The 57,671-nt window shown below is 66.9% G+C and carries 45 protein-coding genes, 1 pseudogene and 1 riboswitch (2 of these 47 only partly in view); of the genes and pseudogenes, 33 read left to right on the top strand and 13 right to left on the bottom strand.

The features are described 5' to 3' along the window. From EV666_RS04245 to EV666_RS04230, 4 genes are all read left to right on the top strand, one after another. Positions 1–172, top strand: partial view of an AI-2E family transporter gene (locus tag EV666_RS04245; RefSeq protein ID WP_132003568.1) — the 3' end only. The gene continues 935 nt to the left of window position 1, outside the view; the window shows 172 of its 1,107 coding nt (coding positions 936–1,107); its start codon lies beyond the left edge, outside the window; its stop codon occupies positions 170–172. Between the two features lie 332 nt (positions 173–504). Next, positions 505–1,233: a P-loop NTPase family protein gene (locus EV666_RS04240; RefSeq protein ID WP_132003565.1), complete on the top strand. Its 729-nt coding sequence runs from the start codon at positions 505–507 to the stop codon at positions 1,231–1,233. A gap of 750 nt (positions 1,234–1,983) precedes the next feature. After that, positions 1,984–4,161, top strand: a complete 2,178-nt coding sequence (locus tag EV666_RS04235) for an RNA degradosome polyphosphate kinase (RefSeq protein WP_132003770.1) — start codon at positions 1,984–1,986, stop codon at positions 4,159–4,161. Between the two features lie 67 nt (positions 4,162–4,228). Further along, positions 4,229–5,680: a Ppx/GppA phosphatase family protein gene (locus EV666_RS04230; protein WP_245514197.1), complete on the top strand. Its 1,452-nt coding sequence runs from the start codon at positions 4,229–4,231 to the stop codon at positions 5,678–5,680. A gap of 354 nt (positions 5,681–6,034) precedes the next feature. On the opposite strand, the gene rnd is transcribed toward EV666_RS04230, so the two are convergent. After that, on the bottom strand, positions 6,035–7,198 hold the full coding sequence (rnd, locus tag EV666_RS04225; protein WP_132003562.1) for a ribonuclease D: 1,164 nt from the start codon (positions 7,196–7,198) through the stop codon (positions 6,035–6,037). Between the two features lie 217 nt (positions 7,199–7,415). On the opposite strand from rnd, the gene aspS reads away from it, so the two are divergent. The 3 genes from aspS to EV666_RS04210 all read left to right on the top strand — a co-directional run bounded on the left by aspS (position 7,416) and on the right by EV666_RS04210 (position 11,857). Then, positions 7,416–9,209: an aspartate--tRNA ligase gene (gene aspS, locus EV666_RS04220; RefSeq protein WP_132003559.1), complete on the top strand. Its 1,794-nt coding sequence runs from the start codon at positions 7,416–7,418 to the stop codon at positions 9,207–9,209. 250 nt (positions 9,210–9,459) lie between these two features. Then, on the top strand, positions 9,460–10,371 hold the full coding sequence (locus tag EV666_RS04215; RefSeq protein ID WP_132003556.1) for a glycosyltransferase family 2 protein: 912 nt from the start codon (positions 9,460–9,462) through the stop codon (positions 10,369–10,371). Between the two features lie 346 nt (positions 10,372–10,717). Then, complete coding sequence (locus tag EV666_RS04210) at positions 10,718–11,857, top strand: acyltransferase family protein (RefSeq protein ID WP_132003554.1); 1,140 nt, start codon at positions 10,718–10,720, stop codon at positions 11,855–11,857. A 90-nt stretch (positions 11,858–11,947) separates the two neighbouring features. Here EV666_RS04210 and EV666_RS04205 read toward each other — a convergent pair whose 3' ends face one another. The 4 genes from EV666_RS04205 to erpA all read right to left on the bottom strand — a co-directional run bounded on the left by EV666_RS04205 (position 11,948) and on the right by erpA (position 16,756). After that, a complete protein-coding gene (locus EV666_RS04205; RefSeq protein ID WP_132003551.1) occupies positions 11,948–12,871 on the bottom strand; it encodes a homoserine O-succinyltransferase in 924 nt (307 codons plus the stop codon). A gap of 121 nt (positions 12,872–12,992) precedes the next feature. Beyond that, positions 12,993–13,101: riboswitch (SAM-I-IV-variant riboswitch) on the bottom strand. Between the two features lie 229 nt (positions 13,102–13,330). Then, positions 13,331–13,933 (bottom strand): CatB-related O-acetyltransferase, encoded by a 603-nt coding sequence (locus tag EV666_RS04200; protein ID WP_132003548.1) that lies wholly within the window; start codon positions 13,931–13,933, stop codon positions 13,331–13,333. A 99-nt stretch (positions 13,934–14,032) separates the two neighbouring features. After that, complete coding sequence (locus EV666_RS04195) at positions 14,033–16,180, bottom strand: hypothetical protein (protein ID WP_132003545.1); 2,148 nt, start codon at positions 16,178–16,180, stop codon at positions 14,033–14,035. 249 nt (positions 16,181–16,429) lie between these two features. Next, positions 16,430–16,756 (bottom strand): iron-sulfur cluster insertion protein ErpA, encoded by a 327-nt coding sequence (gene erpA / locus EV666_RS04190; protein ID WP_132003542.1) that lies wholly within the window; start codon positions 16,754–16,756, stop codon positions 16,430–16,432. Positions 16,757–17,032: 276 nt separating this feature from the next. Between erpA and EV666_RS04185 the strand changes: the two genes are divergently transcribed. The 11 genes from EV666_RS04185 to EV666_RS04135 all read left to right on the top strand — a co-directional run bounded on the left by EV666_RS04185 (position 17,033) and on the right by EV666_RS04135 (position 30,718). After that, positions 17,033–18,301 (top strand): deoxyguanosinetriphosphate triphosphohydrolase, encoded by a 1,269-nt coding sequence (locus tag EV666_RS04185; RefSeq protein WP_132003539.1) that lies wholly within the window; start codon positions 17,033–17,035, stop codon positions 18,299–18,301. A gap of 293 nt (positions 18,302–18,594) precedes the next feature. Next, positions 18,595–20,355, top strand: coding sequence for an arginine--tRNA ligase (argS, locus tag EV666_RS04180; RefSeq protein ID WP_132003536.1), 1,761 nt, complete (start codon positions 18,595–18,597; stop codon positions 20,353–20,355). A 72-nt stretch (positions 20,356–20,427) separates the two neighbouring features. Further along, positions 20,428–22,002, top strand: coding sequence for an SPOR domain-containing protein (locus tag EV666_RS04175; RefSeq protein WP_132003533.1), 1,575 nt, complete (start codon positions 20,428–20,430; stop codon positions 22,000–22,002). Positions 22,003–22,149: 147 nt separating this feature from the next. Further along, positions 22,150–23,163 carry a beta-N-acetylhexosaminidase gene (gene nagZ, locus EV666_RS04170; RefSeq protein WP_132003530.1) on the top strand — a complete coding sequence of 338 codons (1,014 nt, stop codon included), beginning with the start codon at positions 22,150–22,152 and terminating at the stop codon, positions 23,161–23,163. 213 nt (positions 23,164–23,376) lie between these two features. Further along, positions 23,377–23,619, top strand: a complete 243-nt coding sequence (locus tag EV666_RS04165) for a twin-arginine translocase TatA/TatE family subunit (protein WP_132003527.1) — start codon at positions 23,377–23,379, stop codon at positions 23,617–23,619. 273 nt (positions 23,620–23,892) lie between these two features. Beyond that, on the top strand, positions 23,893–24,747 hold the full coding sequence (tatB, locus tag EV666_RS04160) for a Sec-independent protein translocase protein TatB (protein WP_132003524.1): 855 nt from the start codon (positions 23,893–23,895) through the stop codon (positions 24,745–24,747). Continuing rightward, positions 24,744–25,571, top strand: coding sequence for a twin-arginine translocase subunit TatC (tatC, locus tag EV666_RS04155; protein ID WP_132003521.1), 828 nt, complete (start codon positions 24,744–24,746; stop codon positions 25,569–25,571). Before tatB ends, tatC begins: the two co-directional genes overlap by 4 nt. 319 nt (positions 25,572–25,890) lie before the next feature. Further along, complete coding sequence (gene serS / locus EV666_RS04150; RefSeq protein ID WP_132003518.1) at positions 25,891–27,297, top strand: serine--tRNA ligase; 1,407 nt, start codon at positions 25,891–25,893, stop codon at positions 27,295–27,297. A 172-nt stretch (positions 27,298–27,469) separates the two neighbouring features. Further along, complete coding sequence (gene surE, locus EV666_RS04145) at positions 27,470–28,231, top strand: 5'/3'-nucleotidase SurE (RefSeq protein ID WP_132003515.1); 762 nt, start codon at positions 27,470–27,472, stop codon at positions 28,229–28,231. A 228-nt stretch (positions 28,232–28,459) separates the two neighbouring features. Continuing rightward, positions 28,460–29,134: a protein-L-isoaspartate O-methyltransferase family protein gene (locus EV666_RS04140; RefSeq protein ID WP_132003512.1), complete on the top strand. Its 675-nt coding sequence runs from the start codon at positions 28,460–28,462 to the stop codon at positions 29,132–29,134. Positions 29,135–29,299: 165 nt separating this feature from the next. Continuing rightward, positions 29,300–30,718 (top strand): LysM peptidoglycan-binding domain-containing M23 family metallopeptidase, encoded by a 1,419-nt coding sequence (locus tag EV666_RS04135; RefSeq protein ID WP_132003509.1) that lies wholly within the window; start codon positions 29,300–29,302, stop codon positions 30,716–30,718. 183 nt (positions 30,719–30,901) lie between these two features. Here the strand turns inward: EV666_RS04135 and EV666_RS04130 are convergent, their stop codons facing one another. From EV666_RS04130 to EV666_RS04120, 3 genes are all read right to left on the bottom strand, one after another. Further along, positions 30,902–31,918 carry a zinc-dependent alcohol dehydrogenase family protein gene (locus tag EV666_RS04130; RefSeq protein WP_132003764.1) on the bottom strand — a complete coding sequence of 339 codons (1,017 nt, stop codon included), beginning with the start codon at positions 31,916–31,918 and terminating at the stop codon, positions 30,902–30,904. Between the two features lie 89 nt (positions 31,919–32,007). After that, a complete protein-coding gene (locus EV666_RS04125; protein WP_132003506.1) occupies positions 32,008–32,640 on the bottom strand; it encodes a DJ-1/PfpI family protein in 633 nt (210 codons plus the stop codon). 23 nt (positions 32,641–32,663) lie between these two features. Further along, on the bottom strand, positions 32,664–33,611 hold the full coding sequence (locus EV666_RS04120; protein WP_132003503.1) for an ATP-binding protein: 948 nt from the start codon (positions 33,609–33,611) through the stop codon (positions 32,664–32,666). Between the two features lie 569 nt (positions 33,612–34,180). Here EV666_RS04120 and EV666_RS04115 point away from each other — a divergent pair. From EV666_RS04115 to lpxB, 14 genes are all read left to right on the top strand, one after another. Continuing rightward, positions 34,181–35,197, top strand: coding sequence for a 30S ribosomal protein S2 (locus EV666_RS04115; protein ID WP_132003500.1), 1,017 nt, complete (start codon positions 34,181–34,183; stop codon positions 35,195–35,197). Between the two features lie 270 nt (positions 35,198–35,467). Further along, positions 35,468–36,391, top strand: coding sequence for a translation elongation factor Ts (gene tsf, locus EV666_RS04110; protein ID WP_132003497.1), 924 nt, complete (start codon positions 35,468–35,470; stop codon positions 36,389–36,391). 340 nt (positions 36,392–36,731) lie between these two features. Continuing rightward, complete coding sequence (pyrH, locus tag EV666_RS04105) at positions 36,732–37,442, top strand: UMP kinase (protein WP_132003494.1); 711 nt, start codon at positions 36,732–36,734, stop codon at positions 37,440–37,442. 165 nt (positions 37,443–37,607) lie between these two features. After that, positions 37,608–38,171: a ribosome recycling factor gene (gene frr / locus EV666_RS04100; protein WP_132003491.1), complete on the top strand. Its 564-nt coding sequence runs from the start codon at positions 37,608–37,610 to the stop codon at positions 38,169–38,171. 182 nt (positions 38,172–38,353) lie between these two features. Beyond that, the gene (locus EV666_RS04095; protein WP_132003488.1) at positions 38,354–39,151 is read left to right on the top strand and encodes an isoprenyl transferase; all 798 of its coding nucleotides are present in this window, start codon (positions 38,354–38,356) and stop codon (positions 39,149–39,151) included. Further along, a complete protein-coding gene (locus EV666_RS04090; protein WP_132003485.1) occupies positions 39,148–39,981 on the top strand; it encodes a phosphatidate cytidylyltransferase in 834 nt (277 codons plus the stop codon). Before EV666_RS04095 ends, EV666_RS04090 begins: the two co-directional genes overlap by 4 nt. A 16-nt stretch (positions 39,982–39,997) precedes the next feature. Next, positions 39,998–41,215: a 1-deoxy-D-xylulose-5-phosphate reductoisomerase gene (gene dxr / locus EV666_RS04085; RefSeq protein WP_132003481.1), complete on the top strand. Its 1,218-nt coding sequence runs from the start codon at positions 39,998–40,000 to the stop codon at positions 41,213–41,215. A 217-nt stretch (positions 41,216–41,432) separates the two neighbouring features. Next, on the top strand, positions 41,433–42,590 hold the full coding sequence (gene rseP, locus EV666_RS04080; RefSeq protein ID WP_132003478.1) for an RIP metalloprotease RseP: 1,158 nt from the start codon (positions 41,433–41,435) through the stop codon (positions 42,588–42,590). A 184-nt stretch (positions 42,591–42,774) separates the two neighbouring features. After that, on the top strand, positions 42,775–45,135 hold the full coding sequence (gene bamA / locus EV666_RS04075) for an outer membrane protein assembly factor BamA (RefSeq protein ID WP_376885588.1): 2,361 nt from the start codon (positions 42,775–42,777) through the stop codon (positions 45,133–45,135). A gap of 101 nt (positions 45,136–45,236) precedes the next feature. After that, positions 45,237–46,277 carry a UDP-3-O-(3-hydroxymyristoyl)glucosamine N-acyltransferase gene (gene lpxD, locus EV666_RS04070; RefSeq protein WP_132003472.1) on the top strand — a complete coding sequence of 347 codons (1,041 nt, stop codon included), beginning with the start codon at positions 45,237–45,239 and terminating at the stop codon, positions 46,275–46,277. A gap of 60 nt (positions 46,278–46,337) precedes the next feature. Further along, positions 46,338–46,802: a 3-hydroxyacyl-ACP dehydratase FabZ gene (fabZ, locus tag EV666_RS04065; protein WP_132003469.1), complete on the top strand. Its 465-nt coding sequence runs from the start codon at positions 46,338–46,340 to the stop codon at positions 46,800–46,802. A gap of 2 nt (positions 46,803–46,804) precedes the next feature. Then, complete coding sequence (lpxA, locus tag EV666_RS04060) at positions 46,805–47,605, top strand: acyl-ACP--UDP-N-acetylglucosamine O-acyltransferase (protein WP_132003466.1); 801 nt, start codon at positions 46,805–46,807, stop codon at positions 47,603–47,605. After that, positions 47,606–48,442 carry an LpxI family protein gene (locus tag EV666_RS04055; protein ID WP_132003463.1) on the top strand — a complete coding sequence of 279 codons (837 nt, stop codon included), beginning with the start codon at positions 47,606–47,608 and terminating at the stop codon, positions 48,440–48,442. It begins immediately after the preceding gene. Positions 48,443–48,593: 151 nt separating this feature from the next. Beyond that, on the top strand, positions 48,594–49,766 hold the full coding sequence (gene lpxB / locus EV666_RS04050) for a lipid-A-disaccharide synthase (RefSeq protein WP_132003460.1): 1,173 nt from the start codon (positions 48,594–48,596) through the stop codon (positions 49,764–49,766). A 286-nt stretch (positions 49,767–50,052) separates the two neighbouring features. Here the strand turns inward: lpxB and gltA are convergent, their stop codons facing one another. Both gltA and gltX read right to left on the bottom strand, forming a co-directional pair. After that, complete coding sequence (gene gltA, locus EV666_RS04045) at positions 50,053–51,342, bottom strand: citrate synthase (protein WP_132003457.1); 1,290 nt, start codon at positions 51,340–51,342, stop codon at positions 50,053–50,055. 356 nt (positions 51,343–51,698) lie between these two features. Next, positions 51,699–53,120 carry a glutamate--tRNA ligase gene (gene gltX / locus EV666_RS04040; RefSeq protein ID WP_132003454.1) on the bottom strand — a complete coding sequence of 474 codons (1,422 nt, stop codon included), beginning with the start codon at positions 53,118–53,120 and terminating at the stop codon, positions 51,699–51,701. An 877-nt stretch (positions 53,121–53,997) separates the two neighbouring features. Here gltX and EV666_RS18865 point away from each other — a divergent pair. Beyond that, a pseudogene (locus EV666_RS18865) lies at positions 53,998–54,912 on the top strand (ComEC/Rec2 family competence protein); the annotation flags it as partial. An 88-nt stretch (positions 54,913–55,000) separates the two neighbouring features. Here EV666_RS18865 and EV666_RS04030 read toward each other — a convergent pair. The 3 genes in view from EV666_RS04030 to EV666_RS04020 are tightly spaced (at most 1 nt apart) and all read right to left on the bottom strand, a layout consistent with a single transcriptional unit that may run on beyond the window. Further along, positions 55,001–55,543, bottom strand: a complete 543-nt coding sequence (locus EV666_RS04030; protein WP_132003448.1) for a DUF4376 domain-containing protein — start codon at positions 55,541–55,543, stop codon at positions 55,001–55,003. Position 55,544: 1 nt separating this feature from the next. Next, the gene (locus EV666_RS04025) at positions 55,545–57,164 is read right to left on the bottom strand and encodes a phage tail-collar fiber domain-containing protein (protein WP_132003445.1); all 1,620 of its coding nucleotides are present in this window, start codon (positions 57,162–57,164) and stop codon (positions 55,545–55,547) included. After that, positions 57,161–57,671, bottom strand: partial view of a phage tail protein gene (locus EV666_RS04020; protein ID WP_132003442.1) — the 3' portion only. The gene runs 170 nt beyond the window's last position; only the last 511 of its 681 coding nucleotides appear in the window; its start codon lies beyond the right edge, outside the window; its stop codon occupies positions 57,161–57,163. The genes EV666_RS04025 and EV666_RS04020 overlap by 4 nt, the downstream gene beginning before the upstream one ends.

The following is a 57,671-nucleotide window of genomic DNA, read 5'->3' as shown; positions in this document are numbered from 1 at the left end:
CTTCGGTTCGCTGTTCGGCTTCATCGGCGTGCTGATCGCCGTGCCGGCGGGCGCCGCCATTGGCGTGCTGGCGCGCTTCGCCCTGCGCAAATATCTCGCCAGCCCCTATTATCATGACGAGGATCGCGCGCAGCCGCCGCGCATGGTCTCGCCGCCGCGCGGCGAAGGCTGAGGCCGGAAAGCGGGGCGCCGTTGTGGATCAGGCTGTTGAACACGGCGGGAAAAGCCGCTTTCACGGCCACGGGGCTGGCCTCGACAAATCGCTTTGGCCATTGTGAGCCGGCTGGAAGCCAGGCGCCTGATCTTCCCGTTTTGACGCCGCCGCCCTGATGTGGCCACGGGGATCAGGGAGAATGCGTTCGGTTTCAACCCTTTGCTGGCGCGGGACCGGGCCGGATCAGGATATTGGCCCGGTCTTTTTGAACTGGCGCGATTTTTGGGCGCGACGTGGCGTTCGTCGCGCTGGAAAACGCTTTACCGACTGCGCGAACAGGAAACGACCTGGTGTCTGAAGCCGCCGCCCAACTGACCTTGTCCTGGCCCATGCCGGACAGCTTCGCCGAGGAGGATTTTCTCGTTGGCGCGGCGAACGAGCAGGCCTGGGACATGCTGGCGCGCTGGCCGGCCTGGCCGGAGCCGGTCTTGCGCCTGTCAGGCCCGGCCGGGGTTGGCAAAACCCATCTGGCGTCGATTTTTGCCCGCCGCGTCGGCGCCCGCTGGCTTCCGGACGCGGCCATGCGCAGGCATGATGGCGTTGCGTCGCTTGCGCACGGTGATTTTGACAATTGTCGCCCAATTGTCATCGACTCATGCGATGCGGCGCTGGTCGATGAGCACGCCCTGTTTCATCTTTTGAACCGGGTGCGGGCGGAGGGGGGCGCGGCCCTGCTGGTTTCCCGCAGCGCGCCGCAGCATTGGGGCCTGAAAACGCCGGATCTGGTGTCGCGGTTGCGCCTTTGCCCTGTGGTTGGGGTTGATGCGCCGGACGACGCCCTGTTCCGGGCCATTCTGGTCAAGCTGTTTCACGACCGGCAGCTGGCGATTGACGTCAGTGTCGTCGACTATCTGGCGCGGCGGCTTGACCGTTCGGTTTTGCTGGCGCGCGATCTGGTGGCGCGCATCGACGCCCGGGCGCTCGCGCTGGGGCGACGCGTCTCCCGCGTGCTGGCGGCGGACGTGTTGCGCGAGGCGAAACCGGACGCGCAGGATGGCGAGGATCCCATGGCGATCTGAGCACCTGCCGCCGGGCGCATCTGAAATTGAGGATATGCGCCGGCCAGGCGTCTGGCCTGGGCGGCGGGCAGGAGAGCGGCAGTGGATACCGAAGACTCACGTGATCGCCCGGCGCGGACTGATGGAGCGCACGCTGGCGTTTCCATTGATGCGGGGACGCCGGAGGATGACGCTGCGCAGGCCCATGCAACGCCCGCCCATGCCACGCCCGCCCATGCCACGCCCGCTCCGGGCCCGGTGAAAGAGCAGGGAGCGACGCCAGCAGCGGAGACGTCCGCCCGTCCGGGCGCCTCCCATGGCGCCGCCGGCTCCGCGTCTGGCGGCCGGAGCCGCACGATCGGCCGCGCCCCGTCCGGCCAGGCAGCCAGACCTGGCCATTCAACGTCTGCCCACGCAACGTCCACCCGCCCGACGAAATCGGACCACGGCGCCAGTTCCACTGGCCCGGTGAAGTCCGCCGGCCCAGTGAAAGCCCCGGCTGCGAAATCCCCGGCTGTGAAGTCTTCGGCCGCGAAGTCCTCCGGCGCCCGGAAGGCGACGCCGCGCCGTGTCGCCAGCGAGCCCGCGCCTGCCGTATCTGCCGATGACGCGCCGGTGGTGGCCGCTGACAATGGCTCCGACCCGGGCGCCATTGCGGCAAGGCTCGCCACCTCCTACGCCGCCCTGTTCCAGAATGACGCCGCTGACGAAGCGCGTCGCTCCGCCGCGCCAGACCCGCAGAACCTTGGCGTCGCCCGCAAGAGCGGCGATATCTCCGCCGCCGCCGCCGAGATCGAGACGCCGACCGACGGCGCCGCCCTGCGCAACACGCCGCAGCGCTTCATCAACCGCGAGATTTCCTGGCTGCAATTCAATCGCCGGGTGTTTGAGGAGGCGTCCAACACGGCGCACCCCCTGCTCGAACAGCTGCGTTTCCTGTCGATTTCCGCCAACAATCTCGATGAATTCTTCATGGTCCGCGTCGCCGGCCTGCGCGGTCAGGTGCGCACCGGCGTGATGACCCTGTCGCAGGATGGCCTGACCCCGGCCGAACAGCTCGCCGCCATCAGCCGCGAGGTGTCGCAACTGGCCGACGACCAGCAGCGGCGCTGGACGGAACTGCGCGACAGGCTGCTGGACAATGGCATCGTCACGGTCGAGGACAAGGACCTGACGCGCGCCGAAACCATGTGGCTGGAGGAGTACTTCCTCAACAACATCTTCCCGGTGCTGACGCCGCTCGCCGTCGATCCGGCGCACCCGTTCCCGTTCATTCCCAATCTTGGCTTCAGCATCGCCCTGTCGCTGTTCCGCCAGAGCGACAACCGCAAGCTGACGGCGCTGATCCGCATGCCGGGCAAGATCGACCGGTTCATCCGCCTGCCGGATTTCGCCGACACCGGCGCTGTGCGCTTCATCGCCCTGGAGCAGGCCATTGGCCGCTTCACCGACCGCCTGTTCCCCGGCTACCAGGTGACTGGCCGCGGCGGCTTCCGCGTCATCCGCGACAGCGACCTTGAAATCGAGGAGGAGGCGGAGGACCTGGTGCGCCTGTTCGAGACGGCGCTGAAACGCCGCCGGCGCGGCACGGTGATCCGGGTCGAGTTCGATGGCGGCATGCCGGAGAACCTGCGCAATTTCGTGATGAAGGAGCTGGACGTCTCCGGCGACGAGGCCTTCCTCGTCGACGGCATGCCGGCGCTCAACGATCTGTCGCAGCTGGTGTCGATCGACCGGCCAGACCTGAAGTTCAAGCCGTTCAACGCCCGCTTTCCCGAGCGCGTGCGCGAGCATGGCGGCGACTGCTTCGCCGCCATCCGCGAAAAGGACCTGGTGATCCACCACCCTTACGAGAGCTTCGATGTGGTGGTGCAGTTCCTGCAGCAGGCGGCGCGCGATCCCAACGTCGTCGCCATCAAGCAGACCCTGTATCGCACCTCCTCGGACTCGCCGATCGTCAAGGCCCTCGCCGAGGCGGCCGAAGCCGGCAAATCGGTGACGGCGCTGGTGGAGCTGAAGGCCCGCTTCGATGAAGAGGCCAATATCCGCTGGGCCCGCGACCTGGAGCGCGCCGGCGCCCAGGTGGTGTTCGGCTTCATCGAGCTGAAAACCCACGCCAAGCTGTCGTCCGTGGTGCGCCGCGAGGGTGGCCAGCTGGTCACCTACTGCCACGTCGGCACCGGCAATTATCACCCGATCACCGCGCGCATTTATACCGACCTGTCGTATTTCACCGCCGACCCGGTGATCGCTCACGACGTCGCCTGCATCTTCAATTTCATCACCGGCTACGCCGAGCCGGACGAACTGGAGCGCATGGCCGTGTCGCCGGTGACGCTGAAGCCGCGCATCCTCGGTCATATCGCCGAGGAAATGGCCCACGCCCGCGCCGGCCGCCCCGGCGCCATCTGGCTGAAGTGCAATTCGCTGGTCGATCCACAGATTATTGACGCGCTTTATGAGGCCAGCCAGGCCGGCGTCGAGATCGATTGCGTCATTCGCGGCATCTGCGCCCTGCGCCCGGGTATTCCTGGGCTGTCGGAGAACATCCGCGTCAAATCCATTGTCGGCCGCTTCCTGGAGCACAGTCGCATCTACGCTTTTGGCAACGGCGAGGGACTTCCGAACCGGAACGCCCACGTTTATATTTCGTCGGCCGACCTGATGCAGCGTAATCTGGACCGGCGCGTGGAAGCGTTGTGCCCGATCACGACGCCGACAGTGCACCAGCAGGTGCTGGACCAGATCATGCTGGCCAACCTGCTGGACAATGAGCAAAGCTGGCGCATCCTTCCCGATGGTTCCGCCACGCGTATCCAACGCATGCAGGGCGAGGAGCCGTTCAACGCTCACCGTTACTTCATGACCAATCCGAGTTTGTCCGGACGTGGAAAATCCCTCAAGGATTCAAGCCCCAAGATCCTTCGCAAGCGGTCCGCAAGGCGCTGAGGCGGGTGGGGGCGGCCGTCTTCCCGCGCTGAAGCCGGTCGCCATCATTGATATTGGGTCGAACTCGGTGCGGCTGGTCGCCTATGAAGGGCGCACCCGTTCGCCGGCGGCGCTGTTCAATGAAAAGGCGCTTTGTGGTCTGGGGCGCGGCGTCGCCAGCACCGGCAAGATGGACAAGGCCGCCGTCGCCAGCGCGCTGGCGGCGCTACAGCGGTTCCGTGGCCTGTGCGACGTCATGCAAATCGACGATGTGCATGTTCTTGCCACGGCGGCGGTGCGCGACGCCTCAAACGGCGAGCGCTTTATCCAGAAGGCCGAGGAAATCCTGCGCCGGCCTGTGTCGCTGCTGGCGGGGGCGCGGGAGGCCGAACTGTCGGCGCTCGGCGTCGCCTCCGGTTTCTGGAAACCGGACGGCGTCGTCGGCGACATGGGCGGCGGCAGCCTGGAGCTGGTGGAGATCGTCCATGGCGCCCTGCGGCCTGGCCTCAGCCTGCGCCTTGGCGGCCTGGCGTTGCAGGACGCCTCTGGCGCGTCCCTCAAGAAGGCCGGGACCCTGGTGCGCGCCGCCCTGGCCAACGCGCCGCAGATCGGCGCGCTGAAGGGCAGGACCTTTTACGCCGTGGGCGGCACCTGGCGCGCCCTGGCGCGGCTGCACATGGAGCAGGTGGGTTACCCCCTGCACGTGATGCACGCCTATGAAATCCTTCCGCGTGAGGCCCTGGATTTCGCACGCATGGTGCAGCGGCTCGATGTTGGGGCGCTGGAGGCCATCGGTTCAATCTCGGCGGCCCGGCGACCGCTGCTGGCCTATGGCGCGCTGCTGCTGGAGCAGATAATCCGCCGCGGGCATCCGTCCTCGGTGATGATCTCGCCCTACGGCGTCCGCGAGGGCCTGCTGTTCGAGGCGCTCGATCCAGAATTGCAGGCCAAGGATCCACTGCTCGCCATGGCGTCGGAGATGAACTGGCTGCGCTCCCGTTCACCGCGCCATTGCGAGGAACTGGTGAACTGGGTCGGCGACCTGTTCGCCTCCCTGCACCTGAGCGAGACGCCGGCGGAAGCGCGGGTGCGGGCGGCCGCCTGCCTGGTGTCCGACGCCTGCTGGCGGGCCCACCCCGACTATCGCGGCGAGCAGGCGCTGATCCTGCTCTCCCAGGCGACATTCGCGGGCGTCACCCACCCGGAGCGGGGCTTCATGGCCCTGTCCAATTTTATCCGCCATGAGGGCCTGTCGATCGAGAGCAACGTGGCGCGCATTCGCGAACTGATGCCCATGCACATGGTGGAGCGGGCGCGCATCCTCGGGGCCTCCATGCGCGTCGCCTATATTCTGTCAGCCGCCATGGCCGGGGTGCTGCCCCGCTGTCCGCTGACGGTGAAGAAGGGCGTGCTGACGCTGTCCATTCCGGCGGAACTGGAGAACCTGCGCTCCGACCGCATCGCCAACCGCCTGCGCCAGCTCGGACGAACGCTGGGCATGCAGGTGCAGGTGCAGGTGAACGTGAGTGTCTCGAATTGAACGTCTCGAAGTGACTGCGTCGAAGTGAGCGCGCTCAGGTGAGAGCGTTCAGGTGAGCCTGGTTTAACAGGCCAAAGCCACACCCGGCCCATGGGCCAAAGCACTGCGACCTTCACCGCACGCCGTGTCTGCAATGACGGTTCCGGCCTGCGACGGCAACGCGGGCGCCGCAACACGCGCGGCATGGAGCGTCAGGCGGGGAGGGCATTGTCCATCTGCCTGCACGAAGCTGCCGGACGCAGCCGCCTGTCGTGACGGGAGGGGCCGCCCAGCCTGTCTGGCGACGCGCGGCCGGCCCGTCGCGACTGCCCGTCGCCTGTCGTGGGGCGCCGGGGCTTCAACCTGCCTTTTGCTTCAACCCGCCTTTTTCTCCGGCAGATCCACGAATGACACCTTGCCCTTGTCGACCACGACGCCGATGCGGCCATGCTTCAGCGCCAGGGCGCGTTCGCCGAAGATCGACCGGCGCCAGCCCTTGAGCGCCTCAGCGTCGGCGTTGTCGTCAGCGGCGATGGCTTCCAGATCGTCGGTGGTGGCGATCAGCTTTGGCGCCACCTTTTCGTTTTCCGAAACCGCTTTCAGCAGCACTTTCAGCAGGTCCATCAGCGCGCCATTGGAGGAGCGGCCGCGCTCTTTCGACGGCAGGGTGATGGAGCGGGGGTCCTTGTCGAGCGCGCCCTTGATGACAGCGATGATCTCACCGCCGGCGCGGGAGCGCTCGAAGCCGTTGGGGGTGGAGCGCAGCTGGCCCAGCGCCTCCGCCGTGCGCGGCGCGTTGACGGCGATGTCGATCAGCGCGTCGTCCTTGAGGATGCGGGAACGCGGGACGTCGCGGGAGCGGGCCTCGCGCTCGCGCCAGGCGGCGAGATCACGCAGCACCAGGGCGTCGCGCGTTTTGCGCAGCCGGCCGCCAAGCTTCAGCCAGGCGTCGTCGGGGTTGGTGTCATAGGTCGCCGGCGAGGTCAGCACCGCCATTTCGTCCGCCAGCCAGTCCTCGCGGCCGGAGGCGGCGAGCTGGGCGCGCAGCGCTTCATAAACCGCCCGCAGATGGGTGACGTCGCCAAGGGCGTAGTTCACCTGCTGCTCGGTGAGGGGGCGCCGCGACCAGTCGGTGAAGCGCGACGTCTTGTCGATTCGCGCCCTGGCCAGATCGCTGACCAGCTGCTCGTAGGAAACGGAGTCGCCATAGCCGCACACCATGGCCGCCACCTGGGTGTCGAACAGCGGCGTCGGAATGACGTGGCCCATGAACCAGATGATCTCCACGTCCTGCCGGGCGGAGTGGAACACCTTCACCACGGCGGGATTGGTCATCAGTGCGAAAAACGGCGCCAGATCGAGCCCCGGGGCCAGCGGGTCAACGAGAATCGCTTCTTCTGGCGACGCCATCTGGATCAGGCACAGCTTCGAATAATACGTCGTCTCGCGCAGAAACTCGGTGTCGACCGTTACGTAGGGGTGGGCGGCGAGGCGGGCGCAGGCCGCCGCGAGTTCGGCGGATGAAGTAACTGGAAGCATACCGGGCTATAGACCACGCTGGGAGGAATGTCCCGACTGTTTAGCTTTTTTGACGCGCCGACGCCATAATTTCTCCGCAAGGACCTGTCGGCGCCTCCTGCACGGCGTTCGCCTTGACAAGGCGTGCGCCGTATGGGTTTTGTCGCGCTCCCGTTTGCCGCCGGCGTTGCCAAGTTTCCCGGCGTCCCCGTTTTTTTCAAGGATCTGGCGCAAGACAATGCATCGTTACCGCTCCCATACGTGTGGCGCCCTGCGCGCGTCGGATATCGGCAGCCAGGCGCGACTTTCCGGATGGTGTCACCGTATCCGTGACCATGGCGGCGTGCTGTTTATCGACCTGCGCGATCATTATGGCGTCGTGCAGTGCGTGGTCGACCCCGATTCGCCAGTGTTCAGCCTGATGGAGCAGGTGAGGTCCGAGTGGGTGGTGCGGGTCGACGGCAAGGTGCGCGCCCGTCCCGAGGGCACCGTCAACCCGGAGCTGCCGACCGGCGAGGTTGAGCTTTACGTGACGGACGCGGAAGTGCTGGGCGCGGCATCCGAGCTGCCGCTGCCGGTGTTTGGCGACCAGGAGTACCCGGAAGAGATCCGCCTGAAGTACCGCTTCCTCGATCTGCGCCGCGAGAAGCTGCACGCCAACATCATGAAGCGCGGCCGCATCATCACCAGCATGCGCAACCGCATGCAGGACCAGGGTTTCTTCGAGTTCCAGACGCCGATCCTGACCGCGTCGTCGCCGGAAGGCGCCCGCGACTTCCTGGTGCCGAGCCGCATCCACCCCGGCAAGTTCTACGCCCTGCCGCAGGCGCCGCAGCAGTACAAGCAGCTGATCATGATGAGCGGCTTCGACCGCTACTTCCAGATCGCGCCGTGCTTCCGCGACGAGGATCCGCGCGCCGACCGCTTGCCGGGTGAGTTCTACCAGCTCGATCTCGAAATGAGCTTCGTCGAGCAGGAAGACATTTTCGCCGCCGTCGAGCCGGTGATCACCGGCGTGTTCGAGGAATTCGCCGACGGCAAGCCGGTGACGCAGAACTGGCCGCGCATTCCCTACGCCGAGGCGCTGCGCAAATACGGCACCGACAAGCCGGACCTGCGCAATCCGCTGATCATGCAGAACGTCTCGGAGCATTTCCGTGGCTCCAACTTCAAGGTGTTCGCGCGCATGCTCGAAAGCGCGGGCAATGAAGTGTGGGCCATTCCGGGCCCCGGCGGCGGCAGCCGTTCGTTCTGCGACCGCATGAACTCCTGGGCCCAGGGCGAAGGCCAGCCGGGCCTTGGCTACATCATGTGGGGCGCGGCCGAGGGTGAGGGCGCGACCGGCGTGGTTGGCCGCGGCCCGATCGCCAACAACATCGGCCCGGAGCGCGTTGAGGCTATCCGTCAGGCGCTTGGCCTGAAGGAAGGCGACGCCGCCTTCTTCGTCGCCGGCGATCCGCAGAAGTTCTACAAGTTCGCGGGCATGGCCCGCACCAAGGTGGGCGAGGACCTGAAGCTGGTCGATCACGACCGTTACGAGCTGGCCTGGATCGTCGACTTCCCGTTCTACGAGTGGAACGAGGACGAGAAGAAGGTCGACTTCTCGCACAATCCGTTCTCGATGCCGCAGGGCGGCCTGGAGGCGCTGAACTCTCAGGACCCGCTGACCATCAACGCCTTCCAGTACGACATCGCCTGCAATGGCTACGAGATCGCCTCGGGCGGCATCCGCAACCACCGCCCCGAGGCGATGGTGAAGGCGTTTGAACTGGCCGGCTATGACGAGGCGACCGTGGTCGAGCGCTTCGGCGGCATGTATCGCGCCTTCCAGTATGGCGCGCCGCCCCATGGCGGCATGGCCGCTGGCGTCGACCGCATCGTCATGCTGCTCTGCGGCGTTAACAACCTGCGCGAGATCTCGCTGTTCCCGATGAACCAGCGGGCGGAAGACCTGCTGATGGGATCGCCCGCCGAAGTGGGCCCGAAGCAGCTGCGCGAACTGCACATCCGGCTCAACCTGCCGGAGGCGTGACAACGGCGGCCGTTGGCTCTGGTTTTCCAGATCATGGTCATGCCCCGAACGGGGCCTGAACTGGATGGGGCGTCCGCCAAGACCGGCTGGCGCCCCCTTTTACGTAAGGGCGCGCCAACGCGGCCATCTGGCGTCGGTCGCGCGCCGCAGGGACAAGCGGCTCCTTCGTGGGCGCCGGAACTGGCCTTGTCTTCCGCCCGGCGCCGCCGGCGGCGCTGCGTGAACGCCGCAGGCGCCATGGAGAAATGGGATGAGCGCTGACACCGCTGTCACCGCCATCGTCGTGGCGTGGAACAGCGCCGGGGCGCTGCCGGAGTGCCTGGAGGCGCTGAACCGCGAGGGCGTCGCCGTCATCGTCGTCGATAACGCCAGCGACGACGACACGGCGGCGGTCGCAGCGGCCCACGGCGCGCGCGTCATTCGCAACGCCCGCAACGAGGGCTACGGACGCGGCAACAATATCGGCGCCGCCGCCGTCGCCAGTGACTACATCCTCATCATCAATCCCGATTGCGCGCCTGACCCGGGCTGCGTCGCGGCCCTGGTCGCGGCGGCGGAGCGCTGGCCGGACGCCGGCATGCTGGCGCCGCGCATCATCGAGCCGGACGGCCGGCTGTTTTTCCAGCGCCGTTCGCTGCTGTCGCCCTATCTGACCAATCCGCCCGACATCCTGCGCCTGCCGGAAGGCGACTGTTGCGCGCCGTTTCTCTCCGGCGCCTGCCTGCTGATGCGGCGCGCGGTGTTCCAGCGGCTCGGCGGCTACGATCCCCATATCTTCCTGTTCTATGAGGATGACGACCTGTGCCGCCGCGTCGCCGACGCCGGCCTGGCGCTGGTGCATGTGCACGACGCCATCGCCCGGCATGGCCGCGGCAAATCGGCGGGCAGGGCGCCTGGCAGGATATTCCGGGCCCGCTGGCACATGGCGTGGTCGCAGGCCTATGTGGCGCGCAAATGGGGCCTGGCGTCGCCGGCCCTGGCGACCGCCCTGGTCAACGGTTGCAAGACCCTGCTGGCGCTGTTCAGTTTCCGCCGCGCCACCATCGAGCGCTACGCCGGCAGCGCCGCGGGCGCCCTGGCTTTCCTGCGCGGCAGGCAGGCGGTGATGCGGGAGCATCTGGGGCCGGCGCCAGATGAACAGGACAAACGCCAGACGGAATGAACCGCAAAACTGATCCGTCACGCTGAAGTCGCATGTTTCCTGGAACGATTTCCGGTCAGTCGGGATCGGCGGATCGATCAGAATTCGCTCAAAATAAAGAAAGCTGGTGCAGTTTCGGGTCCAGGATGCCTGAAAACTGCCCCAGGGCGAAAAGGCGCCTGCCTGGCGCGGGAACGCCCCGGCGCCGCATGTCGCTCGTGGGCGATGGACGAAACGCAAGGCTGAGGCGCAGGATAGGCGCCAACTGTTTGTATTGAAGCATGTTCTTCGCGAAGCGTGGAATGCGCGCGTCATGGGAATGTCCCGGGATGCGGGTGATGGAAATCAGGGGCAGGATGACGAGAGGATGACCAGCAGGATCGAACGCGTGGGCGCGGTGCAGGCCGGCGAGGCGGTGGCGGCGGAGCCGTGGCGGGGCGGGCTGCTGGGCGCCCCCACGGTGACGGAGGCCTCTGTCGGCCGCGCCAACAATTTCAACCTGCTGCGCCTGGTGATGGCGGTGGCCGTGGTCGTCTCGCACGGCTTCAGCGTCATCACCGGCAATGTGCACGACGAGCCGCTGACGGCCGCGACCGGCTACACCCTGGGCGAGCACGCCGTGAACGGCTTCTTCGTCATTTCCGGGTTTCTCGTCACCATGAGTTTCGACCGGCGCGGCTGGCTCGACTATGCCCTTGCCCGCGTATTGCGCATCGCCCCCGGTCTGATCGTCGCCACGCTGATGGTCGGGCTGGTGCTGGGCGCGGCGCTCAGTTCCCTCGGGCCGTTCCGTTATCTGGCCGATGCGGGAACCTGGAAATTCGTTGTCCAGACCCTGACCACCTACAAGAGCAACACCGTTCTGCCGGGGGTGTTTGAGAACAATCCCTTCCGCTTCCCCATGGGAACGGTGTGGACGCTGAAATATGAGGTGATCTGTTACGTCGCCGTATTCGTGATCGGCGCGCTTGGCCTGCTGCGCAGCCGCCGGCTGGCGCTTGGCCTCATGCTGTCGCTGACCGCCGCTCTGCTGCTGCTGGACTGGTTGCAGCCGGACGCCGCCAAGGGCCTGCAGACCGCCGTACGGCTGCCGTTGCTGTTCACGGCCGGCGCGGTGTTCTACCGCTTCGGCGGCTCCATCCGCCTGTCGGTCCTGGCGGCGATGTTCATGATCGCCGGCGTCGTGCTGCTGCGGCACACCTTCGCCTACAATGCGGCGCTGTTTCTCACTGAGGCCTATTGCCTGATGTGGCTGGCGCTGGTTCCCGTCAGCCGGTTCGTTCCTGGGCCCCGGGACGATGTGTCCTATGGCGTTTACCTGTACGGCTGGCCGATCCAGCAGGCGCTGCACGCGCTGTTTCCGCTGGCCGGCGCGCTCGTCCTGCTGACGCCGGCGCTGGTTCTGACCGTGCTCGTCGGCTTTGTTTCGTGGCGGATGGTCGAGAAGCCGGCGCTCAATATCAAGCGTCGCCTCCTTGACCGTCGCGACCGCCCGCGACCGATCTGACGGCCTCCGGGAGCCCTGGAACGTCCGCATGCGACAATGCCCGCGCATGGCGCGGGCATTGGTGCTGGCGGCGACTTGCAGGTTGACGGCTCAGCGCTTCTTGCCGATATCGCGAAGGTCGAACGGCGTCGTCTGGTACATCTCGTTGATCCAGTTGCCGAACAGCAGGTGAGCGTGGCTGCGCCAGCGGTTGTTGGGCATCAGCTCCGGGTTGTCCCCCGGGAAATAGTCGTGCGGGATGGCCATCGGAATATTGGCGCTGAGATCGCGGAAATACTCCTCGGCCAGGGAGGTCGAGTCATACTCGATGTGATTGAACATGTGCAGCGAGGCCGTCGCCGGATCGTCCAGCAGGCACAGGCCCGCCCTGTCGCTCTCCGCCAGCACCTTCACGCCGGAGCCCGCCGGAATATCGGCCTTGCGCACCTCGGTCCAGCGTGACACCGGGATCGAGAAATCGTCCGAGAAACCGCGCAGATAGGGGGAGGCCGGGCACAGGTTGCGATGGCGGAACACGCCGAACGCCTTCTGCTCCAGCTCATATTTGGGCATGCCGTGGAAGTGGTGCACGGCGGCCTGGGCGCCCCAGCAGATGTTGAAGGAGCGATGCACATGGGTCTGCGTCCAGTCGAAGATCCGGCGCAGCTCGTCCCAATAGTTCACCTCCTCGAACGGCAACCGCTCCACCGGCGCGCCGGTGATGATGAACCCGTCGAACTTCTCCTCGCGGATTTCCTCCCATGTGCGATAGAAGGCGATCATGTGCTCGGCCGGCGTATTGCGCGGCGTATGGCCGGAAATGCGCACCAGCGTCATCTCCACCTGCAGCGGCGTCGCGCCGATCAGGCGGGCGATCTGCGTCTCCGTCCGGATCTTGTTGGGCATCAGGTTGAGGAAGCCGATACGCAGCGGGCGGATATCCTGACGCACCGCGTCGGTTTCGCGCATGACCATCACGCCCTCGGCCTCAAGGGTGCTGAAAGCGGGCAGATCATCGGGCAGCTTGATGGGCATCGGCGCATCCACTCAGGTTTCGCGTTCTCCGTCAGACGGGAAAGCGCGTCGACAAACGACAGCGCGATGGCGGCTTGTGGCCGTCTCTCGCGCGCCTGAATCGGGCAGGTGGGTGCGGTGGCTGGTTCCGTTTGGTTGCCGGTCGGCCACATCCTCCCCTTGGGGAGCGCCACCTTGCCCGGAACAGGCAGGTTGGCGTTGGGAAACCATCCCAACTCCTGATGTAAGGCCCTGTCTATGCCGGATTTTCCTCCGGCACAAGAGGGAGGTTTCGCGTCCGGGGGCGTCGGGAGAAAATTATTTCGCGGCCGCGCGTCGTTCTGAAATGTTTTACGGAACGCCGGATGCGCCGCCGCTGACGGAAAACCGGCCGGACCAGACGGCTGGCGCAAAAATTCGATGTACGCCGGCTTCGCGCCAGCCGCCGGCGGCCCTGTCCCAGCCAGATTCGGTTTCCTGTCAGCCCCCGTCGCGAATTTTCCGCACGGCGGCGGCGAAGGCCGCGACGTCCGTGTCCTGCAGCAGCGGCAGCAGCGTCTGCACCTGTTCCTTCGGCAGGTCCCACCAGGCGCTGGCGAGCAGGGCGGCGATATCGGATTCGCTGAAACGGTAGCGGATGACGCGCGCCGGATTGCCGCCAACGATGGCGTAGGGCGGCACATGTTTCGTCACCACCGCCCGGGCCGCCACGACCGCGCCGTGACCTATGGTGACGCCGGAAAGAATCATGCAGCCGGAGCCGAGCCAGACGTCATGGCCGATGTGCACGTCGCCCGCGGTGGCGTGATAGTCGCTGTCGGCGCCGGGCCAGACCGTTGGAAACGCCGGGAAGGGGAAGGTCGACACCCAGTCCAGCCGGTGGTTGCCGCCAAGCAGGATCTCTACCTTGTCGGCGATCGAGCAATAACGGCCGATGCTGAGCTTCGCGCCCGATTCCGCGAACCGCACCTTGGGCCGGCCATAGCTGTAAGCCCCGAAGCTGAACCCGCGCTTCTTCGCCAGGCTGGCCAGATGCACGCGGGTTTCGTTGTGCGGATTGCGCCACTGTCCAATCAGCCCCATGCCAGGTCGCGCTCCTGCAAATCAGTTCTGAAATCCCGAAACAGCGACGGGCGCCGCAATGTGCAGCGCCCGCGCGACGACGTCAAAGCGTGGCCGGCGTTATTTCGCCGTGGCCTTGAAATCGAGCGCCTCAAACAGCGCATCCGGGTTGCCGGAAGCGGCGTCCATGACCAGCTGGCTGACCGGATCGCCTTCCGGCTTGCGCGACGTCGCCGAGAGGCTCAGCGAGCCGCTGTCCCGGATGAATTTGCCAAGGGCGCCGGTGAGCGCCCTGGCGCCGTCGCTGGAGCCGATCATTGACGGCAGCAGCATCTGCGCCAGCGCGGCCCAGCCGGCGCGAACCTGGGTTGCGTCGCTGTCGCCCTGTTCCTTCGCCTGCAACGTGGCGAACCGCTTCGCGAAGCCGCCGTCGGTAACGTCGAGCGACAGGTTTTTCAGCCGCGAGGCCAGCAGCAGTTGCTGGCGCCTGTCGTCGCTGGCGGTAAACAGCTCCTGACTCACATTGCCGAGCAGGCCGGTGAGCCTGACGCTGCCCATGTCCGCGGCGCCGAACGAGAGCGCGCCGATACGCAGGTCCTTTGTCGCCGCGTCCCACTTGCCGTCGATGGTCCCCGACAGGTCGAGCCTGTCGTAGCCCATGGCGCGCAGCTTGGTCAGGGTGGCGTTGACGGAGGAATCGCTGTCGTCCTCCCCGTCATCCTTCCGGGGTTGGGGCAGGTCGATCACCAGCCGGTCAAGGCTGGTTTTGACGGCGGTGGGCGCGCCGTTGACCGGGTCGCTGTAGGAGCCGGAGAAGCCCTGCACGGTGAACTTCACCCGCTCGCCTGGCGTCTCGGGGCTGGCGACATTCACGTCGATATTCTTCAGCGTCAGGGCGCCCGCCGCCGGCGTCAGCGACGCCAGGGACGATTCGTCGTCCTTGCCGGCGGCCGCGCCGTCCGCGAGCTTGCGGAACATGTCCGCGAGCTTCGCCGCGAGATTGCTGACGCTGCCCTCGCCGATGGCCACCAGGTCGCCCTCCACGGGCGCGACCTTCAGGCCGGAGAAGCTGAGACCGCCCTGGGCCACGGCGGCGCCGAACGACAGCGAGGCGATCTCGCCGCGAATGCGTGGCGCAGGCTTGTCGCCCCTTGCGTCCCTGGCTTTGGCGCCCTGGTCTTTCGCGTCAGGCTTGCCGGCGTCGCTGCTGTCGTCATCGTCGGCGTTGCTCTCATCGGGAACATCGAAGGTCATCCCGGTGACGGTTGCCTCGCCGAACGAGAACGCCTCCAGGATGTCCGCGACATTGCCGTAATAGGCGGCGCGGGCCTTTGGATCGAGGTCATCCGGGTTTTTCACCGCCTCAATGTCGGCTGCCAGTTCGAGCAGGGGCTGCCGGAGCAGACGGGCCCTGAAATCCTTGCCGGTCACGCTCTTGATGGCGAAGCTGGCGTCGTCGCTCTTCACCATGATGTCGCTGGCCGAGAACGCGCCATAAGCGGGCTGCAACTGGCGATCGGCGTCATTGGCGGCCGCCTCGGTGTAAAGCCGCGCCACCAGCGCCAGGTTGACCTTTTCCATGGCGGTCTGGCCGATGGAGCCGGTGGAGCTGGTTTCGCCCGCCCTGGTGGCGAACGTCGCGCCGCTGGAGGTGATGGCGCCCGCCACGCCGTTCTTCAGGTCAGTGATGGTGATCTGCTTCCAGGTGGATGTGGTTTCCGCCGCGTCGCTCTTCTGGACAAGCACCAGCTCAGGCAGCGTGGCCCGGCTGACGCTGATGTCCGACAGGCGCTTCGCCAACGGCGTGGCGTCCTTCCTGTCGAAGATGGCGCGCAGGCGCGCTTCGTCCACATTATCGCCGGCAACCTCCAGCCGGGGAATGCGCACGGTGAGCTGTTTGCTGCTGATTTCGATATCGGTCAGCGTGACCGGTCCCGCCGCCTCGGCGGCGCTGGACAGGCCGAAATGCCCTGGCGTCGCGATCGAGCCGATGGAAACCCGCACGCCATCCTGGCTGGCCGCGACGCGATCGAGGGTCACGGAGCCGGAGACCGGGTCCACGGAAACGCCAGCCACGTCAACGCCGACGCCAGCCAGGGCGGCCCGCACCTCATGCGCCGTCCACTGGGCGCCGCCCGCCAGCACGGCGCCGGTGATAACGAACGCCAGCGCGCCCCCCGCCGCGATCCGGCGCGCGGGGCGCCTGCGGGATTTCGTCCTGGCGTCGGCATGGGGCTGCGCATCGGGCTGCGTCAGTCTCGAATTCATGGGGGCAACGGTCCTCGGTGGCGCACGGTTGGCCGTGACTGCGGGCTGGTGGTCTGGTGCTCGCCCCGCATCCCGCGGGGAGGCGGCGGCGGACTTGTATAAGGCAGGGAGGCAAACGCCCGGTTTGTTCCGCGAGGCGTCATCAGGGCGCGGCTTTGGGCCTTTACCATGGCGGCCGTAGAGCAAATCCTGGCCCTGCGGGCAAACCTCGCCGCGCCGGCCCGGGCGCGCCAGGGGCCCTGGCGGAGATTACAGGGCGAACGACGTGCCGCAGCCGCAGGACGCGGTGGCGTTGGGATTCTCGATCCTGAATGCCTGGCCCATCAAATCATCGACGAAGTCGATCACGGATCCCTGCATGTATTCCAGCGAAACCGGATCAACCAGCACGCCGGCCCCGTCACGTTCGATGACGATATCGTCATCGGCGCGCTCGCGGTCGATATCGAACGCGTACTGGAAGCCCGAGCAACCGCCGCCGTTGACGCTGATGCGCAGCATCGCCCCTTCGGGCTCGCCCGCCAGCACCTGCCGGATCCGCCGGGCGGCGCGCTCTGTGACCGTAACGTTCTGCATCGCGGATGTTCCTGCAACATATGGCCGGCAACCCGTGGCGCCAGCCGCGGCTTTCCCTGGACCTGTCCCAAAGGTATGTCCACCAGGGCAAGGCTTCAACCACCCGGGTTTTAACCACCCGGGCTGCGAGGCCTGGCCGACGTCGCTGGCATGGACAGGCAGGCCATGGACCGGATGGAAGCCATGGCCCGCCCGGGGCGGTTCAGAACCGGCGGATTGGCGCGCACGCCTTCCGAAGCCGTGATTGTCGCGGCGGAACAGTTTGGGGGATCCTGGATGACGCACCTGCGTCTGCATGGAGAGCGGTGGACAGCGGCCTGGGCCTGCGACCCTGGGCAAAGTCGCGGGCGTCGCTGGCCCGATGACGATTCGCCGACCCGCAGCCCGTTCCAGCGTGACCGCGACCGGATCATTCACGCCACGGCCTTCCGGCGGCTGAAGCACAAGACCCAGGTGTTCGTGCAGCACGAGGGCGACCACTATCGCACCCGTCTCACCCACACCATCGAGGTGAGCCAGATTGCCCGGGCCATCGCCCGCTGTCTGGGCCTCGACGAAGACCTGGCCGAGGCCATCGCCCTGGCGCATGACCTCGGCCACACCCCCTTCGGTCATGCGGGCGAGGATGCGCTGGAAGCCTGCGCGCGGGCCATCGGCGGTTTTGATCATAACGCCCAGGCCCTGCGCGTGGTGACCCGCCTGGAGCGGCGCTACGCCGCCTGGGACGGGCTCAACCTGACCTGGGAAACCCTTGAGGGTTTGGTGAAGCACAACGGGCCGCTGCTCGATGCGCGCGGCCGGCCAACGGCGCGGTACGCCAGCCGCGGCGTGCCGGGGGCGATTCTGGAATACAACGCCAGCCACGACCTGTGGCTGCACACCCAGGCCAGCGCCGAGGCCCAGTGCGCTGCCATCGCCGATGACATCGCCTACAACGCCCATGACCTGGACGATGGCTGGCGCGCCGGCCTGTTCACGGCGGAGGACGTGCGCAAGGCCCCCTTCCTGGCCGGCATCCTCAACGAGGTGGAGCAGCTCTGGCCCGACCTGGACCTCGCCCGCACGATCCACGAGGTGGTGCGGCGCGTCATCACCCGTTTCGTCGAAGACGTCATTGCTGAAAGCGACCGGCGAATCACGGCGCTCGCGCCCGCGACCGCCGACGATATCCGTTTCGCGCCGGAGCCGGTGATCGCGTTCTCGGAGCGGCTCGCCGCCGCCGATCGCGACATGAAGCAGTTTCTGTTCCCCCACATGTACCGGCACAAACGGCTGATGCGCCTGCGCGAGGGTGCGGACGCCATCGTGCGTGATCTCTACGCCCGTTTTCTCGCCGCGCCCGAACTGCTCCCGGCGGAGTGGCGGCGTGACCTGAACGGTGAGGCGGGGGAGGACATGCGCCTGCAACGGCGGGTGGCGGATTATATCGCCGGCATGACCGACAGCTACGCCCTGGCCCGCCACCGGGCGCTGTTTCCTCATACCCCCGACGTCACCGCAAGGCCCGACACATGGGCGGACGGCTCCGATAGTCCCGGCAACTGAGGCTGCCTGAGCTCAATCATTTCTGCCCCTGGGATTGCTGGCCTTGAACGCAGCCGGATCGTCGTGGCCTTCGTTCCCGCCGCCTGTCGGCGGGTTGCGGGTCGCGCGCCGCGGCTCCCGCCGCCGAATTGCGGACGCGGCGAGGGCATCGCCAAAGCTGGCGTCCAGAACCGCCTGGCCGGCTGATTGGGTTTTGCCCTGACTCCTGCTATTGCGGGCGGCAGGATTATTGCGGGCGTCAGGCAGCGGAATTGACGCCCTGTGGCCGCCAGGCGTGTGAAGAAGCGTTTGCAATGAACATTTTTGATATTTTCGAACAGCGGCTGAAAACAGTGCTGGAGGGGCTTGTCGCCGCCGGCGCCATGCCGCAGGGGCTTGATTTCTCCCGGGTGGTGGTCGAGCCGCCGCGCGACATGAGCCATGGCGATCTCGCCACCAACGCGGCCATGGTGCTGGCGAAGGAGGCGAAGACCAATCCCCGCGCCCTGGCGACCCTGATCGCCGGCCCGCTTGGTGAAGTCGCCGGCATTGCCTCCGTTGAGATCGCTGGGCCTGGATTTATTAATATTCGTCTGAATCCAGAGGTTTATCTCGACGTCCTGAAGAACATTGTCAGCGATCCGCAGGCCTATGGCCGCGGCGGCGCCGGTCGCGGCGCGGTCAATGTGGAATATGTCTCGGCCAATCCCACCGGGCCGATGCACGTTGGCCACGGGCGCGGCGCGGTGTTCGGCGACGCGCTCGCCAGCCTGCTGGCGTTCGCCGGCCATGACGTGACGCGCGAGTATTACATCAACGACGCCGGCGCCCAGGTCGATGTGCTCGGCCGCTCCGCCTATCTGCGGTATCGTGAGGCGCTGGGGGAGGACATTGGCGAAATCCCGGCGGGCCTGTACCCTGGAGATTATCTGGTCCCGGTTGGCCAGGCCCTCGCGGAAACGCACGGCCATGCGCTGCGCCAGATGCCGGAGGAAGAGTGGCTGCCCATCGCCCGTGACGCCGCCATCGACGCCATGATGGCAATGATCCGGGGCGATCTGGCGGCCATCGGCATCAGCCACGACGTGTTCTTTTCCGAGCGTTCGCTGAGCCGCGGGCCGGATGGCGATCAGATTGGCGCGACCATCGCCGATCTGCGCGCCCGCGATCTGGTCTATGAGGGGCGTCTGCCGCCGCCGAAGGGCCAGCCGGTGGAGGATTGGGAGGACCGCGAGCAGACCCTGTTCCGCGCCACTGCCTTTGGCGACGACGTGGACCGGCCGCTGCTCAAGTCCGACGGCTCCTATACCTATTTCGCCGCCGACATCGCCTACCACCGCTCCAAATACCAGCGCGGCTTCGCCACGATGATCGACGTCTGGGGCGCCGATCACGGCGGTTACGTGAAGCGGATGAACGCCGCCGTCGCCGCCGTCACCGGCGGCAAGGGCAAGCTCGACGTGAAACTGTGCCAGCTGGTTCGCTTGCTCCGCGATGGCGAACAGGTAAAAATGTCCAAGCGTTCCGGTGACTTCGTCACGCTTCGTGATGTGATTGATGAAGTCGGGTCCGACCCGGTTCGCTTCATGATGCTGTTTCGCAAAAACGACGCCACGCTGGATTTCGATCTTGCGAAAGTGGTTGAACAGTCCAAAGATAACGCCGTGTTTTATGTGCAATATGCGCATGCGCGGTGCGCTTCGGTGTTCCGTCAGGCGGCGGAGGCGTTCCCCGGGCGCAGTTTTGACCGGGCGGCGCTGGTCGGCGCGGATGTGAGCGGACTGTCTGACGGGGCGGAGGTCGATCTGCTGCGCTGGCTGGCGCAATATCCGCGCGTTATCGGGGCAGCGGCGTCCGCGCATGAACCGCATCGCGTCGCATTCTATCTGTATGATCTGGCGAGCGCCTTCCACAGCCTCTGGAACCGGGGGCGCGACGCGGTGGCCTTACGGTTTGTTAACCAGGAGAATCCAGAGTTGTCGCAAGCACGGCTGGCCCTTGTTGATGCGGTCCGGTCGGTTCTGGCTTCGGGTCTCGGGGTGCTGGGGGTCGGAGCGCCTGAGGAAATGCGCTGAACGGACCGGTCGCGTCGGTCGTTGGTGTGCGTTCCCGGGCTGCCAGCTCACAAAAGGAAACGGAACGCGCCGATGACTGACCGATCCTCCTCCCGCGTTGCGCTCGATCTTGATGCGCTTGAAGCAGGCATCGCCGGCGCCGGCGAGCCTTCGCGCGCTGGCGGGGCGTCCGAAGACGCCCGCCTGGCTGAACTGGCCCGCATTGTCGGTCAGAATGACCGTTTTCGTGATCTGCTGCGCCCCCCGGGCGGCGGCGATCACATGGGCCGCTCGCAGGCTGCCTGGCAGGAGCCGGCGCCTGCGTACGCGGAAGATCCAGCCCATCTGCGGACGTGGGTGAACGCCCCGGCGGCAGGCTATGAGGCGGGCCATGACGCCGGCTATCAGGGGCATCAGGCGGTCGGCGGCGCCGGCCATCAGGCCGGTTATCCCGATCAGCAGTGGGAGCAGTACGGGCACGCTCCGCAGCCCGATTCATATCAGCAATCCACCCCGAACGATGTTGGTCCGGCGTCGCAGGATGCCTGGGATTCTGGTCATGCGGGGCAGGCGTGGGATGGTTCCGTGGCGGCGCCGGGCGGCGCCCGGGGCGGCGAGCCTGGGCAGAGGCATTCCGGGCAGGGGCATTATGGCGAGGGACGCCACGCGTTCGCGCCGGCGCTTGATCCGCTTGAGGCGATCGAAGGCGCGCGCCTGCGGCGGCGGCGGCCGTCACGCGCGCCGCTCTATGGGGCGGTTGCTGTTGTCGCCATGTGCGTCACGGCGTCCGCCGGTTATTTCGGCCTGCGCGGCGGCGGCGCGAGTGGAGGCGGCGAGGCGCCGGTGATTCACGCTGACGCTTCGGCCGTGAAGGTGAAGCCGCCGGCGGACAACGCCGCCGCGCCGGCTCCGACCAAGGAAATTTACGAGCAGATCGCCAGGGCGCCGGGTGAGACGAAGGTCGTCGCCAGCAACGAGCAACCTGTCGATGTGGAGCAGACCCTGCGTCAGCAGCGCGCCGCCGCTGTGGCCTCAGGCAAGTTGCCGTCGGAAGTCAGTGATGCTTCCGGCACCTTCGGCGCGCCAGGCGTGGCGCCGCTTCCAACCCATGCCGCCAATCGGGATCCGCGCTCTGGTCTGGGCGAGCCGCGCCGGGTGCGTACGGTTTCCATCGGGCCGGACGGCAAGGTGAGGGACGCTGGACAGCAGCAGGCCGCGGCTCCCCAGTCCGTGCGCGAAACCGCCCAGGCCGCGCCGGCGCCCGTGGCGAAGCCCGCGCCGCCAGTCCGTGCCGTGCAGCAGGCCGCGGTCAAGCAGGAGCACCGCGTGCAGCCGACCATGGTCGACAACACGCCGACGGGTTCGGTGGGCGCCGCGGCGACCGCCGCGCCGAAGCCAAAGGCTGTCGCCACGGCGCCGGCTGGCAAGGGCGGCTACTCAGTGCAGCTTGGCGCGCCTGGTTCCGAGCATGAAGCGAAGGCGATGGCGGCCAACCTCAAGCGCAAGTATGGCGTCCTGGCCAGCCATGGCACCGCCGTCGTCAAGGCGCAGTCCAATGGCCGGACGGTTTACCGGCTGCGGGTGCCAGGCCTCAGCCGCGAAAGCGCCACAAGCCTTTGCCAGCAGCTCAAGTCGGTTGGCGGCAACTGCTTTGTCGCTCAAGGGTAACCGGTTGGCGTGTCCGCCGGCGTCTGATGCTCACGGGGCTTCCATTGCGGGAGCCCTGCGTGCGTTTGGGGGACGAACTCCGGCCGCCCCGGCGGCGCTTCATGGTGCGATCGCCACCACGTCTCAAACTCCCCTGGAGAGCAGCACATGACCGCACGGGCCCTGATCGTTGGCCTTTCCGGCCCGGATCTGACGGATGACGAGCGCCGGTTCTTTCGCGAGATCGATCCGTGGGGGTTCATCCTGTTCCGGCGCAATGTCGTCGACCGGGCCCAGGTTGCCCGCCTGACGGCGGAGTTGCGCGCCGCGGTGGGGCGTCGCGCCCCGGTGTTGATCGACCAGGAGGGCGGCCGGGTGCAGCGCCTCGCGCCACCGGTGTGGCCGGCCTATCCGCCGGGCCGCGCCTATGGCCAGCTTGCATCGCCCTTCGCCCGGCGTGAGGCGGCCTGGCTGGGGGCCCGGCTGATCGCCCATGACCTGCATGAGGTCGGCGTCGATGTGGATTGCCTGCCGGTGCTCGACGTGCCGTCGCCCGGCGCCCATGATGTTATCGGTGATCGCGCCTATGGCGATGATCCGGCGACTGTGGCCAGCCTTGGCCGCGCCGCCGCCGAGGGGCTGCTGTCCGGCGGCGTGTTGCCAGTGGTCAAGCACATTCCGGGCCATGGTCGGGCCGGGGCCGACAGCCACCACGATCTGCCCGTGGTGGATGCGCCGCTGGCCGAGCTGGAGGCCCGCGATTTCGCGCCGTTCCGCGTTCTGGCCGACATGCCGCTGGCCATGACCGCTCACGTGGTGTTCACGGCCATCGACGCCGGGCGTCCGGCCACCACGTCGCCGGAGGTTATCAGCCGGATTATTCGCGGCGCCATCGGATTTAAGGGCCTGCTGATGAGCGACGATCTGTCGATGAAGGCGCTCAGGGGCGATTTCGCCGCGCGCGCCCGGGATTCGATCGCCGCCGGCTGCGACGTGGTTTTGCACTGTAATGGCGAGCGCGGCGAGATGGAGCAGATCGCCGCAGCCACGCCGCTGCTCAATGGCGCGGCGGCGCGGCGGGCGAAGATGGCGCTGGGTCGCATTCTTGAAACCGTTGAACCGCTTGATGTTGCGGCGGCGCGCGCCCGTCTTGCCGCATTGCTGACGCCGGCTGTTGCCTGACGAAAAGCATTTCTGGGCGGAAAACAGGCGTGCGGACCAGCTGGAGCTGGTCCGCATTTCCTTGTTTTGGCCGCGAGGGCCGCGTAGGTTTGACCTATATCAGGTCAGCCGCGCGGGCGTTGTCGACCCGGGAAAGGCCGGGGAACCGGCGCGGGCTGATGGCTTTACGCGCCGGGCGATCCATATCGCTGGCTGGCGGTTGGGAGAATTTCGATGGGTGGCGCAAGCATCTGGCACTGGGTTGTTGTCGGAGTGATCGTGCTTCTGCTTTTTGGGCGCGGCAAGATTTCAGATCTGATGGGCGACGTAGCCAAGGGCATCAAATCCTTCAAGAAGGGCATGCAGGACGACGAGGACGCGCCGCGCGCTCCGGCTGAACAGCCGCGCCCGCTGGAAAACCAGCAGGCGGCTGACGCGCAGGCCGGAGTCCGGAGCGAGGCGGGTCAGAAGCTCTGATCGCCTGGCCCGTGGCCCTGCCCGTCGCGGCGGCCCGCGACCAACGGTTGCGCATCGGCCGCGCAGACATGCCCTGAATGTCTGCGCGGGGCCGGGCGAGGTTGCGTGGGCGCGGGCCGGTCCACGCCTGAGGGGTTTTGGCGCTGGTCCGGGTCACCGGCATGATCCAGCCCGGCGCAAGGGCCGTCTCTCACGACAATCTCCGGGCATGTTGCGTTTTCACGAGGCCGGTTTCGTGAAAACGCAACATGCCCCAGGGCCAGCGAGCGCGGAATGTTCGATATTGGTTGGAGTGAATTGCTGCTGATCGGCGGCGTTGCGCTCGTGGTGATTGGGCCGAAAGACTTGCCCCGCGCCCTGCGCACCCTTGGCCAGACCACTGCCAAAATGAAGCGCATGGCGGCTGATTTCCAGCGCCAGTTCAATGAAGCCATGCGCGAGGCCGACATGGAGGAGTTCCGCCAGGGCGTCTCCGACGTGGTCGACACCGCCCGCGACCTGAAGAACAATTTCAATCCCATTGACCGGCTGCGCAACGAGATCAGGGACGCCATCGACGACAGCGGCGCGCCCAAGTCGCAGCCAGTGACCGATGCGTCGACCGCTGGCGATTACTTTACCAACCTGCCGGAGCAGCCAGCCCTGGAGCCGGCCGGGCAGGTGATCGCGGCCGAAGCCACGCCGGCAAAGGCGGCGACGCAGGGTGAGGCAAGGGCGACGGAAGCCGGGACGGAAACCTCCGGGGCGCCCGTCGGCAAGAAGCGCGCCGCCCGGCCGGGGACCCCGGAGACGATGGGTGAGGGCGTAGCGGAGCCCGCCAGCCGAAAGCCGGCGCGCGCGCGCCGCAAATCCCCGGCCAGCGCCGCGAAAACCGGCGCCTTGCCGGTGGATACGCATCCCGTTTTGCCGCCAGAGGCGCCCGCCGCGCCGAAACGGACGCGCGCCCGCAAGGCCGCGGCCGCCGACGCCGCGCCGAAAAAACCCGCGCCGCGCAGGAAGGCCCCAGCGGCTGCCGGCGACGTCAGCGCCGCTGATCCCGCGCCCGACGTCGGGGCTCCGCCGGCGACCGCGCCGTCTGATGAAGCCATCACGCCCGCCCACAAGCCCGCCAGCGACGGAACATCATGAGCGACGACGATATTGAGGCCTCCCGCGCCCCTCTGATCGACCACCTGATCGAACTGAGGGCGCGCCTCATCCGTTCGCTGATCGCGTTCGTGGTGATGTTCTTCCTGTGCTTCGCCCTGGCGCGTTACATCTACAACGTGCTGGTGTGGCCCTACGTGTTCGCGGCGGGCCCCGGGGCGGACGTGCGGCTGATCTACACGGCGCCGCTGGAGTATCTGTTCACCCAGATCCGCATCGCCGTGTTCGGCGCCGGCTTCCTGTCGTTTCCTGTGGTCGCGGGGCAGATCTACAAGTTTGTCGCGCCGGGCCTGTACAAGAACGAGCGTCAGGCGTTCCTGCCCTATCTGGTCGCCACGCCGGTATTTTTCCTGCTTGGCGCGGCGGTGGTTTATTTCATCGCCATGCCCGTGGTGATGAAGTTCTCCATCGGCCAGCAGCAGCTTGGCGGGGCGGGCGAGGCGACGATCCAGCTGCTTCCCAAGGTCAGCGAATATCTGTCGCTGATCATGACGCTGATTTTCGCCTTCGGCATCTGTTTCCAGCTGCCGGTCATCCTGACCCTGCTGGCGCGCGCCGGGCTTGTGACCTCTGATTTTCTCAAGGAAAAACGCCGTTACGCCATCGTGCTGGTGTTCGTGGTGGCGGCGGTGCTGACGCCGCCGGACGTTATCAGCCAGCTCTCCCTGGCGATCCCGACGCTGCTGCTCTACGAGGCGTCGATTTTCGCCGTGAAGATTGTCGAGCGCAAACGCGCCGAGGCGGACGCCAAACGGGCGGAGGAAGAGGCGGCGGAGGATTTGCCGACAGCCGGAGACGGCATCTGACCGACGCCTGAAACAATCCGCCGCCCCGGCCTGCAACGGCCGGGGCGGTTTCATTTCGGAAGCCGGGCAGGGGTTGACCCGGCGCGCCAGGGGCCGCAAACACCCCTTGCAAGCGCCTGGCGTCGCTCTTCCGGCGGCGCCTGCTTTCGTTTCCGTATCCGTTGCGCCTTGCGCAACCTGCGTTTCCGTATCTGTTGCGCCTCGCGCAACCTGCGTTTCCGTATCCGTTGCGCCGCGCGCAACCTGTCTGAACCCATGTATTGTCCGCGCGGGGCTGCGATCGCCCCGGCGGAGAATGCGCCAACCAGCGTGTGATCCCATGCACGACATCCGCCTCATTCGCGACGATCCGCAAGCCTTCGACCGGGCGCTCGCCCGCCGTGGACTGGCGCCGCTGTCGTCCCGGCTGCTGGAGCTGGATGACGCGCGTCGCGCCGCCATTCAGGAGGCCCAGACCGCCCAGGAGCGCCGTAACGCGTTGTCGAAAGAGGTCGGCGAGGCCATGCGGGCGAAGGACGTCGATCGCGCCAACGCCCTGAAGGCCGAGGTGGCGCGCCTGAAGGAGACGGCGCCCGAGCTGGAGCAGCGCGAAAAGGCCGCCCAGGCGGCGCTCGATCAGGAACTGGCGGCGATCCCCAACGCGCCGCTTGCCGAAGTCCCCGATGGCGCCGATGAGAGCGACAACGTCGTCAAAAGCATCTTTGGCGAGCGCCCTGACGCGCGCCCCGACCGCCTGCAGGGCGTCGCGGCGCCCAGGCAGCACTTCGAGCTTGGCGAAGCGCTCGGCCTGATGGATTTCGAAACGGCGGCGAAGCTCTCCGGCTCGCGTTTCGTCGTGCTGAAGGGGCAGCTTGCCCGGCTGGAGCGGGCGCTTGGCCAGTTCATGCTCGATCTGCATGTGGGCGAGCATGGCTATGAGGAAGTCAATCCGCCGGTGCTGGTGCGCGACGACGCCATGTTCGGCACGGCGCAGTTGCCGAAGTTCCGCGAGGACCAGTTTCGCGTGGTCGCCGGCGGCCTCACCCGGGCGGAATTCGAGGCCAGCGCCCGCCGCCATGCGGAGGCGGGCGTTGCGGATCCGGCCGGCCAGGCCTTCGCCGACTGGCAGGACAATGGCCACTGGCTGATCCCCACCGCCGAGGTGCCGCTCACCAATCTGGTGCGCGAGAGCATCGTGGCGGAGGAGGAGCTGCCGAAGCGTTTCACCGCGCTCACCCACTGCTTCCGCGCCGAGGCCGGCGCCGCCGGCCGCGATACGCGCGGCATGCTGCGCCAGCACCAGTTCAGCAAGGTGGAGCTGGTGTCCGTCACCACGCCGGAGGCGTCGCTGGCCGAGCATGAGCGCATGCTGGCCTGCGCCGAGGCGGTGCTGCAGAAGCTGGATTTGCACTATCGCGTCGTCACCCTGTGCACTGGCGACATGGGCTTCGCCTCGGCCCGCACCTTCGATCTGGAAGTGTGGCTGCCGGGCCAGCAGGCCTATCGCGAAGTGTCGTCGGTGTCGGTGTGCAATGACTTCCAGGCGCGGCGCATGAACGCCCGCTGCCGGGCGAAGGACAGCCGGCAAACCAGGTTCGTTCACACGCTCAACGGCTCCGGCACCGCCGTCGGCCGCGCCATGATCGCCGTGATGGAGACTTACCAGAACGCCGATGGCTCGATCACCGTGCCGGCGGCGCTGGTTCCTTACATGGGCGGCGTCACGCGGATTGAGGCCAGGGTCTGATACGGGTCCTGATGCGGGGCCGGCCTCCGTTCATGCCGGGGTGAAGTCTGGCCCTGGCATTCGAGTTGATGTGGTTTTCCCGCGTAGCGGCGATGGCCGCCGCGCCGGAGAACGTTTATGGACAGCCCCGCGCGCCGCGGGAGCGCCCTTTTTCGCACCCGGGAGATTGTTCGTGCGCATCCTGATCACCAACGACGACGGCGTGAACGCCGAGGGCCTCGGCGTGCTGGAGAAAATCGCCCGGGCGATTTCGGACGATGTCTGGGTGATCGCGCCCGAATCCGACCAGAGCGGCGTTGGCCACTCCCTGTCGCTCAGCGATCCCCTGCGGCTGCGCCAGATCGATGAAAAGCGCTACGCCGTGCGCGGCACGCCCACCGATTGCGTGCTGATGGGCGTGCGCCAGGTGATGAAGGAGCACCGGCCGGATCTGGTGCTCTCCGGCGTCAACAAGGGCCACAACGTCGCCGAGGATGTGATCTACTCCGGCACCATCGCCGCCGCCATGGAAGGCGCCATGCTGGGCATCCCGTCGATCGCCCTGTCCCAGTCGTTCCCGCCAGGCCTGCGCGAGGCCGCGCCGTGGGATTGCGCCGCCGTGCACGGCGAGGCGGTGGTTCGCAAGGTGCTGGAGCTTGGCATGGACGCCGACACCCTGGTCAACGTCAACTTCCCGCCCTGTCCGGCCGGGGAGGTCACGGGGATCGCCGTGACCGCCCAGGGACGGCGCGATCCCGGCCTGCTCGACATCGAGGAGCGCGCGGACGGGCGGCTGATTCCCTATTACTGGCTCACCTTCCGCCGCACCCCGTCAACGCCGCGCAACGGCACCGACCTGAAAGCCCTGTTCGACCGGAAAATCTCGGTCACGCCCCTGCGCATCAACATGACCGACGAGCCGCTGATGACCCGCTACGCCCGGGGGTTCGTCTGAGTTGCATGGCGTTTGTCCGGCGCTGGCTGGCGGTGGGTCTGCAACGGCGGACGAAACGCCAGCCAGGCTCCGCCAGTTCAGACGAAATGCGGCCAGATGCGACCGGATGCGCCAGGTTCCGCGCCGGGCGAACGACGCCTGGGCGGGGATAATTTCTTAATAAAATCCGCGCTGTAATGCCATGCAGGAGCGGCCGGGGCCGCGTGGTCCGGATGGCGGAGGTGCAAGGTGGCGGCGCTGGCGCAGTTGCAGACACGAGAAGACCTGGGGCGTCAGGAAACGGCGGCGTTCCTCCTCAACCTGCGGTCGCGGGGTATCCGGGATGTCGCCATCCTGCGCGCCATGGAACTGGCGCCGCGCGACATGTTCGCGCCGCGCCGTTTCGCCGATCTCGCCCGCTCCGACGTGGCGCTGCCGCTGCCGTGCGGCCAGACCATGACCTCGCCCATGCAGCTGGCGCTGATGTTGCGTGAACTGGCGGTCAGCCGCCAGCACCGGGTGCTCGAGATCGGCGCCGGCTCCGGTTATCTCACCGCGGTTCTCGGACATCTCGCCGGCGAGGTGGTGAGTCTTGAGCGCATGCGCACCCTGGCGATCGCCGCGGCCAGCCGCATCCGCCGGCTCGAACTCGGGCATGTGACCGTGGAAGTGGGCGACGGCCTCGCGGCCGACGTGGCGGCCTGGGGACGTTTCGACCGCATCATTCTCAACGGGTCGCTCGCCCACGCGCCGCCAGGCCTGATCGAGGCGCTGAACGACGGCGGACGTCTCGTCGGGGCCATGATCACGCCCCAGGGGCCCCGCCTGGTCCGGGTCGAGCGTCATGGTGAAGCCCTGCCGGAAACCCTGTGCGGCCCCCTGCGCCTGCCGCCGTTGCAGGCAGGGCTGGCGCAGGCGCTCTGAATTCCGTCCTGTCCCGGCCAAAGGTCGGGAGTTTCCGCCAATTATTGTTTTCTGTGCGAATTTTCTTCCAGGTGGGTCAGAAAGGGGCCGGGGGAGCCGGTTGGAAACCGTTGCTTAACCTGAATCCGCTTTAACTGCGTGTGTTGCGTAGCCGGTGGATTTCAAATGCCTCATTCGATTCCGACGAACCGTCCTGGAGTGCTGGCCCGGATAGCTGGCGTCAGCCTCCTGTCACTGCTGGCCGCGGCCTGCGCCGCCGATACCCAGCGTTTCGCCGGCATCGGCGGGGCCGATAACATGTCTACCGGCAGCCTGCCGCCGTCCGACGTGCCCGGCGCCGCCCCAGCCTATGGCGGCGGCTCCTACGGGGTGGCCGGCAGCGGGACTTACGGCGGCTCGTCCGCGGTGCAGACCTCGTCGCTGCCTCCGCCCTCTGGCGCGTCCAGCCCCTCTTCCAGCGGCTCATCCGGCTTCGCGGGCGTCCGTCCAGACGCCATCTCGGGCAGCGCCAATGGCTGGACCGCCGCCGGCGGCGCCACGGTGTCCGTGGGGCAGGGCGATACGGTTCAGTCCATCGCCGATCGTTATGGCGTGCCGCCAGCGGCCATTCGCGCCGCCAATAATCTTGGCGGCAATGGCCTGGCCCCGGGCTCAAGCGTTGTCATTCCGGTTTACAATCCTGGCGCCAGCTCCGTTGCGGCGGCGCGCGGCGCCGTCCAGCCGGCCGGTCGCGCCGTGGAGCACGCCGTCGCTCCGGCGTCGCGCGCCGCCAATGCCGTTGCGTCCGTCCCGGGCAGGGCCACGTATGCGGCCCAAGGCGCGCAGCGCGCCGGCCAGCCGCATGCCGGCTCAGCCAACGATCGGGCCGCCCAGGTTATCGCCGCCTCGCGCGCCGCGGTCCAGTCGCCGGTCAAGGCCGGCCAGCCGCCGAGAAGCCTGCAACAGCAGGCGCATGCCGTCGCCGGCCATCCGGGCGCCGCGACGCAGAAAGCCGCCTCCCAGGCCCAAACCGCAGTGCAGGCTCAGGCCGCCGCGAAGGCCCAGCCAAAGGCAGTCGCGCAGGTGAAGCCGGTTGCTGAAGCGCCCGCCAGGGCGGTCGCCCAGGCCCAGCCCAAGGCGCCGGCGGTTGAGCAGAAAGCGCCGGAGCGTCAGCAGGTCGCCGTCGCGGCGCCGCAGGCGCCCGCCGCGAAAGAGGAAGCCGCCCAGGCGTCCGGCGGGTCGTTCCGCTGGCCGGCGCGCGGCCGCATCATTCAGGGCTTTAACGGCCGCAGCGGCAATGAGGGCATCAATATCGCCCTGCCGGAAGGCACGCCCGTCAAGGCGGCTGAGGGCGGCGTCGTCGCTTACGCCGGCAGCGAGCTGAAAGGTTATGGCAATCTGGTGCTGATCCGCCACGAGAACGGCTGGGTCTCCGCCTACGCCAATAACGGCGAACTGACGGTGAAGCGCGGCGACAAGGTCAGTCGCGGCCAGACGGTGGCGAAATCCGGCCAGTCCGGCAATGTCTCCACGCCGCAGTTGCATTTCGAATTGCGCAAGGGGTCCACGCCCGTGGATCCGATGCCCCATCTCGCCGGAGGTTGAGACCCCACCGGAGAAACAGAAAACGCCCCGGAGCCCCTCCCGGGGCGTTTTCTGCGTTTGAAAGGCAAATCTCCAGGGTCAGCGGGCAGGACGGGACGCCACGGCGCCCCTGCGCTGCCCGGGCTGCTTGCGCCGGCGCCCGGCGCCCCCGGCTGGCAGGCAGGCCGGAGCCCAGATCCTCCGTCAGCCGATGGCGATGGCCACCTTGCCGAAATGCGCGCCGCTCGACATGTAGCGGAAGGCTTCTGGCGCCTCATCGAAGCTGAAGGTGCGATCCAGCGCCGGCTTCAGCTGGTTTTCGGCGATGGCGGCGCACATGGATTTCAGGTCGTCGATGGAGCCGACCGTGACGCCTTGCAGGCGCTGCTGCTGCATCACCATGAGCGACAGGCGCGGCTCCTGGCGGGCCTCGCCGGCCAGCACGCCGATGAAGCCGATCATGCCGCCGATGCGGAGCGCCCGGATCGACTCGTTGAGGGTGCCGACGCCGCCCACCTCCACGACGATGTCGACGCCGCGACCGCCGGTCAGCACGCGGGCCAGCTTCCCCCATTCCGGCGTTTCGCGATAGTTGATGGTTTCATCCGCGCCGAGCGTTTTCAGCCGTTCAATCCTGGCGTCGCTGGACGAGGTGGCGATGACGCGGGCGCCGGCCAGTTTGGCGAATTGCAGCGCGAACAGTGAAACGCCGCCGGCGCCCTGGGTCAGCACGGTGTCGCCCGGTTTCACCTGGCCGCATTTCACCACGGCGCTCCAGGCCGTGAGGGCGGCGCAGGGCAGGCAGGCCGCCTCAGCGTCGCTGAGGTGCGCAGGCGCCGCGACCACGGCGTGCGCCGGGAACACCCGATATTCGCACAATACGCCATCGACCGAGCCGCCGAGCGCCGCCGCCATCTTCTCCGCGCTGGCGTCGCCGCCGTGCCAGTTCTCGAAGAACGAGCCGATGACCCGGTCGCCTTCGTTCCAGCCGCGCACGCCAGGCCCGACTTCCGCGATGACGCCGGCGCCGTCGGAGACGGGGATCAGCGGAAATTTTTGCCGCGAGCCATAGCCGCCGCGCACCGTGATGAGGTCGCGATAATTCAGCGAGACGGCGTTGATGCGCACCAGCACCTCGCCGCGCCCCGGCGTTGGCCGGTCAATCTCCACCTTGCGCAGGCCGTCGAGGCCAGAGGCGTCCTGAAGCTGCCAGGCTTTCATCATTCACTCCCATAAACCGCTGCCGGCGCGAGCCGGACAATCGTTTGTTTGATTGATCTGGAAGGCGCTCCCACTGGGAGGCGCCAGGTTCAGTTGCGGAGGCGCTCCTCAATCAGTTGCCGCCGCGCTGGCGTCAACGCCGTGGCCGGATTGCCCGTACCGAACGGCGGCTGCGGGGCATAATGCATGCTGAGTTCGATGGCTTCGCCGAGTTCGCGCCCAACCAGCAGGCCGCAGAGCACAAGACCCATGTCGATGCCGGCGGACACCCCGCCGGAGGTCAGATATTTGCCGTCCACATGCACGCGATCCGCGACTGGCGTGGCGCCGAGCGCGGCCAGAGCGTCATGGGCGCGCCAGTGCGTGGCGGCGGCCCGGTTCCGCAGCACGCCAGCCGACGCCAGCAGCAGGGCGCCCGTGCACACCGAACAGGTGTAGCGGCTGGTCTGGTCGATCCGTCGCAGCCACTCCATCACCGCGGCGTCCCCCAGCAGGCCGCGCAGGGCAGATGGCATGCCGCCGGGAACGATCAGCACGTCGGCGCGGTCCACATTGTCCAGCGACGCGGCCGCCTGGATGACGATGCCGCCGCCGCATGTGACCGGGCCGCCGTCCGGCGACACCGTGACGATGTCGGCTTCGGGAAGCCGCGACAGGGAATCATACGGCCCCACGGCGTCCAGCGCCGTCATGCCGTCATAAACGAGCAGCGCGATCCGCATGCGTCCCTCCCTTGCGGGCCGGCTCAGGTCTCCAGCGTCCGGCCGAGACGCCCGGCCAGGTCCTGGATGTATTGCCAGGCCGTGCGGCCGGAACGATAGCCCCGCGTCGTCGCCCATTCCAGCGCGTCGCGGCGCAATTCAGCCGGATCGATCGCGAGGCCATAGTGGCTGACATAGCCATTGACCATGGCAAGGTATTCGTCCTGGCTGCACTTGTGGAAGCCAAGCCACAGGCCGAAACGGTCGGAGAGCGACACCTTTTCTTCCACGGCCTCGCCAGGATTGATGGCGGTGGAGCGCTCATTCTCCATCATGTCGCGCGGCAGCAGGTGCCGGCGGTTGGAGGTGGCGTAAAACAGCACGTTGCGCGGCCGCCCCTCGATGCCGCCGTCGAGGGCCGCCTTCAGCGACTTGTAGGAGGTGTCGTCGGAATCGAAGGACAGGTCGTCGCAGAACACGATGAAATTGTAAGACGCCTCGCGCAGGAGGTTCATCAGCACGGGCAGGCTGGCGATGTCCTCGCGATGGATCTCGATCAGCTTCAGCCGGTCATTGCCAGTTCGCCGGGCGCCATTGCCGTCGCCATTGTTAATGGCGGCGTGCACTGCCTTGACCAGCGAGGACTTGCCCATGCCGCGCGCGCCCCACAGCAGGGCGTTGTTGGCAGGCAGGCCGCGGGCGAAGCGCGTGGTGTTGTCCTGCAGCTGGTCGCGCGCCCGGTCGACCCCCTGCAACAGCACCATCTCGACCCGGTTGACGTGCGGCACGGCGGCAAGGCGCGGCGGCGCGGCGTGCCAGACGAAGGCGTCGGCGCTCTCAAAATCCGCGATGGGTGGCGGTTCTGGCCAGGCGCGCTCCAGCGCCGCAGCGATGCGGTTGAGCGCCTCCGGCGCGCCGGCCTGGACAAGCGCGGCGGCGAACGCCTGCCAGGAAGCCTGTGACGGGTGCTGTGCGTCGTGATCTTGGGTCATGTGGTTATCCGGGCGCTCCTGCGTCGTAACGGAACGGGAGCCAGCGGGGGAAGCAGCGCAGCCGGCGCTTCGCGGCCAGCGTTCTGCGAGCGCCCTGGCCAGGCCATGCCTGCCCGGGGCTCCGTGAATGGCTCTGGAGATCGGTCGGGCGCCGCCTCGGTGATTCCCGCCGGGCCCGGTCCGCAGGGCAGTTTTCGCTTGCGCGCGCGTTCTTGTCGACAGGCCGTCCCGCGTGGCGGCCTGGCGTCCCGGGCATGACGGCGACTGTCCCGGCCCGCTTCAGGCCCGCCTTGCGCCACGTCCGGCCCCTTGTGCGTCGTTCATTCCCGGCGTTTTGGGGACATTATGCCTTCACGTTCGGGCGCGCCTTGCGTCAGCGGCTGTTTTCCGGCGGTTTTCTGCGCCCGGTGGCGCTCCCGACACTTGCCTAACTGGCGTCCGGCGCCTATAAGCCGCGCCATCCCACACGTGGAGTTCTGGCCCATGAGCGTAATGGGCTGTCCGGTGATCGCGGCTTTCCCGGCTGGCGGTCTTCTCGGCTCCACGGAGGTACAACCGGAGAAAATATCATGGCGCTTCCTGAATTCACCATGCGTCAGCTGCTCGAAGCTGGCGCGCACTTTGGCCACCAGGCCCACCGCTGGAACCCGAAGATGAGCGAGTACATCTTCGGCGTCCGCAACAACATCCACATCATCGACCTGGCCCAGTCGGTGCCGATGCTGCACCGCGCCCTGCAGGCCGTGTCCGACACCGTGGCCGCTGGCGGCCGCGTGCTGTTCGTCGGCACCAAGCGTCAGGCGGCCGACTCCATCGCTGAATCGGCCCGCAATTCGGCCCAGTACTTCGTGAACTCCCGCTGGCTCGGCGGCATGCTCACCAACTGGAAGACCATCGCCGGCTCCATCCAGCGTCTGCGCAAGCTCGACGAGATGCTTTCCAGCGGCGCCGCCCAGGCGCTGACCAAGAAAGAGCGTCTGATGCTGTCGCGCGAGCAGGAGAAGCTCGAGAAGGCGCTTGGCGGCATCAAGGATATGGGCGGCACGCCCGACCTGCTGTTCATCATCGACACCAACAAGGAGCAGCTGGCGATCAAGGAAGCCCGTCGTCTGGGCATCCCGGTCGTGGCCATCGTTGACACCAACTGCGACCCGGACGGCATCACCTATCCGGTTCCGGGCAATGACGACGCCGGTCGCGCCATCCAGCTGTACTGCGACCTGGTCGCCCGCGCCGCCATCGACGGCATCTCGCGCGGCGCTGGCGACATGGGCTTCGATCAGGGCGCTGAAGAAGCGCCGATCGTCGAGGAACTGGTCGTGAGCGATGCTCCCGAAGCTTTCGCTGACGAGGTGTTCGAGGCGCTGGCCGCTCCGCGCGGCGCGCCAGACGATCTCACCAAGCTGCACGGCGTTGGCCCGGAGCTGGAAGCCAAGCTGAACGAAGGCGGCGTCTTCCACTACTGGCAGATCGGCGCCCTGAAGGACGCGGATATCGCCCGTCTCGACGCGGAGCTGAAGCTCAATGGTCGCATCCAGCGCGACAACTGGGTTTCCCAGGCGCGCGCGCTCGTCGAAGCCGCCTGATCGCGGTCTGATTGACGTCTCCAGGGCGATCCGCCCGGGTGGCCGGATGGTCGCCGGGCGGGGGCTTTGAAACTGATCGGCCCGGCGTTTCACCAACGCCGGGCCCTGCCTGTCTTGGGTTGTGGCTTTGCGTCAGGCAAGGTTGCGCAAGGTTGCGAAGACGCCCAGGTTTTTGATTTCACGCATTTTCGTTGGCAAGGCCGCGTCAGCCGCGCTTGAAAATGCTCCGGGCCGGACGCATGTTCCTGGCCATATTTTCAGGGGACGACCATGTCGAACATTACAGCCGCAATGGTGAAAGAGCTTCGTGAGAAGACCGGCGCGGGCATGATGGACTGCAAGTCGGCGCTCAACGAGTCCGGCGGCGACATCGAGGCCGCTGTCGACTGGCTGCGCAAGAAGGGTCTGTCCAAGGCCGCCAAGAAGGCTGGCCGCGTCGCCGCCGAGGGTCTGGTCGCCGTTGAGTCGTCGGGCAAGACCGCCGCGATCGTCGAGGTGAACTCCGAGACCGACTTCGTCGCCCGCAACGACAGCTTCCAGGCGTTTGCCCGTGAAGCCGCCAAGATCGCCCTTAATGGCGACGGCACGCTCGCCAACCTTGAGGCCGCCCACTTCCCGGGTGAGAGCGTCACCGTCAAGGATCGCCTGCAGGAACTGATCGCCACCATCGGCGAGAACATGAACCTGCGCCGCGTCAACCGCCTGCACGTGGACAATGGCTTCATCGCCACCTACGTCCACAACGCCGCCGGCGAGGGCCTTGGCAAGATCGGCGTTCTGGTCGCCCTGGAGTCGACCGGCGAGGTGTCGCAGCTTGAGACGCTTGGCCGCCAGATCGCCATGCACGTGGCCGCCACCAGCCCGGCTGGCCTCGACGCCGCGTCGATCCCGGCCGAGGTGCTGGAGCGCGAGAAGGCCATCCTGCGCGACAAGAACGCCGGCAAGCCCGAGAACGTGCTCGAGAAGATCGTCGAGAGCGGCATGAAGAGCTACTTCAAGGAAAACACCCTTGTGGAGCAGCCGTTCATCCATGATCCGTCGAAGACCATCAACCAGGTGCTGAAGGAAGCCGAGGGCAAGGTCGGCGCGCCGGTCGCCCTGAAGGGCTTCGTTCGCTACGGTCTGGGCGACGGCATCGAGAAGGAAGAGGCGCCGGACTTCGCCGCTGAAGTCGCCGCCGCCGCCAAGGGCTGAGGCAAGAGGCTGGCGCAAGAGGCTTGCGCCAAGGCGCGATGCGGGTTTGCTTCGAGGTAAATTGAAGCATAAACAGCAGTTTGGATTCGGTTTTTGATCTGATGGATCAATGCTTCTCCTGCGCTGTTGCTGGTTGACGGGCGGATCGCGGAAGTGGCGATCCGGCCGCGGCGACCCGCCTGGTAATCCCGACCCCGGCCCGTTTGGCCGGGGTTGGCGCATCAGAGGCTTTTTGGGCGAAGCTGCTCGCTGCGCCAGAGCTTGAGGACGCTGTCCCGCCCGCCTTTCGCCCGGCTGGCGGGAGAACGCCCGGCCAGCTGGCCAGAAATTGGGGGATCGCATGCAGGTGAAACGCGCGCTGCTCAAACTGTCCGGTGAGGCGCTCGCCGGTCCGAACGGGTCGGGACTGCACGGCGAGACCCTCACGGCGATTGCCGCCGATATCGCCGCGGCCAACCGGGCGGGCTTCGAGGTCGCCATCGTTGTCGGCGGCGGCAATTTTTTCCGGGGCGTGCAGGGTCTCTCGCGCGGTCTTACCCGCAACGCCGGCGATTCGATCGGCATGCTGGGGACGGTGATGAACGCCCTGGCGCTGGAGCACGCCATCGAGGCCGCCGGCGTTCCCGCCCGGGCCATGTCCGCCATCGCCATGCCGGCCCTTTGCGAGAGTTACGCCCGCCGGCGCGCCATTGACCATCTGGGTAATGGCAAGGTGGTGGTGCTGGGCGGCGGCACCGGCAACCCCTGGTTCACCACCGACACTGGCGCGGCCCTGCGCGCCGCCGAACTGGAGTGCGACGTGCTGCTGAAGGGCACAAACGTTGACGGCGTTTATGATTCCGACCCGCGCGCCAATCCCCACGCCATCCGTTTCGACCGCCTGACCCACGCGGAGGCCATCGCCCGCGACCTCAAGGTGATGGACACCGCGGCCTTCGCGCTGGCGCGGGACAGCGGCCTCAGCATCCTGGTGTTCTCGCTGCATACGCCAGGCGCCATTTGCGCCGCCTTGCGCGGCGAGGGCGCATTCACGCTGGTCGCGCCGCAATAGCATCGTGGGGCGGTTTTCCGTTTGCTGACGCGCGATGCTCGCGCGCGGCGCATAAAGCCGCTATGAAGCTGCGATCTGTCGGAGGCGGGGACGGCGTCGCCGCCTCTTCCGCCTGGCGCGCCGCGGCGCCGCCACCCAACCAAACTGATTGCCTGGGCGAGACATATGACAACCGCGAATTTCGATCTTGAAGACATCAAGCGCCGCATGACCGGCGCCATCAATGCGCTGCGCCATGATCTCGCGAGCCTGCGCACCGGTCGCGCCTCGGCAAACCTGCTTGATCCGATCTCGGTGGACGCCTATGGCGCCGCGACGCCGATCAGCCAGGTGGCGACGATTTCCGTGCCGGAGCCGCGCCTGCTCAGCGTCCAGGTCTGGGATCGCGGCATGGTCAACGCGGTGGAGAAGGCGATCCGTGAGTCGGACCTCGGCCTCAATCCCAACACCGAAGGTCAGGTCATCCGCCTGCGCATCCCGGAGATGAACGAGCAGCGCCGCAAGGAAATGGTCAAGGTCGCCCACAAGTATGGCGAGGAGGCCAAGGTCGCGATCCGCCATGTGCGCCGCGACGGCATGGACCTGCTCAAGAAGCTGGAGAAAGCTGGGGACATCAGCGAGGACGATCAGACCCGCTTTGGCGACCAGGTGCAGAAGGCCACGGATCAGGCTGTTGCGGAGGCCGATCAGACCGTCGCCGCCAAGGAAAAGGAAATCATGCAGGTCTGACGGTCCGCGAGGGCCTTCGGGGCGCCTTGCCCGGTGAAGCGGATTTCGCTTCAGTTCGGAGGAATGCGCTAACTTGCAGGGGCAGGCAGATCCGGCGTCCGCGTCCGGGTTTGTCCGCGACAGGCGGACCGGGGCCGGCGACGATGGGGTTTGCCGGAACCAGGGCTGGGGTCAGGAAACGGATGGGCGTTGCAGGTGAAAAGTTGACGACGCCCGCTTCTGGCGATGTGGCGGCCGGCGCCGCCCCCGCCGTGCGGCATGTCGCCATCATCATGGATGGCAACGGGCGCTGGGCGACCCGACGCGGCCTGCCGCGCGCCGAGGGCCACCGGCGCGGCGTCGAAGCCCTGCGCCGCACCGTGCGCGCCGCCGTCGACATCGGCCTCCAATATCTGACGGTGTATTCGTTCTCCTCGGAGAACTGGCGCCGGCCGGCCGCTGAGGTCGGCGCCCTCATGGGCCTGTTGCGCCTGTTCTTTCGCCGTGACCTCGCTGATCTGGAGCGCATTAACGTCCGCGTCCGCTTTATCGGCGAGCGCGGCGGCCTCCAGGATGACGTGCGCGCCATTCTGGATGAAGCGGAAAGGCGCACCGCCCGGAACACCGGCCTCAACCTGGTGGTGGCGTTCAACTACGGCGGCCGGCAGGAAATCGCCGCCGCCGCGCGGCGCATCGCGGAACTGGCGGCCGCTGGCGAGCTGAAGCCGGAAGACGTCGGCGAGGAACTGGTCGGCCGCATGCTGGACACCACTGGCATGCCCGACCCCGACCTGGTCATCCGCACCTCGGGTGAAATCCGCACGTCCAATTTCCTGCCGTGGCAGACGGCGTATTCTGAATATGTGTTCACGCCCGTGCTGTGGCCCGATTTCGACGGGGAGGCGCTGGGCGCCGCCATCGCCGAATTCACCCGGCGCGACAGGCGCTTTGGCGGCGTTGGCGAGACCGGCGTCCAGACCGGGGGAGGCGAAGAGGCTTGAGCGGCGGTTTCCTGTCAGGCGGCTCCCGGGGTGGGCGCCCGGAGCTGGCGCGCCGCACGGCGTCGGCCATCGTCCTTGGCGCGGTGGCGCTCGCCTCCGCCTGGACTGGCGGCTGGCCGCTGGCGATCGTTTGGGCCCTGGCCGGCGCCGTCGCCGCCCGGGAGTGGTGCGCCCTGGCCCAGTCCATCCCGGCGCAGGGCCGTTATGCCGCCGGCTGGGGCGCCGCTGCGCTCGTCGGGCTGACCGGCGTCGTCGCTTTCGCCGACAGGCCCGGGGTTGCGGTTCTTGCCGGCGGCATCGCCAGCATCGGGCTCGGGTTTCTTGTCACCCGCTCGGCGGCGGGCGCCGCGCAGACCCTACTGGGCTTTGCCGTTGGCGCCGTTCTGGCTGTCACGCCGGTCGCCGCGCGGCATCTGCCGGAGATCGGCTTCGGCGTGCTGCTCTGGATGTTCGCGGTGGTCTGGACCACTGACGTCGCCGCTTATTTTACCGGCAAGACCTTTGGCGGCCCAAAATTGTGGCCGCGCGTCAGCCCGGGCAAGACCTGGTCCGGCTTCGCTGGCGGAACCGTGTCTGGCGCGCTGGCCGGGGTGCTGTTGCTGACCCTCGGCTTCGACTGGAGCCTGTCGTGGCGGCTGGTGGTCGTTTCAGTCCTGGCCTCGGTTCTCGGACAGGGCGGCGATCTGGCTGAATCCGCCCTCAAGCGCCGCGCCGGCGTCAAGGATTCTGGCGCGCTGATACCTGGCCATGGCGGCGTTCTCGACCGTCTCGACGGCTTCTGGGCGGTCACCGCGCTGGTTGCGGTCGGCATGTTGCTGGGGGTTCTCTGACCATGGACGGCAAGCGATGAGCGTGCATCTCCAACCCGCGCCGGCAAAATCGCCGGAGCCGGCCACGGGCGTACGCCGCGTGACGGTTCTGGGGGCCACCGGATCGGTCGGCCGCTCGACCGCGGCTGTGCTGGATGAGCGCCGGGACCGTTTCCGCGTCGCCGCCCTGGTGGCGGGGTCGGACATTGACGGCGTGGCCCGTCTGGCCCGTCAGCTTGCGCCGGAGTTTGTCGCGGTGGCGGATCCGTCGCAGGGCGCAGCCCTGCGCGCCGCGCTGGAAGGAACCGGCGTTGCCAGCGGAGCCGGCGCGGCGGCGGTGAACGACGCCGTCGCCCTGTCCTGCGATGTGGTCGTCGGCGCCATTTCCGGCGCGGCGGGTCTGCGCCCGACGCACGCGGCGATGCAGGCCGGGCGGGTGATGGCGCTCGCCAACAAGGAGTGCCTTGTCTGCGCCGGCGCCGCCTTCATGCGCGACGCAGTGGCGCGCGGGGTGCCGGTGTTGCCGGTTGATTCCGAGCATAACGCCCTTTTCCAGGCCCTGGGGGCAGAGCCGGCCGACAGGGTGGAGCGCATGACGCTCACCGCTTCCGGCGGCCCCTTCCGCGACTGGGCCGCCGACGCCATGGCCGGAATCACCCCGGCCCAGGCGCTGGCCCATCCCACCTGGGCGATGGGTCCGAAGATCAGCATTGATTCCGCCACGCTGATGAACAAGGGGCTGGAGCTGATCGAGGCCATGCACCTGTTCGGTCTGCCGCCGGATCGGCTCGACGTGCTGGTGCATCCCCAGTCGGTCATTCATGGGCTGGTGACGTTCACCGATGGCTCGGTGACAGCCGGCATGGCCTCGCCCGACATGCGCATTCCCATCGGACATTGCCTGGGGTTGCCGGAGCGTCTGGACCTGTCGACGCCACGCCTCGACCTGGCCAGGATCGGCTCCCTGACGTTTGGCGCGCCGGATCTGGAGCGCTTTCCGGCGTTGCGGCTGGCCCAGGAAGCGATGGCGGCCGGCGGCGGCGCCGCCGCTGTGCTCAACGCCGCCAATGAGGTGGCCGTCGCCGCCTTTCTTGCCGGGCGCATTGGTTTTTGCGCCATCCCGACGCTCATCGCCAGGGTGTGCGAAACCATGGCCGGGGTGGCGGCGCCGTCGAGCATTGACGACGCCCTGGAAATTGACGCGGAGGCCCGCGCCCGGGCCACGGCCGCGCTTGCTGCGGGGCGTGCTGGCTGACGGCGGCGCGCCGCCGGTTTCAGGCGCCGGCGCCTGAATGCAGCCAGGATTCAGTTTGATATATGCACAGGGACGTCAACGGGTTTTTCGGCGGGGCGTTCCCTCGCGGCGTCGGGATGAAGTGTGGTTAAATCAAGCGGATAGACTGGTTTCCTGAACCGGTTTGACCGGATTTGTCTCCAGGCTGCCGTCAACATTTGCGGAGAGTGGAAGCGCGATGGATATCAGCGGGCTGACAGGTCTGTTCGGGTCGTTTTTGGGCTCGGTCATCCCTTTCATTTTTGTTCTGTCGATCGTCGTGTTCGTGCATGAATACGGGCACTACATTGTCGGCCGCTGGTGTGGCGTCGGCGTCAGGGCTTTTTCGATTGGTTTTGGCCGCGAGCTGTTCGGCTGGACCGACCGTCACGGCACGCGCTGGAAGGTCTCGGCGATTCCGCTGGGCGGCTATGTGAAGTTCGAAGGCGACGCGGGCGCGGCCAGCACGCCGGATCATATCGGGCTTGGCGGCATGAGCCCGGCGGAGAAGGCGCGCAGCTTTCATTACGCCACCCTGCCGCGCCGCGCCGCCATCGTCGCCGCCGGGCCGGTCGCCAACTTTATTCTCGCCATCGTCATCTTCAGCCTCACCATTTTCATCTATGGCCGGATGGAGCTGGTCCCGCGCATCGACGCCGTGCAGGAAAACAGCGCCGCCGCCCAGGCCGGTTTCCATGCCGGCGACGTGGTCCGGGCCATCGACGGCGAGCCGGTCGCCAGCTTCGCCGACATGCAACGCATCATTTCCGGAAGCGCCGGGGAAAAACTTGCCTTCACCGTCGACCGGGGCGGGGCGGTGATCCGGATCGAGGCCACGCCGGCCGTGCGCGAGCTGTCCACGCCGTTCGGCAAGCAGCGCATCGGCATGCTGGGCGTGCAGGGGTCGCGCAATCCGGCCGACGCGCAGGTGCGCCATTACGGCCCGCTGGAATCCTTGCGGATGGGGACGCTGGAAACCTGGTATGTGGTGGACCGCACCTTCGCCTATCTGGGGAAACTCATCGTTGGCAAAGAATCTGTGGATCAGCTTTCAGGGCCGATCCGCATCGCCCAGGTGTCTGGCCACGTGGCGCAAATGGGGCTGACGCCGCTGCTGAACCTGGCGGCGTTCCTGTCCGTGTCGATCGGCCTGCTTAACCTCTTTCCCATTCCGATGCTCGACGGAGGGCACCTGCTGTTTTATGCAGTGGAGGCCGTGCGGGGGCGGCCCATGAGTGAGCGCCTCCAGGAGTATGGTTTCCGTATTGGCCTTGCCCTTGTGCTGATGCTGATGCTGTTCGTGACCTGGAACGATCTCATGCATCTGGGCAGTTTGTTTGGCCTGCGGGCATCGTGACTTCGTAACCACGGTTGGGAAAAAACCTTTTGTTAACCCTCTCTTCGATTGCATGCGGACGTAAACCCGTTAGAAGCATTTTGAGAGGCAGCGTAGAACGCATGGATAGCGCCCCCTTGAAGGGGTCCATAAGAATCAGGGCGGCCAGTTTATGAATGTGACTGCAACGATCCGCAGTGTGGGTATGACAGGCGTGAGCCGTCTTGCTCTTGCGACCGGGCTCCTGCTGGCGACCGGCGTCGTCGGCGTCCAGGCCCAGACGGCAGCGGAGGGCTATGGGCAGCACCGCAGCGCCTCCCGCGCCAGTGAACGCCAGATCGTCAATCGGGTGGTCTTCGAAGGTAACAAGAAGATCCAGAAGGACGTGCTCCTGGGCGAACTGTCGACCAAGGCGCGCGATCCCTACAGCCCGGCGACAGTCCAGAGCGACGAGGCGCTGCTGCGTGAGATCTACAAGCGCGGCGGTCGTGGGTTCGCCACTGTTTCCAGCCGCGTCGTGCCGCTCGACAATGGTCGCGTCGACGTCGTCTTCACCATCAAGGAAGGCGACAAGACCGGCGTGAAGGAAATCAACTTCGTCGGCAATCACGCCTATTCGTCGACCCGTCTGCGCAACCTGATGCAGACGACGGAGATGAACCTGCTGTCGTGGCTGAAAACCTCCGACGTGTATGACCCGGACAAGATTGCCCAGGATGAGGACGCGATCCGTCGCTTCTACCTGAAGCATGGCTACGCCGACTTCCGCATCGTGCAGAGCGACGCGGTGTTCGACGAGGCCAAGGGCGGCTGGATCATCACCATCGGCGTGGAAGAGGGGCAGCCCTATCGCGTCGCTGACGTGAATGTGGAATCGCGCATTCCGGGCGTCTCGGCTGACGAAGTGCGCAGCCGCATGAAGACCTCTCCTGGCGACGTCTATGACGCTGACGCCATCGAGAAGGGCATGGAGTCGATGACCACCGACGTGATGCGTCGGGGCTATCCCTTTGCCCAGGTGCGGCCTGCCGGCGTGCGCGACAGCCAGAACAACACCATCGGCCTGACCTATGTGGTCGAGGAAGGCCCGCGGGTTTACGTGGAGCGCATTAACATCCGCGGCAACGCCCGGACGCGCGACTACGTCATTCGTCGCGAGCTCGACCTGGAAGAGGGCGACGCCTACAACAAGGTGCTCGTCGATCGCGCCGAGCGTCGCCTGAACAATCTTGGCTACTTCAAGAAGGTGCGCGTCACCAACGAGCCGGGCAGCCAGCCTGACCGCGTGATCCTCAACATCGACGTTGAAGATCAGGCCACGGGTCAGTTCTCGGTGTCGGGCGGTTATTCGACCCAGGACGGCATCATCGGCGAAGTGGCTGTCTCCGAGTCCAACTTCATGGGACGCGGCCAGTACGTGCGCCTCGCCGGCCAGCTCGGCCAGCGCGCCAACGGCGTGCAGCTCTCGTTCACCGAGCCGTACTTCCTTGGCCAGCGTCTCGCCGCCGGTTTCGACATCTTCACCAAATATGTCGACAACACCCGGTACGGTAACTACGAGACGCGGACGTCGGGCGGCACCATCCGCTTCGGCCTGCCGATCACGGAAGAGTTCTCGGTGCAGCTGCGTTACTCGCTGTATCAGACCAACCTGAAGGTGCCGAACACCTACAAGAAGCCTTACAACGACTGTAGCGTGCCGCTGCCAGGCTACACCACGGTGTTCTCGCCGAACGATCCAGGCCGTGGCCTGTATCTCTATGACGGCACGCCTGGGGCCCTGTCGTACTATCCGAACTGCGCTTACGACGGGGAAGCCTCGATCGCGGTGAAGGAATCGCGCGGCAACACGATCACCTCGCTGGTTGGCGCCACGCTGACGTACAGCACGCTGGACAACATCAAGGATCCGCGTAGCGGTATCTTTGCCGAGGTCCGTCCCGAGGTGGCTGGTCTTGGCGGCGACTCCAAGTTCATCCGCGCCACCGGTGAGGCCCGCTACTACCGCGAGCTGTTCGATGATGTGGTCGGCATCCTGAAGATCCAGGGCGGTCATATCAGCCCGATCGGCGGCAAGGACCTGCGCCTGACCGACCAGTTCTTCATGGGCCCGACCCTGGTGCGCGGCTTCGCGCCCTCCGGCATCGGCCCGCGTGACCTGAACGGCGATCCGGCCACCAACGGCATTGGCGGCACCACCTATTTCGGCGCCAGCGTCGAGGTGCAGTTCCCGATCCCGCTGGTTCCGCGTGAGATTGGCCTGAAGGGCGCCCTGTTCGCCGACGCCGGCACGCTCTTTGGCTACAAGGGCAAGCGCTACTTCGATCTGAACAACAACGGCGTTATCGAGGGCTGGGGCGCCATGGGCTGCAGCACCGCGGGCCTGCCGGTTCAGCCGGAGTGTGTGAACGTGTACGACTCCAAGTCGATCCGTTCGTCGGTTGGCGCCAGTATCCTGTGGCAGTCGCCGCTGGGTCCGATCCGCTTCGACTACGCTTATGCGATTTCGAAGGCGACCGGCGACCGCACCCAGGCGTTCCGCTTCTCCGGTGGCGGCAGCTTCTGATCTATCGCTGGCGGGCGGCCGTGCGGCCGCCTGTGTCTGATATGCTTCGCGGCGGGTCGTCTTCTGGACGTCCCGCCGTTTTCACTGTATGGCCCCGGATAATGACTGACCCGGTATTCTTCAGGCCCGTGCGCGGCATCGCCCTGCAGGAGGTCGCCGCGCTGGCTGGCGCCCCGATTCCCGAAGGGATTGACCCGTCGCGGATGGTTCTCGACGTCGCGCCGCTTGAAAGCGCCGGGCCGGACGACCTGTCCTATATGGACAACGCCAGATATGTGGCCCAGCTGGGCGCGACCCGCGCTGGCGTGGTGCTGGTGGCGGAGCGTTACGCCGCGCGGGTTGGGGCAGGGTCCGTCGCCCTGGTCTGCAAGGATCCGCATCGGGCATACGCTGGCGTGCTGGCGGCGCTTTACCCCGAGGCCATGCGGCCTGGGTCATTCTTCGGCGCTTCGGGCTTGGCCCCCGGCGCCTTTGTGCATCCGGAAGCGCGCATCGAGCAGGGGGCGATCATCGACCCCGGCGCGGTGATCGGCGCCGGCGCTGAGGTGGGGCGCGGCTCGGTTATCGGGGCAACGTCGGTGGTCGGGCCGGGCGTGCGGATTGGCCGTGACTGTTCGGTCGCGCCGGGCGTGGTTATCCAGCACGCGCTGCTCGGCAACCGGGTCATCATTCACCCTGGCGTCCGCGTCGGGCAGGACGGGTTTGGCTTCGCCATGGGCGCGTCCCATCTGAAGCTGCCGCAGATTGGCCGGGTGATCATCCAGGACGACGTGGAGATCGGCGCCAACACCACCGTTGACCGGGGCGCCACGCGCGACACCATGATCGGCGAGGGCACGAAGATCGACAATCTGGTTCAGATCGCCCACAACGTGGTGATCGGCCGTCATTGCGTCATCGTCTCTCAGGTGGGCATAGCGGGGAGCGCCACCATCGAGGATTATGTGGTCATCGGCGGCCAGGTGGGCGTCATCGGCCATGTCCGGGTTGGAGCGGGTTCACAGATCGCGGCGACATCGAATGTCAATTCGGATGTGCCGCCCGGCTCCATCTGGGGGGGCACCCCGGCGCGTCCAGTCAAGGAATGGTTCCGGGAAATCGCGGCGCTGAAAAAGCTTGCGTCGCGCGACAGGAACAAGTGAACAATTCTGAAGGTCAGCAGCCGTCTACGGTCCTGACGGGCATCAGCAAGGAGCATTTTGATGGAAGGGGCGCCGCAAAAGCTTGAGTCGGCGGATATTGTGCAGATCATGAGCTATCTGCCCCATCGGTATCCATTTTTGCTCGTGGACCGCATCATTGAGATCGATCGCGATAATTCCTGCATCGGCATCAAGAACGTCACGTTCAACGAGCCGCAGTTTCAGGGGCATTTTCCCACCCGCCCGCTGTTCCCTGGCGTGCTGCTGATTGAAGGCATGGCCCAGACCGCTGGCGCCATCTGCGTCGCCAGCAAGCTGGCGGAGTCGAAAGCGCCCAAGCAGGTGTTTTTCATGACCATCGACAAGTGCAAGTTCCGCAAGCCCGTGGAGCCGGGGGACGTTGTCGAGTTTCACATGCGCAAGCTCAATAACCGCCGCAACATGTGGTGGTATCGCGGTGAGGCCAAGGTGAACGGCCTGCTGGTCGCCGAGGCCGAGGTTTCCGCCATGCTGGTGCTTGAGTGACCATGGACGCCCGCATTCATCAGCTCGCTGTCGTTGACCCGGCTGCGCGGCTTGGCCACGGCGTCAGCATTGGCCCGTTTTGCACCGTTGGTCCTGATGTGACGCTTGGCGATGGCGTTGAGCTGGTCAGCCATGTCGCCGTCGCGGGCCGCACCACCATCGGCGCCCGCACCAGAATCTACCCGTTCGCGTCGATTGGCCATGCGCCGCAGGATCTCAAATACGCCGGCGAGGCCTCGACGCTGGATATCGGCTCCGACTGCATGATCCGTGAGGGCGTGACCATCAACCCCGGCACGGCGGGTGGGGGGATGGCGACGGTTGTCGGCGACCGTTGCGCCCTGCTGGCGAATTCCCACATCGGCCACGACTGTCATGTCGGCAGCAACGTGATCATGTCCAACAACGTGATGCTGGCGGGCCATGTCACGGTGGGGGATCATGTCATTCTGGGCGGCGGCGCGGCGGTCATCCAGTTCACCCGCGTCGGGGCGCATGCGTTCGTGGGCGGCATGTCGGGACTTGAGAATGATCTCATTCCCTATGGCATGGTGATTGGCAATCGCGCCCATCTTGCCGGGTTGAACCTTGTCGGGTTGAAGCGGCGCGGTTTTGCGCGTGAGGATATTCACGCCCTGCGCCGCGCTTACCGGTTGCTGTTCGCGGCCGAGGGCACGCTGCTGGAGCGCGTGGCCGATACGGAAAGCGAACTGGGCGGACATCCGCTGGTCACGGAAGTGCTGGCGTTTATCCGCGAAGGCGGGGACCGGGCGATCTGCACCCCGCGCCAGGCCGAGGGCTGATTGGTGGAGGCGCCGGTCGCCATTCTGGCCGGCGGCGGGGCGCTGCCGCTGGCGCTGGCGCATACGCTGCGCCAGCAGGGCCGTCCGGTTGAAATCCTGGCCCTGCGTGGCTTTGCCGACCGCGACACGCGCCGCGCGGCGGGCGCCGTACGCGATCTGCTTGACGCCCGGGGTATTCTTGACGTGCTGCACGCCTGGCGGCCAGGCGCGATTTGCCTGGCTGGCTATGTTCATCGCCCCGGGCCGCTGGCGCTTCTGGGGGCCTATTCCGCATTCCGCAATCGCGAGCTGATTTCACGCCTCGCCGCCGCTGGCGATGACGGGCTACTGCGTGGTGTGGTCAACCTTCTGGAAGATCAGGGCTTTACCGTAGCGGGTGTTCATGCGCTCGCGCCCGGATTGCTGGCCCCGGCGGGCGTGCTGGGCGAGGTTTCCCCGACCGCCGCCGCCGCCGTCGATATCGGTTTTGCCCTGCTTGGCAGTCTGGCGCCGTATGACGTCGGACAGGCTGTCGTCGTAGCCGGAACGCGGGTTTGCGCCGTGGAGGGGCCGGAAGGCACAGACGCCATGATTGCGCGCGTGCGAAAATTGTGGGGCAGCGGCCGCCTGCCGCGTTCCGACCAGGCGCCGGTGCTGGTGAAAACCGCCAAGACGGGCCAGGATTTGCGCATTGACATGCCGGTAATTGGCCCGCGCACGGTGCGTTGCGCGGCTGCGGCGGGATTTGCGGGCATCGCCGTGGGCGCCGGGCAGACGATGATCATCGACCATGCGGCGACGGTTGCCGAGGCCAACCGGCGGCGCATGTTTCTGGTCGGTGTTTCTCCGGCCGGCTGACGCGGCGTCGGCCCGTCCGCGCGCTGCGCGCCTCCAGCCAGGATTGGCGCCGCCTGTTCGTTGACAGATACACGCTCTGACGCCGCGGCGCCGGAATGGCGCGCATGGCTGAACACGCAGCCGGCAGGTGAGCCGGCGTCTCCGGGAGGACATGGTGAATTCAGCGACCCCCCTGAAAGTGTGGATGGTGTGTGGCGAGGAATCCGGCGACCAGCTCGGGGCCGGGCTGGCCGCCGCGCTGAGACTGCGGCTTGGCTCTGGCGTCGCATTCGGCGGCGTTGGCGGGGAGCGGCTCGCCCGGGAAGGCTTGCAAAGTCTGTTTCCCCTGTCCGACATCGCCGTCATGGGGTTCATCGCCCCGGTCATGCGTTTGCCAACGCTGATCCGGCGGGTCTACCAGACCGTTAACGCCATTGTCGCCGCCCGGCCAGACGTGCTGGTCATCATCGACAGCCCGGATTTCACCCACGCGGTGGCGAAACGGGTCCGCAAACGTTTGCCGGAGTTGCCAATCGTCGATTATGTCAGCCCCAGCGTCTGGGCCTGGCGCCCCGGCCGGGCCCGCAAAATGGCGGCCTATGTCGACCATCTGCTGGCGCTGTTGCCGTTCGAGCCCGAGGCGCACCGGCGCCTGGGCGGCCCCGCCTGCACCTATGTCGGCCACCGGCTGATCGAGAAACTGCCCCTGCTTCGGGGCGACCGGCAGCTGGATCATCCCCTGGCCAGTCCGCCGCGATTGCTGGTTCTGCCGGGCAGCCGGCGCAGCGAAATCTCGCGGTTGCTGAACGTGTTTGGCGAAACCCTCGGCCAGTTGCACGATCGCGGGCTGCATTTCGATCTGACGCTGCCGGCGGTCAGTCATCTGGAGAATGAAATACGCGCGGGCGTCGCCCGATGGAAAACGCCGCCGCAAATTGTGGTTGGCGAGGCGGCGAAGTTTCACGCCTTTCAGCAGGCCGACGCGGCCCTCGCGGCCTCCGGCACCGTGACCCTGGAGCTGGCGCTGGCCGGCGTGCCCATGGTTGTGGCTTACCGGGTTTCGGACATCGAAAGCGCCATACTTCGCCGGCTCATCACCGCGCAGTCGGCGGTGCTCGCCAACCTTATTCTTGGTGAGAACGCCATTCCCGAATTCATCCAGCAGGATTGCACGATCGATAACCTGTCCGCCGCGCTGACGCCGCTGCTGTCAGACACGCCCGTGCGCCGCGCCCAGATCGCGGCCCTGGCCGAGGTTGAGGCCCGCATGACAACAGGGGGCGAGACGCCGTCGGAACGGGCGGCGGGCATCGTCCTAGACGTGGCGATGCGGGGGAGAGGCTGAGGCGACAGGCAACGGGCATGCCGGACCGCCATGAGTTCGGCATACCCGATGAAGGCGTTGCAGATGAAGGCGTTGCATTGGGTCCATCAACGATGCGACCGGTCTTGCGTCCGGCACCCCCCCGGGTGAATGCGTCGCCGGATGCGATGCTCCCACGTTTTATATTTCGCGCCGCCCCAACCCGGGCCGCATCCCGCCCTGGCCATTAGGTCCTCGCGTCATCCGCGTTTCCAGAAAAAAACCCCGGCGCCATGGCCGGGATTTTCTGTTTCCAGCGCGGGAAAAATCAGCGCTGGTTGATGTTGACGTAATCGCGACGCGGCGCGCCGGTGTAGAGCTGACGCGGACGGCCGATCTTCTGCGCCGGATCCTCAATCATTTCCTTCCACTGGGCGATCCAGCCCGTGGTGCGGGCGAGGGCGAATAGCACCGTGAACATGGCGGTGGGGAAGCCCATGGCCTTCAGGGTGATGCCCGAATAGAAGTCGATGTTCGGATACAGCTTCTTCTCGATGAAGTATTCATCGGAAAGGGCGATGCGCTCCAGCTCCATGGCCACCTCGAGCAGCGGATCGTCCTTGATGCCGAGCTCGTTGAGCACCTCATGGGTGGTCTTCTGCATGATCTTGGCGCGCGGGTCGTAGTTCTTGTAGACCCGGTGGCCAAAGCCCATCAGACGGAACGGATCGTTCTTGTCCTTGGCGCGGGCGATGAACTCCGGAATACGGTCAACGGTGCCAATTTCTTCAAGCATCTTGAGGGCGGCTTCGTTGGCGCCGCCGTGGGCGGGTCCCCACAGGCAGGCGATGCCGGCGGCGATGCAGGCGAACGGGTTGGCGCCCGATGAGCCGGCGAGGCGCACGGTCGAGGTCGAGGCGTTCTGCTCGTGATCGGCGTGCAGGATGAAGATGCGGTCAAGGGCGCGCGACAGCACCGGGTTGACCTTGTATTCCTCGCACGGCACCGCGAAGCACATCTGCAGGAAGTTCGACGTGTAGTCGAGATCGTTCTGCGGATAAACGAACGGCTGGCCAACATGATATTTGTAGGCGAGGGCCGCGAGGGTCGGCACCTTGGCGATCATGCGCATGGAGGCGATCATGCGCTGCTTGGGATCATTGATGTCGGTGGAGTCGTGGTAGAACGCCGACAGGGCGCCAACCGAGGCCACCATGATCGACATGGGGTGCGCGTCGCGGCGGAAGCCATGGAAGAAGCGCAGCAGCTGCTCATGCACCATGGTGTGACGGGTGACGCGATAGTCGAAGTCCGACTTCTGCTGGGCGGTCGGCAGCTCGCCTTCCAGCAGCAGATAGCAGGTTTCGAGGAAGTCGCCGTGCTCGGCCAGCTGCTCGATCGGATAGCCGCGATACAGCAGGATGCCTTCGTCGCCGTCAATGTAGGTGATCTGCGACTCGCACGAAGCGGTCGAGGTGAAACCGGGATCGAAGGTGAACATCCCGGTGTCTTTGTACAAGGGCGCGATATCAACGACGCTTGGCCCGATGGTGCCCTGTTTGATCTTCAGGTCCACCGAGTTTCCATCGACGCTTAGTGCAGCCGTTTTTGCGGTCATTGAATCACCCTTGGCATGGTCTGACCGGGCGGCGCTAACAAACCACGGAAGGGTCGTTGGCCGCGCCGCGCGGTGCTGGGTTATCTCGCTGCGCAAAACCCGCAGGGCGTAAGGCAGCAAGTGCTTCGGTAAACGATTTGCCGGGGGCCTTCAAGCGTAACTGCGCTTCCGGCCGTCAGGCATGGCAGGTCTGCGTGGCGGGCGGGCGCCGCATTGCTGGCGGCGCCGCGGCAAGCGGCAAGGCCGCCGCCACGGGTTCCGGGCAAAAGCCGTGGCGTCCGCGCCGACATGAAAACGGCCATGCTTGCGTGGCCGTCTGTCCCTGAATCTGCCTTTTCCGATGCGGGGCGCGCGCCTCAGGCGGCCTGATCGCGAATGCGGGCGAGGGATTCGTCCCGCCCCAGAACCGTCATCACGTCAAACAGGCCGGGGGAGGTGGTCTTGCCCGTCAGCGCCGCGCGCAGGGGCTGGGCCACCTGGCCGAGCTTGACGCCCTCCGCCACCGCCACATCGCGCACCGCCGCCTCCAGGGCCTCGCCCGCCCAGTCCTGCAGCGGCTCGATCCGGGCCAGGACGCTGGCGAGCCGCAGCCGGGCCGCGTCGTCGAGCAGCGCCGCCGCTTTCGGCTCCAGCGGCAACGGGCGCGCCGCATAAAGATAGGCGGCGCTGTCGAGCAGCTCCACCAGGGTTTTCGCGCGCTCCTTGAGGCCGGGCATGGCCGCCAGCAGTTTGGCGCGCTGTTCTGGCGTGAAGGTGGGCCCAAGCCCACGCGCCGGGCCAAGTTCCGGCAGGATCGCCTCGATCGCCTCCACCAGCCGCGCGTCGCTGGCGTTACGCATGTAGAGACCGTTCAGGTTCTCCAGCTTGGCGAAGTCGAAGCGCGCCGCCGAGCGGCCAATCTGGCCAAGACCAAAGGCGGCGATCATTTCATCGGTGGAAAACACTTCCTGGTCGCCGTGGCTCCAGCCGAGACGCACCAGATAGTTGCGCAGCGCCTCCGGCAGGTAGCCCATGCTGCGATAGGCCTCGACCCCAAGGGCGCCGTGGCGCTTGGAGAGCTTGGCGCCGTCCGGCCCATGGATCAGCGGAATATGGGCCATCACCGGCGTTTTCCAGCCCAGCGCCTCATAAATCTGCTTCTGCCGCGCGGCGTTGGTCAGGTGGTCGTCGCCGCGAATGACATGGGTGACGCCCATGTCGTGGTCATCCACCACCACCGCGAGCATGTAGGTGGGGTTGCCGTCAGAACGCAGCAGCACCAGGTCGTCGAGGTCCCTGTTCTGCCAGACAACGCGGCCCTGCACCTCATCCTCGATGACGGTTTCGCCAGTCTGCGGGGCTTTCAGACGCACAACCGGCTTCGCGCCGGCGGGCGCTTCGGCCGGGTCGCGATCGCGCCAGCGACCGTCGTAGCGCATGGGCCGGCCCTCCTTGCGGGCCAGTTCGCGCATCTCCGTCAGCTCTTCGGGCGTGGCGTAGCAATAATAAGCGTCGCCGCTGGCCAGCAACTGGTCCACCGCCTCGCGATGCCGGGCGGCGCGGCCATGCTGGTAAACCACGTCGCCGTCCCAGTTCAGGCCCAGCCAGCCAAGGCCGTCGATAATGGCGGCGATGGCGGCGTCGGTGGAGCGCTCGCGGTCGGTGTCCTCGATGCGCAATAGCATCTTGCCGCCATGCTTGCGCGCATAGAGCCAGTTGAACAGAGCGGTGCGGGCCCCGCCAATATGCAGATAGCCGGTCGGAGACGGAGCGAATCGCGTGATGATCTGATCGGTCATGGGCTCAACAGCGTATGAAATACGAAAGGGCGGCGCCCGGCTGGGAGTCGGGGTCCGGATGGGACTGGCGGAAGCGATCCAGCAAGAGCGGATCTCCGCTTTTGCATCAGGATCTGTATTAAATCAAAGCGTTGGAGCGCCAGTGTGACGTCATGTCCGCCACGGGCGCCCAATGTTCTTCATCGATGAGAGCCGCGCGCCACGCGGCGGCCGCTCTGGCGCCGCCGCCCGCGCCTGTCCGTTCACGCGGCGCCGTCTCCGGGCGCTGTAAACGCCTGATGCGCTCGTGTAGCATGGGGCGGCGGCCAGTCGAAGCCGGATGTGGGGCATGACTGGACGTTGATTGTTGCTGTTGTATGGCGGGCGCAGCCTGCCTGACGCCGGACGGCGCATGAAGCCATTGGGGGACGCGCAGGGCGGGGCGGCGGAAGCCTCGCGCCGGTCTGGTGCGCCTGCGCTCGCGTGGGGCTGGGGGCTGTTTGCCGCGAAGGCCAGGCCCGGTGGAACGGACGCCGGATTTCAGGAGGAACGCGCCCCTGATGGCGCGCCTGGGTTACGGGAACAATCCCTTGCAACGCTGGCGCCCTCCACCTGGATTCGCCAGCGGGTCGCCAGCCTGTCGCGTGAGGCGCGCCTGTTGCGCCGGGCGCCAACCGCGACAATCCGTGTCTGGGCGGCTCTGGCGCTGCTCCAGATCCGGGACTGGCTGGGCGGGGAAATCGACCAGCGCCGCCACTGGCTCTGGCTGCCGGTGTTCTTCGGCTGCGGCGTTCTCTGGTATTTCAACCGGTTGACGCCGGGCGACGCCGGCCCCTCGCTCGTCGCCACGCTCGCACTGCTGCTGGCGGCGGCGACGCGCAGGCAGCCGGCGGCGCGCATGGCGCTGATCGCCCTTGCCATGATTCCGGCCGGTTACGCGGCCAGCGCCTTGCGGCTCGCGACCTTGCAGGCTCCGGTCCTGCAACGCCCGACCATCGGCGAACTGACCGGCCATGTCATAGCGGTGGACCAGCGCGGCGCCGGGTTGCGGCTGCTTGTGGCGCCGGTGAGTTTCGCCGGCCTGTCGCCCCAACAATTGCCGCGCCGGGTGCGGCTGTCGTTACGCCAGGCGGAACCTTTGCGCGCCGGCGTAACGGTGCGGGCCCGCGCGCGTCTGCTGCCGCCGCCGGAAGCGGCGCGGCCAGGCGGTTATGATTTCGCCCGCGACGCGTGGTTCAGGCAGACGGGCGCTTCAGGGTCAATTATTGGCGGCGTCGCCGTCTGGCAGGGGGGAGGCGGCGGGTGGGTTGAAGCTGGCGGGGGCCGGGCGGCTCCGAGGCCGGATCAGCGCCGCATGGCGGCGGCGCAGGATGCGCGCGCCCCGCCAGAGCCGCCCCTGGCCCTGCGTCTCGCCGCATGGATTGACAATGGCCGCATGCAGCTGACGGAGCGCATCGCCGGCGCCTGGGGCGGCCAGGCCGGCGCGGTCGCCGCCGCCCTTGTCACCGGCAAGCGCGGACAGATTACGGAGCAGACCAACGCCTGGCTCAGGGCGGCCGGCATCTATCACATCATCTCCATTTCCGGCCTGCACATGGTGCTGGCCGCCGGCATGTTCTTCTGGACGGCGCGGGCGGCGCTGGCCCTGTCGCCCTGGTGCGCCCTGCATCTGCCGGTGCGCAAGATCGCCGCTGTCCTCGCCATGGCCGGGGCCACAGCCTATTGCGTGTTTTCCGGAGCCGATGTGGCCACCGAACGCTCGCTGATCATGATCCTCGCCATGTTGGGGGCAATCCTCGTCGACCGTGAAGCGCGGCGCGATCTTTTGCACCTTCCAGCGCGATCTTTTGCACCTCCCGTCCTGAAGTGGCCGATTCCGGCGCGATCTTTTGCACCTCTGGTCAGGTTGGCAGGGCCGGCCATGGCCAGTCATCGACCTGCTGCGTCGTGGTGACCGTGCCGTCCGTGATAGCTGCGGCCACGGCGGCCTCTGCCGCAAAGCAGGCATCGACATGGGCCAGCACCGCGTCACTGATGGCGATGATCTGCGGGGCGGTCAGGCTGACAAAGCTGCCGTCCGCGCCTTTCCAGCCCACGGTATAGCTGCTGTCCGCATCGGCCTTGATGCGGGCGCCCATGATCATGGTCTTGGAGCGGTCATCCGTCGCCACTGGTACACCGGCCACGGTGATGCCGCCCGTCTCCGCCTGCCAGCGCTTGTCGGCGGCGTAGGCGGCCAGATCGGCCTGCGACGGTGGCGGCGGCGGAGGGGGCTCCGAAAGCTCGCCACCCTCATAGACCCATCCCTGACGGACTGCCGCAGAGCATTCGACGAGACCGGCCGCGAATGCTGGCGTGTAGAGATCCACACCCGGGACCAGCCCGTCGGCCAGGTCGATGACCTCTACGACGATCCCGCCGTCGACGCGCGCGTAACGAGCCATATCAGTACCTCACGATCACTTTGCCGGGCGCCCCGGCGCCACCATTTCGGGACGCGCCGGTCGACGTGATGCCGGCTGTGCCGGCGTCGCCTGCATTACTGGCCGCCAATCCGATCCCATCGCCCGAGCCCGGTTGACGGAAGGGGTTACCGTATGCGTTTCCTGGTGGCGCGTAGACGACGCTCCCCCCGTTGCCGATCCAGTAGAGCCCGCCGGGAGCGCCAGAGACGTGGACATCTCCGCCGCTGCCAGTGCCGCCCGAGCCCGCGAATGTCGGCAACACTCCGGACGCGCTTTGGCCCGACCCGCCGCCCGTAGCAGAGACGTAAGCCCCAAAACTTGAACTCCCGCCGGCTCCAGGCTGCGCAAACGGCGATGCAACGCCGCCCGTGCCGCCCGTGCCGATCGTTACAGCCACCGACGATCCGGGCGTGAGCCCTTTGATCGTCTTGCGCGCATAGCCGCCGCCGCCACCGGTAGACCCGCAGATGTTGGTCAACCCGAGACACGCGCCAGAGCCGCCGCCCGCTCCCCAGACCTCGACCTCGACCTGAGTGACGCCATCCGGCACGACAAAACTGTAGGAGCCTGCGGTGCCGTATATAGACTGGCCGCCAAGGCGGGTCGGCAGCACCATGAGCCGCCAGGCATCCGCCACGGGGTCATAGATATACTCGGATATGACCCCGGGCGGCCGGTCGCCGGGCTGCGTTGGCGTGCCGTCATAGCGCACCACAGCTTTCGCGCCCGCCCCCGCATCGAGCGTGTATGCAGCGGTATTTGTCGACGCGGCTCGCACGCGCAGGACGAGGCCCGGCGTGTAGGCCGAGAGCGGCGGATCAAGCGTCACCGTCAGGGCGTTGGCCGTGCCGGCTGCGACTGCGTAGTTCCACTTGCCCGACTGGACTACGGATGGGATGTCAGCAGCCCATCCGGTTGCAGTACGCGATAGATAACGCGCCGCGGTCGTCTTGCTCTGGTCAACGACCTGATGGCCGACAGGCACGTCCACAGCTACCCAGGCAGTCCCATTCCACTGGGCCAGATACCCGGCCAAGCCAGCCCATGCGCCTGTTGCGCCCGCTGGAATGACATGGGTGCGGCCGAGGGCGGGCGCGCCTGGCGGGGCGGTGACGGTGGCGCTTTCGACCACGCAGAAGCCGGCACGCAACATCTGGAAGATGCTGATGGCGGCGGCTGGCTGGATTTGAACCGTGACCTGCGCCGTCTCCGACACCGGGAAGACAATGTCCGTCACCAGCTCGACGGCCGCGCCCTGCGCCGGGCTGCGCTTCTCGACCAGCACATGGCGGGCGATGGCGATCATGTCTCCTGCCGCGTCGAACACCGCGATCTCACGGATATCAAACGGCCCGTCATCGACGGGGATAAGGGCGGACACGCGCCAGTGATTGGCGTTCACCGGATCGCGGCCGGCCGAAATGATCGGATAGGCCGCGCCGACCCGGCGCACCAGATCGGTCATGGCCGGGCTGGGCGTGATCGGGGCGCCGTTGCCGTCGCCAACGCGAATCGTGGTCAGGTTAAGGGCGGTGCCGCCGATCGCCGCCGCGATCTTGGCCTGCCCGACGTTGGTGACGACGCCAGTATAGTCGCTCATGCGATCCCCGGTTTGATTCGCAGCCGGGACCACACAGCCGCGCCGACATACAGCGGCGGCTGGGCGATCAGGCTGGTGACAGGTGAAGTGGTTGGGCTGATGCGGACGCGCGTGATGACAGCCGCGCCAACGCGGACAGGCACGCGGCTGGAGTTATCCGAGGCCGGATCGCTGGTGGTGAAGCGGATGGCCACGAACTGGCTCTTGCGCTGCATGCGCGCGACCATGCGGCCGATGCTGCGCTGCAGGCGGCTGGTGATCGCCTGTCCTTCGCCGATGAAGACTTCGGAGGCGACGGACACCGTGGCGACGTGGGTTCCGGGCGCGGCCTGCGGCGTATCCTGAAACCACTGCCGCCAGCTGGTGACCGTGACGCCCAGCATGGTGAGGCCCGTCCGGACGCCGTGGATGAACCCCATCTTGCTGTGCAGTTCGAAGGAACCCTTCAGCAGGCGACGGATAACGGCCTCGGACAGCCCGGGCTCCACGAAATGCTGGATGCCGAAC

This window comes from Camelimonas lactis (assembly GCF_004342915.1).
Taxonomy (GTDB): domain Bacteria; phylum Pseudomonadota; class Alphaproteobacteria; order Rhizobiales; family Beijerinckiaceae; genus Camelimonas; species Camelimonas lactis.
This window is presented reverse-complemented; position numbering and strand designations above follow the sequence as displayed.

Bases quoted from the DNA above. Each gene is read 5' to 3' on its own strand.
- gltX (WP_132003454.1), bottom strand. From the start codon at position 53,120: ATGACCGATCAGATCATCACGCGATTCGCTCCGTCTCCGACCGGCTAT.
- EV666_RS04205 (WP_132003551.1), bottom strand. From the start codon at position 12,871: ATGCCCATCAAGCTGCCCGATGATCTGCCCGCTTTCAGCACCCTTGAG.
- EV666_RS04135 (WP_132003509.1), top strand. From the start codon at position 29,300: ATGCCTCATTCGATTCCGACGAACCGTCCTGGAGTGCTGGCCCGGATA.
- EV666_RS04185 (WP_132003539.1), top strand. From the start codon at position 17,033: ATGACGCACCTGCGTCTGCATGGAGAGCGGTGGACAGCGGCCTGGGCC.
- fabZ (WP_132003469.1), top strand. From the start codon at position 46,338: ATGGAAGGGGCGCCGCAAAAGCTTGAGTCGGCGGATATTGTGCAGATC.
- EV666_RS04125 (WP_132003506.1), bottom strand. From the start codon at position 32,640: ATGCGGATCGCGCTGCTCGTTTATGACGGCATGACGGCGCTGGACGCC.
- tatB (WP_132003524.1), top strand. From the start codon at position 23,893: ATGTTCGATATTGGTTGGAGTGAATTGCTGCTGATCGGCGGCGTTGCG.
- EV666_RS04175 (WP_132003533.1), top strand. From the start codon at position 20,428: ATGACTGACCGATCCTCCTCCCGCGTTGCGCTCGATCTTGATGCGCTT.
- EV666_RS04030 (WP_132003448.1), bottom strand. From the start codon at position 55,543: ATGGCTCGTTACGCGCGCGTCGACGGCGGGATCGTCGTAGAGGTCATC.
- frr (WP_132003491.1), top strand. From the start codon at position 37,608: ATGACAACCGCGAATTTCGATCTTGAAGACATCAAGCGCCGCATGACC.
- bamA (WP_376885588.1), top strand. From the start codon at position 42,775: ATGACAGGCGTGAGCCGTCTTGCTCTTGCGACCGGGCTCCTGCTGGCG.
- rnd (WP_132003562.1), bottom strand. From the start codon at position 7,198: ATGCTTCCAGTTACTTCATCCGCCGAACTCGCGGCGGCCTGCGCCCGC.
- EV666_RS04195 (WP_132003545.1), bottom strand. From the start codon at position 16,180: ATGAATTCGAGACTGACGCAGCCCGATGCGCAGCCCCATGCCGACGCC.
- tatC (WP_132003521.1), top strand. From the start codon at position 24,744: ATGAGCGACGACGATATTGAGGCCTCCCGCGCCCCTCTGATCGACCAC.
- tsf (WP_132003497.1), top strand. From the start codon at position 35,468: ATGTCGAACATTACAGCCGCAATGGTGAAAGAGCTTCGTGAGAAGACC.
- EV666_RS04120 (WP_132003503.1), bottom strand. From the start codon at position 33,611: ATGACCCAAGATCACGACGCACAGCACCCGTCACAGGCTTCCTGGCAG.
- lpxD (WP_132003472.1), top strand. From the start codon at position 45,237: ATGACTGACCCGGTATTCTTCAGGCCCGTGCGCGGCATCGCCCTGCAG.
- EV666_RS04215 (WP_132003556.1), top strand. From the start codon at position 9,460: ATGAGCGCTGACACCGCTGTCACCGCCATCGTCGTGGCGTGGAACAGC.
- EV666_RS04115 (WP_132003500.1), top strand. From the start codon at position 34,181: ATGGCGCTTCCTGAATTCACCATGCGTCAGCTGCTCGAAGCTGGCGCG.
- EV666_RS04130 (WP_132003764.1), bottom strand. From the start codon at position 31,918: ATGAAAGCCTGGCAGCTTCAGGACGCCTCTGGCCTCGACGGCCTGCGC.
- dxr (WP_132003481.1), top strand. From the start codon at position 39,998: ATGAGCGTGCATCTCCAACCCGCGCCGGCAAAATCGCCGGAGCCGGCC.
- erpA (WP_132003542.1), bottom strand. From the start codon at position 16,756: ATGCAGAACGTTACGGTCACAGAGCGCGCCGCCCGGCGGATCCGGCAG.
- gltA (WP_132003457.1), bottom strand. From the start codon at position 51,342: ATGACCGCAAAAACGGCTGCACTAAGCGTCGATGGAAACTCGGTGGAC.
- serS (WP_132003518.1), top strand. From the start codon at position 25,891: ATGCACGACATCCGCCTCATTCGCGACGATCCGCAAGCCTTCGACCGG.
- rseP (WP_132003478.1), top strand. From the start codon at position 41,433: ATGGATATCAGCGGGCTGACAGGTCTGTTCGGGTCGTTTTTGGGCTCG.
- lpxB (WP_132003460.1), top strand. From the start codon at position 48,594: ATGGTGAATTCAGCGACCCCCCTGAAAGTGTGGATGGTGTGTGGCGAG.
- EV666_RS04200 (WP_132003548.1), bottom strand. From the start codon at position 13,933: ATGGGGCTGATTGGACAGTGGCGCAATCCGCACAACGAAACCCGCGTG.
- argS (WP_132003536.1), top strand. From the start codon at position 18,595: ATGAACATTTTTGATATTTTCGAACAGCGGCTGAAAACAGTGCTGGAG.
- EV666_RS04025 (WP_132003445.1), bottom strand. From the start codon at position 57,164: ATGAGCGACTATACTGGCGTCGTCACCAACGTCGGGCAGGCCAAGATC.
- pyrH (WP_132003494.1), top strand. From the start codon at position 36,732: ATGCAGGTGAAACGCGCGCTGCTCAAACTGTCCGGTGAGGCGCTCGCC.
- aspS (WP_132003559.1), top strand. From the start codon at position 7,416: ATGCATCGTTACCGCTCCCATACGTGTGGCGCCCTGCGCGCGTCGGAT.
- lpxA (WP_132003466.1), top strand. From the start codon at position 46,805: ATGGACGCCCGCATTCATCAGCTCGCTGTCGTTGACCCGGCTGCGCGG.
- EV666_RS04095 (WP_132003488.1), top strand. From the start codon at position 38,354: ATGGGCGTTGCAGGTGAAAAGTTGACGACGCCCGCTTCTGGCGATGTG.
- nagZ (WP_132003530.1), top strand. From the start codon at position 22,150: ATGACCGCACGGGCCCTGATCGTTGGCCTTTCCGGCCCGGATCTGACG.
- EV666_RS04210 (WP_132003554.1), top strand. From the start codon at position 10,718: ATGACCAGCAGGATCGAACGCGTGGGCGCGGTGCAGGCCGGCGAGGCG.
- EV666_RS04165 (WP_132003527.1), top strand. From the start codon at position 23,377: ATGGGTGGCGCAAGCATCTGGCACTGGGTTGTTGTCGGAGTGATCGTG.